General features: G+C 69.9%; 51 protein-coding genes (2 of these 51 only partly in view). 21 read left to right on the top strand and 30 right to left on the bottom strand.

The genetic code is table 11. The features are described 5' to 3' along the window. Window positions 1–43 carry the 5' portion of a helix-turn-helix domain-containing protein gene (locus tag ACFY3D_RS02535; protein WP_389973884.1) on the bottom strand. It extends 1,250 nt beyond the left edge of the window, so the window shows 43 of its 1,293 coding nt (coding positions 1–43); its start codon is at window positions 41–43; its stop codon lies off the left edge, out of view. A 1,038-nt stretch (window positions 44–1,081) separates the two neighbouring features. Between ACFY3D_RS02535 and ACFY3D_RS02540 the strand changes: the two genes are divergently transcribed. Further along, on the top strand, window positions 1,082–3,304 hold the full coding sequence (locus tag ACFY3D_RS02540) for a xanthine dehydrogenase family protein molybdopterin-binding subunit (RefSeq protein ID WP_389973886.1): 2,223 nt from the start codon (window positions 1,082–1,084) through the stop codon (window positions 3,302–3,304). A gap of 40 nt (window positions 3,305–3,344) precedes the next feature. On the opposite strand, the gene ACFY3D_RS02545 is transcribed toward ACFY3D_RS02540, so the two are convergent. Then, a complete protein-coding gene (locus ACFY3D_RS02545) occupies window positions 3,345–4,400 on the bottom strand; it encodes an excalibur calcium-binding domain-containing protein (RefSeq protein WP_389973889.1) in 1,056 nt (351 codons plus the stop codon). A 171-nt stretch (window positions 4,401–4,571) separates the two neighbouring features. Here ACFY3D_RS02545 and ACFY3D_RS02550 point away from each other — a divergent pair, with 171 nt between their 5' ends. Next, on the top strand, window positions 4,572–5,042 hold the full coding sequence (locus ACFY3D_RS02550; protein WP_389973892.1) for a hypothetical protein: 471 nt from the start codon (window positions 4,572–4,574) through the stop codon (window positions 5,040–5,042). A gap of 425 nt (window positions 5,043–5,467) precedes the next feature. Then, on the top strand, window positions 5,468–6,586 hold the full coding sequence (gene ald / locus ACFY3D_RS02555; RefSeq protein ID WP_389973895.1) for an alanine dehydrogenase: 1,119 nt from the start codon (window positions 5,468–5,470) through the stop codon (window positions 6,584–6,586). A gap of 65 nt (window positions 6,587–6,651) precedes the next feature. On the opposite strand, the gene ACFY3D_RS02560 is transcribed toward ald, so the two are convergent. Then, on the bottom strand, window positions 6,652–7,407 hold the full coding sequence (locus ACFY3D_RS02560) for a DUF3105 domain-containing protein (RefSeq protein ID WP_389973898.1): 756 nt from the start codon (window positions 7,405–7,407) through the stop codon (window positions 6,652–6,654). A 122-nt stretch (window positions 7,408–7,529) separates the two neighbouring features. Here ACFY3D_RS02560 and ACFY3D_RS02565 point away from each other — a divergent pair, with 122 nt between their 5' ends. Then, window positions 7,530–8,186, top strand: coding sequence for a DUF305 domain-containing protein (locus ACFY3D_RS02565; RefSeq protein ID WP_350947394.1), 657 nt, complete (start codon window positions 7,530–7,532; stop codon window positions 8,184–8,186). A gap of 74 nt (window positions 8,187–8,260) precedes the next feature. Further along, window positions 8,261–8,560: a DUF3467 domain-containing protein gene (locus ACFY3D_RS02570; RefSeq protein ID WP_329092600.1), complete on the top strand. Its 300-nt coding sequence runs from the start codon at window positions 8,261–8,263 to the stop codon at window positions 8,558–8,560. Window positions 8,561–8,632: 72 nt separating this feature from the next. On the opposite strand, the gene ACFY3D_RS02575 is transcribed toward ACFY3D_RS02570, so the two are convergent. The 4 genes from ACFY3D_RS02575 to ACFY3D_RS02590 all read right to left on the bottom strand — a co-directional run bounded on the left by ACFY3D_RS02575 (window position 8,633) and on the right by ACFY3D_RS02590 (window position 13,629). After that, complete coding sequence (locus tag ACFY3D_RS02575; protein WP_389973902.1) at window positions 8,633–9,706, bottom strand: threonine aldolase family protein; 1,074 nt, start codon at window positions 9,704–9,706, stop codon at window positions 8,633–8,635. Continuing rightward, window positions 9,703–10,368 (bottom strand): SDR family NAD(P)-dependent oxidoreductase, encoded by a 666-nt coding sequence (locus ACFY3D_RS02580; RefSeq protein ID WP_389973905.1) that lies wholly within the window; start codon window positions 10,366–10,368, stop codon window positions 9,703–9,705. The genes ACFY3D_RS02575 and ACFY3D_RS02580 overlap by 4 nt, the downstream gene beginning before the upstream one ends. Further along, window positions 10,365–12,515 (bottom strand): DUF6421 family protein, encoded by a 2,151-nt coding sequence (locus ACFY3D_RS02585; RefSeq protein WP_389973908.1) that lies wholly within the window; start codon window positions 12,513–12,515, stop codon window positions 10,365–10,367. The genes ACFY3D_RS02580 and ACFY3D_RS02585 overlap by 4 nt, the downstream gene beginning before the upstream one ends. A 280-nt stretch (window positions 12,516–12,795) precedes the next feature. Further along, window positions 12,796–13,629, bottom strand: coding sequence for a carbonic anhydrase family protein (locus ACFY3D_RS02590; RefSeq protein ID WP_389973911.1), 834 nt, complete (start codon window positions 13,627–13,629; stop codon window positions 12,796–12,798). 314 nt (window positions 13,630–13,943) lie between these two features. Here ACFY3D_RS02590 and ACFY3D_RS02595 point away from each other — a divergent pair, with 314 nt between their 5' ends. The 3 genes from ACFY3D_RS02595 to ACFY3D_RS02605 all read left to right on the top strand — a co-directional run bounded on the left by ACFY3D_RS02595 (window position 13,944) and on the right by ACFY3D_RS02605 (window position 17,894). Beyond that, window positions 13,944–14,573: a hypothetical protein gene (locus ACFY3D_RS02595; protein ID WP_389973914.1), complete on the top strand. Its 630-nt coding sequence runs from the start codon at window positions 13,944–13,946 to the stop codon at window positions 14,571–14,573. 885 nt (window positions 14,574–15,458) lie between these two features. Next, complete coding sequence (locus ACFY3D_RS02600) at window positions 15,459–16,838, top strand: hypothetical protein (protein ID WP_389973917.1); 1,380 nt, start codon at window positions 15,459–15,461, stop codon at window positions 16,836–16,838. A 162-nt stretch (window positions 16,839–17,000) separates the two neighbouring features. Continuing rightward, window positions 17,001–17,894 carry a phosphotransferase family protein gene (locus ACFY3D_RS02605; protein ID WP_389973920.1) on the top strand — a complete coding sequence of 298 codons (894 nt, stop codon included), beginning with the start codon at window positions 17,001–17,003 and terminating at the stop codon, window positions 17,892–17,894. A gap of 142 nt (window positions 17,895–18,036) precedes the next feature. Here ACFY3D_RS02605 and gdhA read toward each other — a convergent pair whose 3' ends face one another. Then, entirely contained in the window at window positions 18,037–19,380 is a 1,344-nt protein-coding gene (gene gdhA, locus ACFY3D_RS02610) for an NADP-specific glutamate dehydrogenase (RefSeq protein ID WP_389973923.1), read from the bottom strand. Window positions 19,381–19,591: 211 nt separating this feature from the next. On the opposite strand from gdhA, the gene ACFY3D_RS02615 reads away from it, so the two are divergent. Next, window positions 19,592–20,296, top strand: a complete 705-nt coding sequence (locus ACFY3D_RS02615; RefSeq protein ID WP_389973926.1) for a hypothetical protein — start codon at window positions 19,592–19,594, stop codon at window positions 20,294–20,296. Here ACFY3D_RS02615 and ACFY3D_RS02620 read toward each other — a convergent pair. The 9 genes from ACFY3D_RS02620 to ACFY3D_RS02660 form a co-directional block, all read right to left on the bottom strand. Next, window positions 20,236–20,898: a response regulator transcription factor gene (locus tag ACFY3D_RS02620; RefSeq protein ID WP_350947385.1), complete on the bottom strand. Its 663-nt coding sequence runs from the start codon at window positions 20,896–20,898 to the stop codon at window positions 20,236–20,238. The two genes, ACFY3D_RS02615 and ACFY3D_RS02620, sit on opposite strands and share 61 nt — an antisense overlap. Before the next feature lie 182 nt (window positions 20,899–21,080). Further along, window positions 21,081–22,682, bottom strand: coding sequence for a serine/threonine-protein kinase (locus ACFY3D_RS02625; protein ID WP_389973929.1), 1,602 nt, complete (start codon window positions 22,680–22,682; stop codon window positions 21,081–21,083). Then, window positions 22,682–24,271 (bottom strand): hypothetical protein, encoded by a 1,590-nt coding sequence (locus ACFY3D_RS02630; RefSeq protein WP_389973932.1) that lies wholly within the window; start codon window positions 24,269–24,271, stop codon window positions 22,682–22,684. The genes ACFY3D_RS02625 and ACFY3D_RS02630 overlap by 1 nt, the downstream gene beginning before the upstream one ends. 296 nt (window positions 24,272–24,567) lie before the next feature. After that, window positions 24,568–25,167 (bottom strand): Uma2 family endonuclease, encoded by a 600-nt coding sequence (locus ACFY3D_RS02635; RefSeq protein ID WP_389973935.1) that lies wholly within the window; start codon window positions 25,165–25,167, stop codon window positions 24,568–24,570. Between the two features lie 68 nt (window positions 25,168–25,235). Continuing rightward, window positions 25,236–25,847, bottom strand: coding sequence for an adenosylcobinamide amidohydrolase (locus tag ACFY3D_RS02640; RefSeq protein ID WP_389973938.1), 612 nt, complete (start codon window positions 25,845–25,847; stop codon window positions 25,236–25,238). Between the two features lie 167 nt (window positions 25,848–26,014). Next, on the bottom strand, window positions 26,015–26,788 hold the full coding sequence (locus tag ACFY3D_RS02645; protein WP_389973941.1) for an ABC transporter ATP-binding protein: 774 nt from the start codon (window positions 26,786–26,788) through the stop codon (window positions 26,015–26,017). A gap of 148 nt (window positions 26,789–26,936) precedes the next feature. Beyond that, window positions 26,937–27,923, bottom strand: a complete 987-nt coding sequence (locus ACFY3D_RS02650) for a FecCD family ABC transporter permease (RefSeq protein ID WP_389974356.1) — start codon at window positions 27,921–27,923, stop codon at window positions 26,937–26,939. A 287-nt stretch (window positions 27,924–28,210) separates the two neighbouring features. After that, window positions 28,211–29,158, bottom strand: a complete 948-nt coding sequence (locus tag ACFY3D_RS02655) for an ABC transporter substrate-binding protein (RefSeq protein WP_389973944.1) — start codon at window positions 29,156–29,158, stop codon at window positions 28,211–28,213. A gap of 406 nt (window positions 29,159–29,564) precedes the next feature. Next, on the bottom strand, window positions 29,565–30,419 hold the full coding sequence (locus ACFY3D_RS02660) for a Gfo/Idh/MocA family oxidoreductase (protein WP_350947378.1): 855 nt from the start codon (window positions 30,417–30,419) through the stop codon (window positions 29,565–29,567). 159 nt (window positions 30,420–30,578) lie between these two features. Between ACFY3D_RS02660 and ACFY3D_RS02665 the strand changes: the two genes are divergently transcribed. Beyond that, entirely contained in the window at window positions 30,579–31,160 is a 582-nt protein-coding gene (locus tag ACFY3D_RS02665; RefSeq protein WP_389973948.1) for a histidine phosphatase family protein, read from the top strand. A gap of 57 nt (window positions 31,161–31,217) precedes the next feature. Here ACFY3D_RS02665 and ACFY3D_RS02670 read toward each other — a convergent pair whose 3' ends face one another. The 3 genes from ACFY3D_RS02670 to ACFY3D_RS02680 form a co-directional block, all read right to left on the bottom strand. Next, on the bottom strand, window positions 31,218–31,475 hold the full coding sequence (locus ACFY3D_RS02670) for a hypothetical protein (protein WP_362902497.1): 258 nt from the start codon (window positions 31,473–31,475) through the stop codon (window positions 31,218–31,220). A gap of 123 nt (window positions 31,476–31,598) precedes the next feature. After that, the gene (locus ACFY3D_RS02675) at window positions 31,599–31,835 is read right to left on the bottom strand and encodes a DUF397 domain-containing protein (RefSeq protein ID WP_350947375.1); all 237 of its coding nucleotides are present in this window, start codon (window positions 31,833–31,835) and stop codon (window positions 31,599–31,601) included. Further along, entirely contained in the window at window positions 31,836–32,696 is an 861-nt protein-coding gene (locus ACFY3D_RS02680; protein ID WP_389770216.1) for a helix-turn-helix domain-containing protein, read from the bottom strand. Between the two features lie 316 nt (window positions 32,697–33,012). Between ACFY3D_RS02680 and ACFY3D_RS02685 the strand changes: the two genes are divergently transcribed. Further along, window positions 33,013–33,444 carry an ATP-binding protein gene (locus tag ACFY3D_RS02685; RefSeq protein ID WP_350947374.1) on the top strand — a complete coding sequence of 144 codons (432 nt, stop codon included), beginning with the start codon at window positions 33,013–33,015 and terminating at the stop codon, window positions 33,442–33,444. A gap of 346 nt (window positions 33,445–33,790) precedes the next feature. After that, the gene (locus ACFY3D_RS02690) at window positions 33,791–36,187 is read left to right on the top strand and encodes a helicase-associated domain-containing protein (protein WP_389973952.1); all 2,397 of its coding nucleotides are present in this window, start codon (window positions 33,791–33,793) and stop codon (window positions 36,185–36,187) included. Between the two features lie 32 nt (window positions 36,188–36,219). Here the strand turns inward: ACFY3D_RS02690 and ACFY3D_RS02695 are convergent, their stop codons facing one another. Continuing rightward, window positions 36,220–37,239: an ABC transporter substrate-binding protein gene (locus ACFY3D_RS02695; protein WP_389973954.1), complete on the bottom strand. Its 1,020-nt coding sequence runs from the start codon at window positions 37,237–37,239 to the stop codon at window positions 36,220–36,222. A gap of 87 nt (window positions 37,240–37,326) precedes the next feature. Here ACFY3D_RS02695 and ACFY3D_RS02700 point away from each other — a divergent pair, with 87 nt between their 5' ends. From ACFY3D_RS02700 to ACFY3D_RS02710, 3 genes are read left to right on the top strand one after another with little or no spacing between them, the layout of a single operon-like run. Then, a complete protein-coding gene (locus ACFY3D_RS02700; protein ID WP_389973957.1) occupies window positions 37,327–38,412 on the top strand; it encodes a FecCD family ABC transporter permease in 1,086 nt (361 codons plus the stop codon). Continuing rightward, window positions 38,409–39,545 carry a FecCD family ABC transporter permease gene (locus tag ACFY3D_RS02705; RefSeq protein WP_389973960.1) on the top strand — a complete coding sequence of 379 codons (1,137 nt, stop codon included), beginning with the start codon at window positions 38,409–38,411 and terminating at the stop codon, window positions 39,543–39,545. Before ACFY3D_RS02700 ends, ACFY3D_RS02705 begins: the two co-directional genes overlap by 4 nt. After that, the gene (locus ACFY3D_RS02710; RefSeq protein ID WP_389973963.1) at window positions 39,542–40,336 is read left to right on the top strand and encodes an ABC transporter ATP-binding protein; all 795 of its coding nucleotides are present in this window, start codon (window positions 39,542–39,544) and stop codon (window positions 40,334–40,336) included. The genes ACFY3D_RS02705 and ACFY3D_RS02710 overlap by 4 nt, the downstream gene beginning before the upstream one ends. 9 nt (window positions 40,337–40,345) lie before the next feature. Here the strand turns inward: ACFY3D_RS02710 and ACFY3D_RS02715 are convergent, their stop codons facing one another. After that, window positions 40,346–41,998 (bottom strand): DUF885 domain-containing protein, encoded by a 1,653-nt coding sequence (locus ACFY3D_RS02715; RefSeq protein ID WP_389973968.1) that lies wholly within the window; start codon window positions 41,996–41,998, stop codon window positions 40,346–40,348. Window positions 41,999–42,150: 152 nt separating this feature from the next. Between ACFY3D_RS02715 and ACFY3D_RS02720 the strand changes: the two genes are divergently transcribed. After that, entirely contained in the window at window positions 42,151–42,471 is a 321-nt protein-coding gene (locus ACFY3D_RS02720; protein ID WP_350947367.1) for a co-chaperone GroES, read from the top strand. Between the two features lie 151 nt (window positions 42,472–42,622). On the opposite strand, the gene ACFY3D_RS02725 is transcribed toward ACFY3D_RS02720, so the two are convergent. Beyond that, window positions 42,623–43,585: a hypothetical protein gene (locus tag ACFY3D_RS02725; RefSeq protein WP_389973971.1), complete on the bottom strand. Its 963-nt coding sequence runs from the start codon at window positions 43,583–43,585 to the stop codon at window positions 42,623–42,625. Window positions 43,586–43,862: 277 nt separating this feature from the next. On the opposite strand from ACFY3D_RS02725, the gene ACFY3D_RS02730 reads away from it, so the two are divergent. After that, window positions 43,863–45,872, top strand: coding sequence for a phosphatidylglycerol lysyltransferase domain-containing protein (locus ACFY3D_RS02730; protein ID WP_389973974.1), 2,010 nt, complete (start codon window positions 43,863–43,865; stop codon window positions 45,870–45,872). Here the strand turns inward: ACFY3D_RS02730 and ACFY3D_RS02735 are convergent. The 3 genes from ACFY3D_RS02735 to ACFY3D_RS02745 all read right to left on the bottom strand — a co-directional run bounded on the left by ACFY3D_RS02735 (window position 45,820) and on the right by ACFY3D_RS02745 (window position 48,304). Beyond that, on the bottom strand, window positions 45,820–46,116 hold the full coding sequence (locus ACFY3D_RS02735) for a hypothetical protein (protein ID WP_389973977.1): 297 nt from the start codon (window positions 46,114–46,116) through the stop codon (window positions 45,820–45,822). The two genes, ACFY3D_RS02730 and ACFY3D_RS02735, sit on opposite strands and share 53 nt — an antisense overlap. A 177-nt stretch (window positions 46,117–46,293) precedes the next feature. After that, window positions 46,294–47,124, bottom strand: coding sequence for an ABC transporter permease (locus tag ACFY3D_RS02740; protein WP_389973980.1), 831 nt, complete (start codon window positions 47,122–47,124; stop codon window positions 46,294–46,296). 169 nt (window positions 47,125–47,293) lie between these two features. After that, complete coding sequence (locus ACFY3D_RS02745) at window positions 47,294–48,304, bottom strand: ATP-binding cassette domain-containing protein (protein ID WP_389973983.1); 1,011 nt, start codon at window positions 48,302–48,304, stop codon at window positions 47,294–47,296. A 137-nt stretch (window positions 48,305–48,441) separates the two neighbouring features. Between ACFY3D_RS02745 and ACFY3D_RS02750 the strand changes: the two genes are divergently transcribed. After that, the gene (locus ACFY3D_RS02750) at window positions 48,442–49,212 is read left to right on the top strand and encodes a TetR/AcrR family transcriptional regulator (RefSeq protein WP_389973986.1); all 771 of its coding nucleotides are present in this window, start codon (window positions 48,442–48,444) and stop codon (window positions 49,210–49,212) included. 280 nt (window positions 49,213–49,492) lie between these two features. Here the strand turns inward: ACFY3D_RS02750 and ACFY3D_RS02755 are convergent, their stop codons facing one another. The 4 genes from ACFY3D_RS02755 to soxR form a co-directional block, all read right to left on the bottom strand. Further along, the gene (locus ACFY3D_RS02755) at window positions 49,493–49,867 is read right to left on the bottom strand and encodes a hypothetical protein (RefSeq protein WP_362902522.1); all 375 of its coding nucleotides are present in this window, start codon (window positions 49,865–49,867) and stop codon (window positions 49,493–49,495) included. A 281-nt stretch (window positions 49,868–50,148) separates the two neighbouring features. Next, window positions 50,149–50,721 carry a TIGR02611 family protein gene (locus ACFY3D_RS02760; RefSeq protein WP_389973989.1) on the bottom strand — a complete coding sequence of 191 codons (573 nt, stop codon included), beginning with the start codon at window positions 50,719–50,721 and terminating at the stop codon, window positions 50,149–50,151. A 246-nt stretch (window positions 50,722–50,967) separates the two neighbouring features. After that, on the bottom strand, window positions 50,968–53,937 hold the full coding sequence (locus tag ACFY3D_RS02765) for a cellulose binding domain-containing protein (RefSeq protein ID WP_389973992.1): 2,970 nt from the start codon (window positions 53,935–53,937) through the stop codon (window positions 50,968–50,970). Between the two features lie 321 nt (window positions 53,938–54,258). Continuing rightward, complete coding sequence (gene soxR / locus ACFY3D_RS02770; protein WP_350947356.1) at window positions 54,259–54,729, bottom strand: redox-sensitive transcriptional activator SoxR; 471 nt, start codon at window positions 54,727–54,729, stop codon at window positions 54,259–54,261. A gap of 50 nt (window positions 54,730–54,779) precedes the next feature. Between soxR and ACFY3D_RS02775 the strand changes: the two genes are divergently transcribed. The 3 genes in view from ACFY3D_RS02775 to ACFY3D_RS02785 are tightly spaced (at most 56 nt apart) and all read left to right on the top strand, a layout consistent with a single transcriptional unit that may run on beyond the window. Further along, the gene (locus ACFY3D_RS02775; protein WP_389973995.1) at window positions 54,780–55,178 is read left to right on the top strand and encodes a PPOX class F420-dependent oxidoreductase; all 399 of its coding nucleotides are present in this window, start codon (window positions 54,780–54,782) and stop codon (window positions 55,176–55,178) included. Window positions 55,179–55,234: 56 nt separating this feature from the next. Beyond that, on the top strand, window positions 55,235–56,065 hold the full coding sequence (locus ACFY3D_RS02780; protein ID WP_389973998.1) for a patatin-like phospholipase family protein: 831 nt from the start codon (window positions 55,235–55,237) through the stop codon (window positions 56,063–56,065). A gap of 4 nt (window positions 56,066–56,069) precedes the next feature. Next, a protein-coding gene (locus tag ACFY3D_RS02785) for an AAA family ATPase (RefSeq protein WP_389974001.1) crosses the window boundary here: on the top strand, window positions 56,070–56,792 show its 5' portion. The gene runs 63 nt beyond the window's last position; the window shows 723 of its 786 coding nt (coding positions 1–723); the start codon lies at window positions 56,070–56,072; its stop codon lies off the right edge, out of view.

The following is a 56,792-nucleotide window of genomic DNA, read 5'->3' on the forward strand; positions in this document are numbered from 1 at the left end:
GGGCGGTTTTGATGCGCTGCCCCACCAAGTCTTGACCGGTCACGTTACCCCTTGAAAGATATCATTTGAGCAGCAGAACCTACGACAGGAGTCTCCCCGTGCGCCGACGTCTTGCCTTGTCTGCCCTCGCCATGCTGTTTACGGCTACTTTTGCCGTCACCGGCAATGTTACGACCGCGAGTGCTGATTCGTCTGCCCCCCTGAAGGACACCGGCAAGTATTCTTTGCAGACGGCTAGCGCCCAGGCCTACCTGGGCTGGAGCTACCCGGACTGAGCGACGACTCAGCCCGGCCGAAGGACAAGGAACGACACACCCCGCCCTCCGTGGAGAGCTTCCAGCCAGTGAGCCGCTCCACCCGTCGGGTTCGGTGTGCTCGCACCGATGTGAGCGCGCAGGCGTCCGTCATGCGCGCTCCAGCGGGACGGGAATCTGAACACCGGGGCGTCCGCGCCCCGGAGTCGGCGCCACCGATCATGGCCGAGCCGGGATCCGAACCCTCCCGTGAAGATCATCGCTCTTCACGGGGGATCCCGGCCGGAGGAACACCCGTGTTCGGCTCGCGTCACACGCGTACGACTTCATCGCAGGTCACGGCTCACTCCAGTCTGGCCGACCGGGCAGATGACGGCCGCTCGGCCACTCTCGTCGGCGTCATGTCGTTCCGCTTGCTCTTCGTCGCCGACCGGTCCGCGGGCCGGTCGGCACGGGACGCCTCGTGTCACCGGCGCCCTCACTTTCAGAGCCGGCGGTCATTATTCAGAAAGACATATCGAACCGGCCCACTATCCTGCCGATAACCCAAAGCGGTCGGCCGGATTATCGAAAGCCGACGGCTTCTTTTTTGTGAACACGGACGGAGTCGGCTCGTCGAGAACCGGGAAAAGGGATCGCTCACCGGGACAGGAAACATGGTCCATTCCTGCGGAATCGCGAACACGATCCGCTCGTACGCACTCGTCCGCTCCCGGGTTCCGGCTTCCCAACGGCCCGCACAACCGCAAGAGTCGCCAACGGTCACCCCCCGCGTTCCCTCGTGCCTGCCATGTCCTCCCCCCGCACCCGGCTGATGTACTGCTGACATGAGTGGCATCGAAACGCGGCGGCATCGCGGCGTCGGCGAGAGTGTCCTGCGCCCCGACGGGACGCTGAAGGTGACGGGCGAGTTCGCCTACTCCTCCGACCTGTACCTGGCGGACATGATCTGGGGGGTCACCCTGCGCAGCCCGCATCCGTCGGCGTGGATCCGCTCGATCGACATCGGCCCCGCGCTCGCCATGCCCGGTGTGTACGCGGTGCTCACCCACGAGGACGTTCCCGGCGCGAAGTTCTACGGCCTGGAGCACAGGGACCAGCCGGTGCTCGCCGTCGACCAGGTCCGCTACCAGGGCGAGCCGGTCGCGCTGGTCGCCGCCGACCACCCCGAGCGCGCCAGGCGGGCGGCCGAGGCCATCGTGGTGGAGTACGAGGTCCGCGAGGCCGTCACCGACCCGCGCCGGGCCGCCTTCGACGCCTCCTGCCCCCCGGTCCACGAGAGCGGCAACGTGCTGCGCCACCAGCCGGTCCGGGTCGGCTCCACCTTCGAGGCCCCGGTGGTCGTCACCGGCGAGTACGAGGTCGGCATGCAGGATCAGGCCTTTCTCGGTCCCGAGTCCGGCCTGGCCGTACCCGCCGAGGACGGCGGGGTGGACCTGTACATCGCCACGCAGTGGCTGCACTCCGACCGGGAGCAGATCGCGCCGTGCCTGGGGTTGCCCGAGGAGAAGGTGCGGCTCTCACTGGCCGGGGTGGGTGGGGCGTTCGGCGCGCGCGAGGACCTGTCCATGCAGGTCCACGCGTGCATGCTGGCCCTGCGTACCGGCCGCCCCGTGAAGATCGTCTACAACCGCGAGGAGTCCTTCTACGGCCACGTCCACCGCCACCCCGCCCGGATGCGCTACGAGCACGGCGCCACCCGCGACGGCAGGCTGCTGTACGTGCGGGCGGAGATCCTGCTGGACGGCGGCGCCTACTGTTCCACCTCTCCCGCGGTGGTCGGCAACGCGGCCTCCCTGGGGGTGGGGCCGTACGAGGTGGACAACGTCTGGATCGACGCCTACGGCGTCTACACCAACAACCCGCCCTGCGGCGCGATGCGCGGCTTCGGCGCGGTACAGGCGTGCTACGCGTACGAGTCGCAGATGGACCGGCTCGCCGAGGCGTGCGGGATCTCCCCGGTCGAGGTGAGGGTGCGCAACGCGGTCTCCCAGGGGTCGGTGCTGGCCACCGGGCAGGTGATCGACTCCCCCGCGCCGCTCGCCGAGATGCTCAGGGAGCTCGACGCGATGCCGCTGCCCGCCGCGCCGGAGGCCACGGACTCACCGGATCTGCGGAGTCTGCCGGGCGGCGTCTCGCAGACCACGCGCGGCGAGGGGGTGCGGCGCGGTGTCGGGTACGGCGTGGGCATCAAGAACATCTGCTTCTCCGAGGGCTTCGACGACTACTCGACCGCGCGGGTGCGGGTGGAGCTGATCGGTGGCGAGCCGCACGTCCTGGTGCACACGGCGGCGGCCGAGGTGGGGCAGGGCCTGCTGATGGTCCAGGAGCAGATCGCCAGGACCGAGCTGGGGATCAACGCGGTGACGGTCGCGGGGGCGGACACCTCGGTCGGTTCCGCCGGGTCCTCGTCCGCCTCGCGCCAGTCCTACGTCACCGGAGGCGCGGTCAGGGCGGCCTGCGAGGCCGTGCGGGAACGGCTCGCGAAGCTGACGGGCGACGGGACGTCCCTGGTGGAGGCGCTGGAGCGGGCCGGTGCGGTGGAGGAGACGAGGGAGTACCGGCACCGGCCCACCTTCCCCCTGGACCCGCTCACCGGCCAGGGCGACTCGCACACCCAGCTCGCCCTGTGCGTCCACCGGGCCGTGGTGGATGTGGACGTGGAGCTCGGCCTGGTCAAGGTGGTCGAGCTGGCCGCCGTGCAGGACGTGGGAAAGATCATGAACCCGCTCGCACTGGAGGGGCAGATCCACGGCGGCTCGGCCCAGGGCCTGGGACTGGCGCTCATGGAGGAGATCCAGGTCCGTGACGGGCTGGTGCTCAATCCCTCGTTCACCGACTACCTGATCCCCACCATCCTCGACATGCCGCCCATGCGGCTGTCGATCATGGAGAATCCCGACCCGAACGCTCCTTACGGGCTGCGCGGCGCGGGCGAGCCGCCCACGCTCTCGTCCACTCCCGCGGTGGCCGCCGCCGTACGGGCCGCCACCGGCCTGCGGCTGCCCCGGGTGCCCATCCGCCCCCACGACATCGCCCTGGAGGGATGACCGTCGAGGAGAGGGCCGCGTCAGCCGACGTCGGCCGATCTCAGCCGGCGTCTCCCGACTCGCAGGCGACGCCGTCATTGTCCCCGTCGATGTACCACTGGTACTCCTCGTGGACGCCCCGGGTGTAGGGGCCGTACCCGTTCTCCCTCGCGGCCTTGCAGGTGGCGAACCTACGGTCGGTGCCCTCGCCGGACGTGTTCCCCGAGGTGCCCCCCGTGGTGTTCGCCGGTCGGTTCTGGCCGGTCCCGGTCCCCGAGGTTCCCGAGGTCCCTGAGGGGTTCGTGGCGGCCGGGTCTGCGTTGGTGTTCGCCGGAGGGGTCACCGGCTGGTTGTCGGTGGGAGTCACGGGCTGGTTCTGGTTTCCCTGCGGGGTCTGGGGCTGGTTCGCCGGAGGGGTTGTACCCGGGTCGGCGGGCGGGGTGAAGACCGATCCGTTCGGCTGCGGGACGTCCGACGGCTGCGGGACGACGTCGGACGAGCCGAGCAGCTTGACGACCATCGCGTCCGCCTGCTCCTTGGTGAAGGAGCCCGCGATGCTCAGGCTGTCGTCGGTGATCGTCTGGGCGACCTTGGGGGCCGCCACCACCTTCTGTCCCACGACGATCGCGATCTGCTGCCTGACCGGGTCGTCCGCGTTCACCGCCTCCGCGGTCAGGTCGTTGATCTGCTCGCGGAAGGCGGGTGCGAACGCGATCCTGACCGAGTAGGCGCCGCTCTTCTCCTGGATCGTCTCGATCTTCCTCACCGCGTTCACGGTGATCCCCGCGCCGAGCGAGTAGCAGTTCTGCCCAAGGTCGTCGGGATAGGTCTCGGCAACCGTGCAGGCTCCGGGCCTCACCTCGGTCACCGGGGCGAAGTGAATGGGGTTCGCCAGCCGCCTGGGTGGTGTGCCACCGAGCGGCATGTCGGGGTTGCGGGTCATGAGCACCGCGATGGTGCCGAGCACGCCGGTGATCAGCACGACGACGACGAGGGTGGTCACCAGGATCGCGGTCGTGGCGCGACTCGCCCTGGGCGCCCCCTCCGGCGGCTCTCCGGCCCGCTTCTCGCCGGTCCCCGGCGTGCCCGGGATCGCCCCGCCGGGGCCCGGGCTCACGGGTCCCCGAGCCGGGAGTTCCTTTCCTCCGGCGGGAGGCGGCAGGTCGGAACCGGGGCCGCCCGGCCTTTCGGGAACCGGGCCGCCCGGCTCCTCTACGATCGGGCCCGCCGAATCGCCGGGGCCCTGTCCCAGGGGGACCGTCTTCTCGAAGCCGAGGCCGCTCGGCCCTTGATCGCCGAAACTCGCACCGCCGGGCCCCGGGTCGCCGAAGCCGGGACCATCGGGCCTCACCCCGCCGGCACCAAAAGCGTCGAAACTAGAACGCTTAGCACCAAAAGCATCAAAATCAGAGCCGCCAGAACCACCGAAGACGTCGCCGCCGGGACCGCTTCGGCGAGGATCACCGAAAGCGTCGCCGTCAGGACCACCCCGACCAGGCCCACCGAAAGCATCGAAGCCAGGGCCGCCGGAACCACCGAAGACGTCGCCGCCGGGACCACTCCGGCGGGGATCACCGGGAGCGTCGACGTCGGAGCCGCCCCGGCCGGGACCGCCGAAGGCGTCGCGGTCAGGACCGACGCGGCCGTAACCGCCGAAGGCGTCGAAGCCGGAACCGTGATCGGAACCGGGAACGGGACCCGGGCCGCCGAGGCCCCGATCGCCGCGACCTGGAGCGCCGAAGGCGGTGTGACCGTCTGAGCCGTCCGAGGCGCCGGAGGGGCCGGCGTCCGGTTTGCCGGGACCGCGGGCGTGACGTCCGGACGGAGCGTCAGAACGCCCCGGCGGGGTGAAGGCGTCATAGGAGCCGGGCGAGGACCACGGCGCGTCAGGAGGGTCGTCAGACCCTCCTGGAGGCCCTTGCGGTACGGGCGGCTCACCCTGCCCCGCGTGCATCCCCATCGTCATATCCCCGTATTCCTCGCATCTGCTCGCGGCGAGCCTACCGACCGGTGCGGGGAGCCGGTAACCCCGCACGTCACGACGCCCTTCGGGAAACCGAACGTCGGCGATTGCTGACCGAATGTCATCAACTCTGGCCCCATTCCTGCCGCCTTGTGCGTGATGACTCTCTTTTGGGGAACGCACAGTGAATGTAGAAGACACGCGCCCACCCTGGAGGAGCCGTGAAAATCTCCGTTCCCCGCGAGGTCAAGAACCACGAATATCGCGTGGCGCTCACCCCCGCCGGGGCCCGCGAGTTCATCAGGAACGGCCACGAGGTCTTCGTCGAGAAGGGCGCCGGGGTGGGGTCCTCCATTCCCGACGCCGACTTCCAGAGCGTCGGCGCGACCATCCTGGACTCGGCCGACGAGGTGTGGGCCGTGGGCGAGTTGGTACTGAAGGTCAAGGAGCCGATCTCCGAGGAGTACCACCGGATGCGTAAGGGCCAGGTGCTCTTCACCTACCTGCATCTGGCCGCCTCGCAGGCGTGCACCCGGGCCATGCTGGAGACCGGGGTCACCGGCATCGCCTACGAGACCGTGCAGAACGCGAACGGCTCCCTGCCGCTGCTCGCCCCCATGTCGGAGGTGGCCGGGCGACTCGCCCCCCAGGTGGGGGCGTACCACCTGATGCGCTCCGGGGGCGGCCGCGGCGTGCTGATGGGCGGGGTGTCGGGAGTGCACCCGGCCAGCGTGGTCGTGATCGGCGCCGGGGTCTCCGGCATGAACGCCGCGGTCATCGCGCTCGGCATGCAGGCGGAGGTGCTGCTGCTCGACCGCGACATCGACAGGCTCCGCCAGGCGGACATGATCTACAAGGGCCACTGCAGGACCATCGCCTCCTCCACGTACGAGATCGAACGGGCGGTGCTGAACGCGGATCTGGTCATCGGCGCGGTGCTGATCCCGGGGGCGAGGGCTCCCAAGCTGGTCGACAACGCGCTGGTCTCGCGGATGAAGCCGGGGTCGGTCCTGGTGGACATCTCCATCGACCAGGGCGGTTGCTTCGAGGACTCCCGGCCCACTACCCACGCCGACCCGACCTACCGGGTGCACGACTCGGTGTTCTACTGCGTGGCCAACATGCCGGGCGCGGTGCCGCACACCTCGACGTACGCGCTGACCAACGTGACCGTCCCCTACGCCCTCGCGATCGCACAGCTGGGCTGGCGGGAGGCCCTTCGGAGAGATCCGGCGCTGGCCGCCGGCCTGAACACGCACGAGGGGCACCTGACCAACCGGCCCGTGGCCGAGGCTCACGGGCTGGAGGCGGTGCCCCTGGAACAGGTGCTGCGGGCCTAGTCGCGGGCCCGGTGCGGCCGGTGCGCCTCGTCAGGACGGCGTCACCGGCGTCGCGACCGGCCGGATCAGGGCGCCGGGGTGGGGCTGGGAACCGGGGCGTCGGTGGCCGGGGCATCGGTCGCGGGAGCGTCCGTGGCCGGGGCGTCGCTGGGAGCCGCGGACCCGTCGGGGGCGCCCGGCGGCTGGCTGGGCGCGGTCTCCGGGATGGGCGCCTCGGCGGTGGTGGTGCCCACGCCTCCGCTGCAGGACGCTCCGAGCTCGGGGGTGTCCCGGCCGTTCTTGTACTTGGTGATGAACCTGGGCAGACGCCCGTCGGTCGCGCTGTCCAGCTTGAGCTGGTTGTTCCAGGAGCTGGCCACGATCTTGGAGGGCAGGCCGGGGTACGGGCTCAGGAGCATGTAGTCCTTGGAGGCCAGTTCCCTCAGCTTGTCCACCTCGGCCTTGGGGAGATCCGGCTGGTAGGTGATCCACACGGCGCCGTGCTCCATGGAGTGGACGGCGTTCTCGTTGTTGATCGGCTGCTCGTAGATGCCGCAGTTCTGCCAGGCCGGGTTGTGCTCACCGCCCATCGGCGGGTTCTCCTTGTACGTCACCTTGGTCTGGGTGTGCTGACTGCCGGCGTACTTCGCGGTGACGACGTTGTCCAGTGAGGTCGCGGCCCGCTCGTTGACCAGGTAGTAGGCGACGACCGCGACCAGCAGGACGACGACGGCACCTCCGGCACCCCACATGAGAAGCGCGGCCCTGCGCTCCTTGCGCCTCTGCTCATCGCGCATGCGGTTGAGGTGCTCGCGCCTCGCCTGCGCCTTTTCCTTGGTCATCAACCCTCCAGCCGGCAAACAACTTCGGGTCACCCTATGCCCTACCGGCGTATGTGGAGAATAAGGGGATGACAACGCGTGATACAGCGACGATTCCCGACAGTGGGTACGCTGGGCAGGTAATGGAAACCCCGGGTAAAGAGGGCGCGACGTCCAGGCGTGGTGGCGTGGTGGTCGGCGCGCTGCTCGGCTGCCTGGTCACGGCGGTCGTGTTGCTGCTCGCGACGGGCAGGACGGCCACTCCGACGGACGCCTCGGCGGAGGCGGGTTTCGCCCGCGACATGGCCGTTCACCATGCCCAGGCCGTCGAGATGTCCTTCATCGCCAGGGACGGCAGCCAGGACGACGCGTTGCGGCGCCTGGCCTACGACATCATCGTCACGCAGACGGCCCAGCGCGGCATCTTCACGGGCTGGCTGCAGCAGTGGGGCCTCACCCAGTCGGGTGATCGTCCCTCCATGGCGTGGATGGCCGGGCACGGTGGCGGTCACGCTGTAACACCGGACGCGCCCGCCGCGATGCCCGGTATGGCAAGTGAGGACGAGCTCAAAAAGCTCCGCGAGGCCACAGGCAAGGAGCAGGAGGTCCTCTTCCTCCAACTCATGATCCGTCATCACGAGGGCGGCGTGCAGATGGGCGAGGGCCTGCTGAAACTGTCCGACCGTGAAGAGGTGGCCACCATGGCACAGCACATCGTCGACGGTCAGACGGGCGAGATCGAGTTGATGACCGACATGTTGCGGCAGCGCGGCGCCCAGCGGCTGCCTTCCATCCTTTAGTGGCGTCGGCGCGTCCCTGTGCGGCCGGTTTCCGGTCAGGGCAGCATGGAGCCAACCTGGCCGGAGGAAAGAGAATGGTGAACGACGAGCCGGAGAACCGCCTGGAGGTGAGCATCTCCGCCGAGGTGGAAATGGGGCAGTACGCCAACTTCGCCTCTGTGTGGCACACCCAGGATGGCTTCGTCCTGGACTTCGCGGTGATCACCAGGCCGCCCCAGCTGGCCAACGACCCCTCCTCCGGGCAGCACTTCGTGAGCGTGCCGACCCGGATCGTGAGCCGGATCCGCATCCCCCCGAGTCAGGTCTTCGAGCTGATGAAGGCCCTCGAACAGCAGCTGACCGCGTACGAGCACGAGACGGGTCACAAGAACTGAGGCCCGGCGGGGGGTTTCGGCCCTCTGAAAGAGGCCTGAAAGGGTCCCCGCGCCGGGCCTTCACGACGCGTCTTACGACAGATCTTGGCGCGGACGTAGCTCCTGCGCCACGGCGGCGGCGAACGCGTCCACGTCGGCCTCGGTGGTGTCGAACGCGGTCATCCAGCGGACCTCGCCGGTGGCCTCGTTCCAGGTGTAGAACCGGAAGCGCTTCTGCAGGCGCTCGGTCACGTCCGCCGGCAGGATGGCGAAGACCGCGTTGGCCTGCACCGGGCGCGGGATCTCCACCCCCGGCACGTCCCGCACGGCGTCGGCGAGCCGCCGGGCCATCGCGTTGGCGTTGCGGGCGTTGCGCAGCCACAGGTCGCCCGCGAGCAGCGCTTCGAACTGCACCGCGACGAACCGCATCTTGGAGGCGAGCTGCATCGTGCTCTTGCGCAGGTAGCGCAGGCCGCGCACGGCGTCGGGATTGAGCACCACGACGGCCTCGCCGAACATCAGGCCGGCCTTGGTGCCACCGAAGGACAGCACGTCCACGCCCACGTCGCTGGTGAACGCGCGCAGCGGCACGTCCAGCGCGGCGGCGGCGTTGGTCGCGCGGGCGCCGTCGAGGTGGACGAGCATGCCCAGGTCGTGGGCGTGGTCGCAGATCGCGCCGATCTCCTGGGGCGTGTAGAGCGTGCCCAGCTCGGTGGTCTGCGTGATCGACACCACCTTGGGCTGTGCCCGGTGCTCGTCGCCGAAGCCCCACGCCTGCCTGTCGATCAGCTCGGGGGTGAGCTTGCCGTCCGGGGTGGCGACCGGCAGCAGCTTGAGCCCCGCCGACCGTTCGGGGGCGCCGCCCTCGTCGGTGTGGATGTGCGCCGACTCCGCGCAGACCACCGCCTCCCAGTGGGCGGTCATCGAACGGAGCGCGACCACGTTGGCCCCGGTGCCGTTGAACATCGGCCACGCCTGCGCGGCGGGGCCGAAGTGCTTCTTGAAGACCTCCTGGAGCGCGGCGGTGTAGACGTCGTCGCCGTACGCGGTCTGGTGACCCCCGTTGGCGAGCGCGATCGCCTGGAGGATCTCGGGATGGACCCCGGCGTAGTTGTCGCTGGCGAAGCCCTTCACCAGCGGGTCGTGCCTGCGGATGGCGTCCGTCACGCGGTCCCCCCCTCCCGCCTCGCGTCGACGGTGAGGTCGATCCTGGTGCCGTTGGCGTCGGTCTTCCACAGGTCGTCGATCGCCTCGGCGAGGTCGTCGACGTCGGTGAAGCCGGGGAAGGTCCGCTCGGGGCTCGCCGCGCGCATGCCCTCGTGCACGAGCGCCTTGACGACCAGGATGTTCGCGGTGGAGGCGGTGCCCTCCAGGGCGTCGGCGAAGGCGAGGGTCCAGGCCTCGGAGGCGGCCTTCGCCGTGCCGTACGCCGCGTTGCCCTGGGTGGGGCGCTCGGCCGCCTTCGCGGAGACGATGGCGAACCGGCCGCGCTCACTCGCCCTGAGCAGCGGCTCGAAGGCGAGCGTGACGTGCTGGAGGGTACGGATCAGCAGGTCGTGCAGGAGCTCCCAGTCGTCCAGCGACGTCTCGGCGAAGGTCTTGGACCCGCGCCAGCCGCCGACCAGGTGCACGATCCCGTCCACCCTGCCGTGTTCCGCCCGCACGTCCGCCGCGAGCCTCTGCACGGCGGCGGCGTCGAGCAGGTCGACCGCGAGGCACCCGTCGGCGCCGCTCTTGTCGACGCCGATCACCGTGTGGCCCTCGCCGGTGAACCTGCGGACGACGGCCCGGCCCGCGGGGCCGCCCGCACCGGTGACAAGGATGATCATGCTCGGATCCCCTTCGTGGAGTCGACGACATCGCCGAGCTTACGGCGCAGGGCCTCGTAGAACATGCTCAGCGGGAACTCGTCGGGCAGCACCGCGTCCACCACGGCCTTGGGAAATCCTTCCACGGGCAGGGCCTCGGCCCCGCCGGCCCAGACCGAGGCGGGGTTCGGCGCGACGTAGGTGGCGACCAGCTGGTGGGCGGCGAGCCAATGGGCGAGCTTGGAGCGGTCGATGCCGTCCCTGTAGAGCTTCTCGACCTCGCCCCGCAGGTCCGCGACCCCCTCGGCGAGACGGTCCCAGTCGACGCTGAGCCGGTTGTCGGTCCAGCGGACGACGTCGTTGCGGTGCAGGTACGAGAAGAGCAGCTGCCCGCCCAGGCCGTCGTAGTTGCGGACCCGGTTACCGGTGATCGGGAAGCGGAACAGCCGGTCGAACAGGATCGCGAGCTGGACGTAGCGGGCGTGCGGCACGCCTTCGCGCTCCAGCTTCACGGCCTCGCCGAACGCGGTCAGGTCGCAGCGCAGCTCCTCCAGGGAGTAGAGCCAGTACGGCATGCGCTGCTTGATCATGAAGGGGTCGAACGGCAGGTCGCCGTGGCTGTGGGTCCGGTCGTGGATGAGGTCCCAGAGCACGAAGGTGTCCTGGGCCAGCTCCTGCGACGCGATCAGTCTGGCCGCGTCCGGCGGCAGCGCGAGCTTCAGCGTGGCCGCGGCGGCACCGCTCACCACGCGGAACCTCGCGGCCTCCCGGTCGGCGAAGATCCCGCCCCAGGTGAAGCGTGCCGGGGTCTCGCGGACCGCGACGGTCTCGGGGAAGAGCACCGCGGAGTTGGTGTCGTAACCGGAGGTGAAGTCCTCGAAGGCGATCGGCACGAACATCGGGTTGTCGTAGCGGGTCCGCTCCAGCTCGGCCAGCCATTCGGGCCAGATCGTCCGGATCCACACGGCCTCGATGTGGCGGAAGGTGGTGCCGTTCTGGGTGTACATCGGGAAGACGACCAGGTGCTCCAGCCCGTCCACCCGCTGGGTGTCGGGGTGGAAGGCGTCGAGCGCGTCGAGGAAGTCGGGGACGCCCAGCCCCTGGTCGACCCACTTGCCGAAGTCGGCGACGACGGCGGCCAGGTAGGCGGCGTCGTGCGGGAAGCGCGGCGCGAGCCGCTCGACATGTCCGACGATCTTCGAGACCAGCTCGGCGGCCCGCTCCCGGTCGCTCTCCTCCTGGATCGAGCCGTCCTTGGCCTGCAACGGCCTGATCGCCTCGACGGCGTCCTTGAGCGCCTGGAACTCGGCGCGGGCCCCAGCGTCCTCAGCGTCCTCCGCGGCCTCGGCGCTCCCGACGGCCGAGCCCTCGGCGGCGGAGCTCTTGACAGCGGAGCTCTTGACGGCGGGGACGCGGGCGGCCCAGGTGACGAGGTTGCCCCAGAGCGCGGCGTGGTCGTAGTCGCCGATCGAGTCGTCACCGAACAGGTCGGAGTCGGCGACGACCACGACGCGGCCCTCCCCGTGCCGTACGGCCACCGCCAGCGGGCGGTTCGCGGGGGTCGCGGTGGGCGAGGTGGCGAACAGGACGGTCGCGTGGTCGGAGACGGTGAGCGTCCCCGCCCGGTAGAAACAGGCGCGGCGGGCCCCGGCGAGCAGGTCCTGGCCGCTTCGAGAGTCGTGCGAGGCGTTCCGGGGGGTGCCCAGGACCCAGGAGGCCACGCCGTTGTGTGCGCTCCCGGGGTCCCGGACGAGGGTGTGCTCGACGCCCACACCGAAGCGCGCGAGCAGCTCGGTGAGGTTGCTGCCGTACTTCTCCTGCTCGTACTCGGCCAGCACGACGAGCCCGCCGCCGTCGCGGACGTACTCCTCGATCGCGTCGAGCTCCTCGACCGGGAAGACCGGGCTGCCCAGCCCGGTGGTGCGCTCCCACCGGTCGGCGGAGGGATGCGCGATCACCAGCACGTCCCGCGCGCTCAGCAGGCCGGGGGTGAGCGGGCCCTCGACGTGCGCGTCCACGGAGTGGCCCAGTCCGCGCAACAGCCCGGCCGCACGGACGTAGCCGCTGTCGTCGGGGTGGCCGGGATTCATCGTCTCGGCCACGTCCCGCCGGATGGTCCACGACTCGCTGTGTGCCTCGTCGAACAGTACGCGAGGGAACGCCGTCACGATAAATCCTCCTTCAAGCATGAGTGTTTAACGGAAAATATACACAACCTATGTCCATTTTGCCGCATCCCTTACGGGAGCGGGGATACAGAAGATCGAGGCCCCACGGGCAGGGGGGCGGGGGCAGGCGTCGGGCCGGTCGAGCCGGCCACACGCGACCACTCAGCGGGATCGAGTACGCCCACGCCAAGCATGTAAGACGACCGCGCCGGCCGAGGTACACCTCGGCCGGCGCGGTCGTCACCGTCATGAGACCGGGCGGGCCCGGAATAGCGTGATATCAGTGGTACGAGTAAATGTTGGGCTTCGGAGTGTTTTCCTGGGCTTCCCGGTGATTGCCTTCCGGACCCCACAGGGACCTGTACGACTGGATGTTGTTCTGGTGCGCCTTCGCGTGCTGGTTGAAGACGACCCAGTTGACCGGCTGGAAGTAGGTGCCGGTCTCGTCCGGCGTCGTGAGGGAGCCGGTGTAGCGGTAGGTGGCGTGGCTCTCGGGCAGCATGGCCTTCAGGTCGACACCGTGCAGACTCCTGGACTCGCCGAGGGCGGGGGGCGACGCGATCAGGCGATCATGCTGGGACAGGCCGTGGAAGGTCCTGGCGTCGACGAGGACCGAGAAGACCACGTACCCCTTCGGCCCGGTCGCCCGCTCGTGGACGAAGTGCGCCTCAAGCGGGGCGAAGGGCTGACCGGCGAACTTGTGTTCGGCGTGGCCGTGGAAGTGCACGTTGTTCAGGTTGTAGCGCTGGCCGCCGTAGGTGATGTACGGCTGGGTACCGCCGGTGCCGATGACGAACCTGACGTCGTCGTGCTCGCTCGCCTCCTCCAGCGGGGGCTTGTCCTGGAACAGGAGCGTCCCGTCCACGCTGTGCGGGTAGTGGACGGCGATCGCGGGACCGACGCCCGGGCACGCCACCGAACGGTCGATCTCGATGGGACTCTGGACCGCGCCGTCCGTGCCATTGCCGTGGCACGGCTTGACCTGGGCCTGTACGGAAGGGGAAAGGGAAATGAACGGGAGGGAAAAAGCAGCAGCCACCGCAATGGGCGCAAGACGGTAACGCACCGGCCACCTTTCGTACGAGGGGATACCGAGGTGTCGCCTACGGAGCATCAGGGGGCGATGTCCGCATTAAAGGCGACATAAAGGCATTGGCGACCTTAGTCGAAGAAAGCGAATTTGCACCCTGTTTTTTCGCGTCCAAAACGACCACAAGTAAACAGGCGATTACTTGCGATCGGGACCCTCGGGGGGCGAGGCGCGACTCGACGTCACCCCCGGCCCCCGAGGGGGCCACCGGAGGGCCGCCCGGAGCCGAGCCACCGAGGCGCGACAGGAGCCGATCGCCTTACGGAAAGCGTTGAAGCAGCTACAAAGGGTACAAATGGGGTGAAAGGCGACGCCGTAACCGTCATCCGGGGGGGAAGATGCCTGTACGGAGTGCCCGATCCGTTGCCGTTCCGGCAGCGGCACTGCTGGCCGTGACACTGCTCGTCGGCGGCTGCGGCGGCGGTCAGTCCACCGCTGTGAAACCGGAAACCGCCGTGGCCACGACATCCGCGGCCGTTCCACCCGCCGCGGGCGCCCCGCCCGCCGCCGACCTCTCCGGGGAGGGCGCCGCCCAGGAGTACACCGCGGAGGAGTGCCCCACCGGCGTCAACGCCAAGAGGTTCGCCAAGACCCGTTTCGCGCTGCACGCGGGCCTCGCTCTGGGCGCCTTCTACCGCTACATCTACCAACCGCTACAGAGCGGCGGCTTCAAGGCCGGAGCGGAGAAGCGGAAGCGGACCTTCGCCAAGGCCGCCGTCGCCGGTCTCTTCACTCTTCACGAACTGAAGGTGGCCCGGCGCTTCGCCCTGGCCAACCCGACCCTGTGCAAGGGGGTCAAGGCGGTCACCGACAGCTTCAGCGCCCTGACCACCAAGCTGAAGAACGGCACCGCCACCGAGGCAGACCTCCAGGCCGGCAAGGACTCCTTCAACAACCTGCGGCAGAACGCCACCCAGCACGGCTACGACTTCAAGGAGAGGACCGCCGTCGTCCCCGGCGCGGGCTGAGCGCACATCCGGCCGGGGCAGGTCCTGGGACACAGGGCCTGCCCCGGCCGGCGCACCGCCAACCCTCCGGCGAACGGCACCACCTCCCGCGGACGGCACCACCCTCGCGCGGACGGCTTTCCCGAACCCGGCATCCGGTCGCCGCCGACAGTGAACGCGACGGATCCCCCTGCGGCAGCCGGTGAGCGCCCGGCCGAGGGCCGGTCGGCGAGCGCGGCGATCGGCGGCACAACTCCCCGCCCCGGCGCCCTGTATCCTCACCGCCCCCGGCTCGACGAGATCGCGCGTGCGACGGAGTGAGCAACGGCGAACGCGCCGCCGGTAACCGCACCCCTTCGCGACCTTCGCCTTTTCAACTTCGGAAACCGACGCCATGACGCCCAGCAGTAACAGAACAGGGAGTCATTGTGAAATCGAGCCGAAACAGGTGCTGTTTACCTTTGCCTGGTCCGATGATTCCAAGGTGAAGAGGTGAGGCGGTCATCAACCGCATACATTCAGGACACATTTCTTCGGAATGGGATTCCAGGCTCGTGAAGGCCGACGACACCCGGCCACCGGTCACATGAGCGAACTCTGAACCCGGCCCACTCGACCCTCGTCGCCGAGCCGAGGGCTCGACGGCCGGACCGGTGACCCCACCCCTTCCCCTGTCATCACCGCTGCTCACAGCGCTGCTATCACATCGGGCGGAACCCGAACTCGGCGAGATCCGTTCCCGGCCACGTTTCACGGCCCAGTCGGAAGGGTCACGTTCGGGGTCGGCGCCGCCGACCGAAAAACGCTTACCGATATACCACCGAGAACACATCCGGAATTCTCGGGAACCCGCCATGCGCGTTTACGGGTTCACGGCACGGTAAACCCCTGGAGGGAAATCCTTTGTTGGCACGGTTCAAGCGATTCACGTCCGCGCTGGTCGTAGTCGCGCTTGTCGTCCTGATGGCGGATACGGCACGCGCCGATTTCAGTCCCATCGGCTCCGAACCTTATGTTCCCTACGTCCAACCGGCGGACGCGGACATTCCCCGGCGAGGCTGCGCCACCACGCTGTCCGACCCCAGGAACGCCGCGGGGAGCATCCCCGCGGTCCAGGTGATCTACGCCTGGCACGAGGAGTCCGGGAACCGCTACGACGACTTCGTCGAGAGGATCGCCAAGATCGTCGACCGGGTGGACTGGTCACTGGACGAGTCCACGAACTACGACCAGCATGTCAATCTGAGCTGCCGGACCGGCTACGGCACCGGCAGCTACGCGGACTACGCGCGCGCCCTCGTGGTGCCGGAGAAGATCGAGAGCGGGGTGATCGGCGGCGAGACCGCCGCGGACGTCGTCGAGGACGACCTGGCGGCGGCGGGCTACGACCACGCCAACCGTACCTACATGGTGTTCGAGGACTTCGACGGGACGGCGCAGGCCTTCTGCGAACTCCTGTGCGTCGCGGCGACCGACGAGTGGGACAGCGCGACCATGCTGCACGAGTTCATCCACCTGTTCGACGTCGACCACGCCAAGGTCACCGAGACGGTCCTCCACGAGGACACCGACGTCATGTCCACCCAGTGGCACACCTGGCAGGTGGACCAGGAGTTCAACAACTACTACGACCCGAGCGAGACCACGGCCACGTTCTACACGAGCGCCTATCCGCACCCTCGCAAGGCCAACCTCGCCACCTGGTCGATGCTCACCCCGCCGCTCTGCTGCGACATCGGGTACAGCAACGACCTGCTGACCGCGCAGGAACGCACGATCGAGGCGGACGCGCCCCATGGGTACCCGACGGGCTTCACCGTCTCCGGCGGCGGATGGATGCAGGTCACTCCACCTGGAGCGGACCAGCAGGTGTCGGCCCGCTACTACGACGGCCGGCGGTCCTTGACCGTGAACGTCCAGTCGTGGGCCGAGGGGATCCTGTCGGTCACCCGCAGGCCCCAGGTGACGCCGGGGCAGCGATACAAGTTCTTCGTCCGGCTCACGACCGCCACCTCCGGCGGCGTCAAGCTGCGGCTCTCCTGGTACAACGCGTCGAACACGCTGATCTCGAACAGTGACAGCTCGCTCCATGCCCTGACACCCGATTGGGCGGAGCACAACGTCTCGGCGATCGCACCGGCCGGCGCGGCCACCGTGCAACTCTCGGTGGTGAGCCCGAACGGCCAGTCCTTCGCCTACGTGGTGGACAGCCTCCAACTCAACCGCTGTGACAACACGCGGACCACCGACGGATGCCGACTGGAGAGCGGCCTGCCCACCCCCTGACAGGTGTCCCGCTCGTCATGTCGGCCGGCTGATCCACGCTCCCCGCGAGCGCCGGATCAGCCGGCTTGACGACCGCCGTGTTCACCTAAGGTATTCCGGCGCGAGTCGAGAACGTGATCAGCGGGCGCCTCGGCCCTTCGGTGTGATCGGTAGGGTCGCGGTATGGGGAGCCAGAACCACGACCGCGCCGACGACGTCCGTGACACGGTGGCCGAGCACCTGCCCGGCTACCACGTCGAGACCGTCACACCGTTCGGCGAGGGCGAGGACAACGTCGCATACCAGGTCAACGGCGAGTTGATCGTACGTTTCAGCAAGGAGCCGGATCCGGCGCGGCGGGCCGTACTCGTGGCGCGTGAGGCCCGCCTGCTCGCCGCCGTCGCCGGCCTCTCACCGGTGCCCGTCCCCGAGCCGGAGTTCACGGTCGCGGAACGGGGCTGCCTCGCCTACCGCAGGCTCCCCGGCCGGCCGCTGCTCGACCTGCCCCTGCCGGAGCGGCTGGCCCACGGCCCGTCGGTCGCCGCCACGCTCGGCGGCCTGCTCGCCGCCGCGCACGCCGTTCCGGCGGATCGGCTGGCCGGGCTGGTGGAGGTGGACGCCCCACCGCCGTCCGAATGGCTGGACGAGGCGACGGAGATCCATCCCGCGATCGCCGAGGAGATCCCCGAGGCCCACCACCGGGCGGTGCGGGACTTCCTGAAGACCCCTCCCCCGGCCCCAGGCCGCGACCCGGTCTTCTCGCACAACGACCTGGGGATCGAGCACGTTCTCGTCGACCCCGCCACCGGCGCGGTGACCGGCGTCATCGACTGGAGCGACGCCGCGATCGTCGACCCGGCCTACGACTTCGGTCTGTTGTACCGCGACCTCGGCCCCGCCGCCCTGGACGCCGCCCTCGGCCGCTACCGGTCCGGTGACACCGCCGCCCTGCGTGAGCGCGCCGTCTTCTACGGCAGATGCAGCGTCTTCGAGGACCTGGCCTACGGCCTCGAAACCGGTCGGGACGCGTACGCCGGTAAGTCCCTCACCGCTCTGGAGTGGCTCTTCGCCTCCTAGACGCCCCCTTCACGGCTTCGCCGGATGAGCGTCCCCGGACAGGGGCGGCGGGCTCGGCGCCCGGGAGCGCGAGGGGAGGCGGCAGCGGTGTGCCGGTGACCGACGCCTTTGGCGGTCGCCGGCAGACGTCCCGGCTCGGACCTCAGATCAGGCCGAGGGCGAGCATCGCGTCGGCGACGCGCTTGAAGCCGTCGATGTTGGCACCGGCCACGTAGTTGCCCGGCATGCCGTACTCCTCGGCGGTCTTCAGGCAGCGGCCGTGGATGTCCTGCATGATCTCCTGGAGGCGGCGCTCGGAGAACTCGAAGGTCCACGAGTCGCGGCTGGCGTTCTGCTGCATCTCCAGCGCGCTGGTGGCCACACCGCCGGCGTTGGCGGCCTTGCCGGGGCCGAAGGAGACACCGGCCTCCTGGAAGATCCGGATGCCCTCCGGCGTGGTGGGCATGTTGGCGCCCTCGCCGATCGCGATACAGCCGCCGCGCACCAGCGCCTCGGCGTCCTTGCCGGTGATCTCGTTCTGGGTGGCCGACGGCATCGCCACCTCGCACGGCACCTCCCAGACGCTCCGTCCCGCCACGAAGGACACTCCGCCGCCGCGCCGCCTGGCGTAGGCGTCCATCCGCAGGTGCTCGATCTGCTTGACCTGCTTGAGCAGGTCGAGGTCGATGCCCTTCTCGTCGATGACGTACCCCGAGGAGTCGGAGCAGGCGACCACCGTGCCGCCGAGCTGCCGTACCTTCTCGATCGCGTAGACGGCGACGTTGCCGGAGCCGGAGACGACGACGCGCTTGCCGTCGAAGGACGTGCCGCGGGCCTTGAGCATCTCCTCGACGAAGAAGGCGCAACCGTACCCGGTCGCCTCGGTGCGGACCTGCGCGCCGCCGTAGCTGAGCCCCTTGCCGGTGATCACCGCGGACTCGTACCGGTTGGTGATGCGCTTGTACTGGCCGAACAGGTAACCGACCTCGCGCTGGCCGACACCGATGTCCCCTGCCGGGACATCGGTGTACTCGCCGATGTGCCGGTAGAGCTCGGTCATGAAGCTCTGGCAGAAGCGCATGATCTCGCGCTGGGAGCGGCCCTTGGGGTCGAAGTCCGAGCCGCCCTTGCCGCCGCCGATCGGCAGGCCGGTCAGTCCGTTCTTGAAGATCTGCTCGAAGCCGAGGAACTTGACGATGCCGAGGTAGACCGAGGGGTGAAAGCGCAGGCCGCCCTTGTAGGGGCCGAGCGCGCTGTTGAACTCGACCCGGAAACCGCGGTTGATGTGCACCTCACCCTGGTCGTCCTCCCAGGGCACCCGGAAGATGATCTGCCGCTCCGGCTCGCAGATCCGCTCAATGATCTTGGATTCGGCGTATTCGGGGTGCTTGCCGAGAACCGGGCCGATGCTCTCCAGCACCTCACGAACGGCCTGGTGGAACTCGATCTCCCCCGGGTTGCGGCGCAGGACGCTGTCGTAAATCGATTCAAGCTTCTCGTGCAACATCGCTTCATCTTTCTGGTCGCAAGTCCGCGCACTGTGGGTCAGACCTTGGAAGAGGCGGTTCTCACAACTCCCACCACCCCACTGTGAGACCTTATTACCCGCTGAATACCCCACGAGAGGGACCCCGGATCAGCCTGGTGAGGGACGCCCCGGCACGTATCCGCCCCCTACCTTCCTGAGTGAGAGAAGCCCCGCACAGGCAGGAAAAACCATGTTTCACGATTCAGCCGACTTCCGGCGTGTCTCCTCAGGTGTGCTACTGATCGTCGCCCCGCTGCTCCAGGCGATCGCCGTCATCGTCGACCCCGGCACCTGGGGAGACGATCGCGAGTCCGTCAGCTTCGGGGACAACCCCGCCCTCGCCCAGGTCCAGTCGGTGATGTACCACTGGTCCTACCTGCTGATGGCCGTCGCGGCCCTCGGCCTGCTGCACGTGATGCGCCGCCGCGCGGTGGTCTTCGGCCACATCGTCGGCCCGCTCACCGTCATCGGCTACATCAGCCTGTCGGGCCTGCTCCTGACCGACCCGGTGGAGTGGTGGCTCGGGCAGCGCAACACCCCCGAGCAGACGCAGCGGATCCTCGACGAGATGCTGAACCTGCCCGGCGTCGTCTTCGGATTTCAGATGCCCTGGCTGTTCTTCGCCCTCTTCGGCCTGCCCGTCCTGCTGATCGGCGTCTGGCGAGCCGGATTCGCGCACTGGTGGGTGCCGCTCGTCGTCCTGATCGGCTACGGCGCCTCGCTGGTCGTCCCGTACGGTCCGGTGACCATCCCGATGTGGATCGCCCCCGCGGTCGCGCTGGGGCATCTCGGCGTCAAGATGCTCCGGATGAGCCGCGAGGAGTGGATCTCCTACTACCCGACCGCCGCCCCCGGCCGGACCACGCCCGACTCGTACGCGAACACCACCGCCTGAGCCCGGTCGCGCAGGTGAAGCTTCATCAGCACCCGCGCCACGTGTGTCTTGACCGTGGCCTCGCCGACGAAGAGCTCCCCCGCGATCTCGGCGTTGGTCAGGCCGCGCGCCAGAAAGCGCAGCACCTCCAGCTCGCGCGGGGTGAGATCGGCCAGCTGCGGCGGAGGCGCGGGGTCGTGGCGTCCGGCGAAGGAGGCGATGACGCGGGTGGTGACGGCCGGGTCGAGCAGGGCGTCCCCGGCGACGACGACGCGGATCGCCTCCACGAGCTGCTCGGGCGGCGAGACCTTGAGCAGAAACCCGCTCGTCCCGGCCCGAAGCGCGGCGTAGAGGTTCTCGTCGGTGTCGAAGGTCGTCAGTATGACGACCTTCGGCGGGTCCTGCTGGCCCAGCAACTGCCTCGCGGCGGTGATGCCGTCCATGCGCGGCATCGAGATGTCCATCAGCACGATGTCGGGCCTGGTACGGCGGGCCACGGCGAGGGCCTCGATCCCGTCGGCGGCCTCACCGACCACCTCGAGCCCGACCTCGCTCTCCACGACGAGCTTCAGCCCGGCGCGAACCATCGCCTGGTCGTCGGCGATCACGACGCGGATGTTCACTTCTCCTCCTTGCGGGCGGCTGGACACCTCGTTCCGGGGCCGAGCGATCGAACGGCCCGTACGCACCGGTACCGAAGGGGAAGGAGAGCCGCCCTGCGGGGAGACTAAAGCCTGGCGACCGTCTTGCCCATAGGACAAAACGCCCGGTCAAGCCGCTCACAAGTCGGACACAAGTCAACGGGTCAGAACGCCGGGAACGAGACACTCCGCACGAACCTGTTGGCGACCGCGTCATCGCACCTGCCGGACGCGCAGAAGTAGATCAGGATGGCGGGCTCGTCATGCCGTTCGACGACCCAGCCGGTGAATTCGAGCTGACCGCCGCGCTGTGGGTCGGCGATCGTCCCCTGCAGGCGCGCGGCGTTCTGCCCACCCACGCTCACCTGCACGACCTGGGAGAAGACGCTGACCGTTCCGGGAAGCGAGGACTGCAGGGTCTCCTGCAGCTGCTTGGCGCCGCCGAGCGGGTCGAGGGTGTCGAGGGTCTGCGCGTACAGGCCGGTGGCGTCCTGCGGGGCGTCCTTGATGATCTCGTTCGCCGCGGCCCAGTCGGCGGTGACGGGTGTGGCGAACAGCGCGCGGAATTGCTCCACCTTCGGGGAGGCCACCACGAACACGTCGGCGTGCGGCTCAAGGGTCCAGGTCCCGGGGTGCTGGAAGGCGACCGGCACCGCGGAGGAGCCCGGGTACGCCACCCAGGTGTCGCCGCCACGCAGGAACGTGGCGAGTACCGCCACCAGCGCGACGATCGCCGTGATCGCCACGGCCGCGCCGATGAGGATGCCCTTCCCCCCGGACGGGCGCCCCTTGGGCCCTTTTCGTTTCCCGGACACCTCGGTCGTCTCGGACACCGTCGGCGATACCGCCGGAGATACTGTCGGCGACACCGCCGCCGACGCCGAGGGAACCTGCGCGAGCTGGTACGGCTGCCCGGCGCCGCTGATCGCGTCACGCAGCTCGGCGACGAACTGGCCGCAGGTGTCGTAGCGCTGCTCGGGCGACTTGGCCAGGGCCCGCATCATCACACCGTCGACTTCGAGCGGCAGCTCGGGGCGGAGCGTGGTGAGCGGCGTGGGCGTCTCGGCGAGATGCGCCCACAGCAGGGCGATCTCGTTGTCGCGCTGGAAGGGCAGCCGCCCCGACAGGGCCTCGTAGACCACGCAGGCCAGGCCGTACTGGTCGCAGCGGCCGTCGATGTGCTCCTTGTTGATCTGCTCGGGCGACATGTAGCGGGGGGTGCCGATGAACTGGTTGGTCTGGGTCAGCCCGGAGATCGAGGTGCGGTGCTTGGTGATGCCGAAGTCGGTGAGGTAGGCGTGGTCGCCGTCGGCGTGACCGGCGATCAGGATGTTGGCGGGCTTGACGTCGCGGTGGACCAGGTCGTGGGCGTGCGCGGTGTCGAGCGCGGCGGCCACCTGGGCGAAGATCCGGCTGACCTGGCTGACCGGCATCGGCCCCCGGTCGTAGAAGAGCTTGCGCAGGTCGGGTCCGTCGACGTAACGCATCGCGATGTAGAGGGTGCCGTCCTCGGCGCTGTCGGCCTCGTAGATCGGGATGATGTTGGGGTGGTCGATGCTCGCGACCGTGCGCGACTCCAGCACGAAGCGCTGGCGGAACCTGTCGTCCTCACCGAGAAGCGGATTGAGGATCTTCAGTGCCACCCTGCGGTTGAGCCTGGGGTCGATCGCGAGATAGACCACGGCCATGCCGCCCTTGCCGATGATGTCCTCGACCTGGTAGCCGGCCACTTCCCGGCCGATCAGCGCCCTGTCGTTCATGGACATCACGTCTTGGTCGGCTGGCCGCAGTAGCCGCAGAAGCTGTGGGCGGGGCCCAGTCGCATCCCGCAACCCGTGCAGTATTTCTGCACCATCGTCTCTCCGGGTTTCGTGCCCGGTGCCGTGCTGGAGCCCGGGGCCGTGTTGTGACCGGGATCGCGTGCCACCAGCACCGGCTGACCGGGGGTGGAGGAGATCTTGGGCAGCGCCGGGAAGGACCGGCCGACGACGACCGTGGAGTCGGCCTGCTCGTCGAAGGCCGGTCGCGGCGGTATCGGTATCGGTGGCGAGGCCGGGACCGTGGGCCCGGTCTTGGCGGCCGGGCTCGGCTCGGGCTCGGGGTCGGGGTCCTGCGACCCACGGCGCCAGAGCAGGATCGCGATGACCAGCACGACGAGCACGAGCAGGCCACCGCCGACCAGGAACGGCCACAGGGGCGTGCTCTTGGGCAGGTCGGTGGAGGCGGCCGCCCTCTTGGTCGCCTCGTCCTCCGCCGTGCCCCGCTTGGCCTGCGACGTCTTCAGGTGCGCCGCCGCCACGATGTGGCCGGGGTAGAGCTCGAGCACCCGCTGGAAGGCGGGGACGGCGTCGCCGTAGTAATGGGTGTGGAAGCGGGTCAGCGCCTGCTCGAAGGCGGCGTCGATCGAGCCCCGGGCGGGCGTGACGTCCGCCTCGGCGAGGGCCTTGGTGATCTCACGGATGCCGATCATCCGGGCGTCCTTGCCGCCGCCGATCAGCAGTCCGACGACCTCGCCCTTCTTGTCCTCGATCACCGGGCCACCGAGCAGGCCCTTGTCGATCAGGGCTCCCAGCTTCTCCGGCTCGTTGACCTTGTTCTCCGGGTCCTTGAACTGCCGGCCGCTCTCCCCCGCGCCGCCCGCCCGCAGGTGGGCGATGTCGACGGTCTCCGGCAGGTTCGCTGCGGGCCGCCCGGTGAACCCCGCGACCGCCACCGGCGAGCCCTCCTTGGCGGGCACCACGGCGGCGAGCGGGGCGGTGGGCAGGCCCGCGCTCCCGTCCGCGCGGCCGACGGGGCTCAGCACCGCGGGACTGTCCGGCTTGTCACCGACACGGACGATCTCCGCCTTGAACCCCTCCTTGTCGGGGGGAGAGATGTTGGGGAAGACCGTGATCTCGGTGGTGACGTCGATGATGCAGGTGGCGGTGGGCTGCTTGGGCGGGTAACACTCCTGCAGGTGGTGGTCGAGCCGGTCGTCCTTGAGCCTGTGCCGCTCGAAGTCCTCGGGGATCTTGACCTTGTGGTGCGCGGCGAAGATCTTGTTGGCCGCGTAGATCCGGACGTCGCGGTCGGTCTTGACCACCCGGGTGAGGGTGACCATGCCCCCGTCGGGGTTGATCACGGTGCCGGTGCCGCTGCCGATCGGCACGTCGTAGGAACGCTCCACGTGGACCAGCTCACCGATGTGGTCGAGCAGCGTGATGTCGACCCGCGCCGTCGCCTCGATCCTGACCACCGCGGGGGTCACCAGATCGGTGATCCCGCTGGGATGCTCATGGGCCAGGGCGGGAGCCACCCCGGCGATCGCCAGACAGAGCCCTCCGAGCACCGCCAGCGCCGAACCGAACCGCCGCATCGCCACTCCCTACAGGGGATAGGACCAGGGTCGCAAACGGGGGTGAATAAGTGAACCGTCCAGGCCCGCAGGACTTGACTTTCTTTCCGCCATCACCAGTAAAAGGCCATGAGCAGGGCATCGCCACCCCGCTTCGCCCATCCCGTCTACGGCCTATCGTCACGTCCACGCCCCGTCGCGGACAGTTACGCAAAGTCTAATCCCGGCGGCCCCTCCGGCGCGACAACGTATACCGATCGAAGATCACCCAAATCGGCCCGGCCCTTTCGGCTCCGGTCCTTTCGATCCCGGATCCCTCAGCTCCGGCCCCTTCGGTCGCGGGGACGCAGCAGGACCGCGGGATCGAAAGAGACCTCGAACGGGGCGAGCAGGCTCGCCACCTCTCCGGCCTCGTGCTTCTCCGCCGCCTTGTACTCGTCACCGGCGAGCTCGTGAACGTGGACGGACGGCCCGTCGGACAGCTCGATCCGCCAGTAGACGGGAATTCCCGCCGCCGCGTAGGCGGCCCTCTTGAGGTGGCGGTCTCGCGCCCGGGTGCTCGGGCTGACCATCTCGACGGCGAGGAGGATGTCGCGCGGCGCGAACATCAGCTCCGTCTTGTCGACGGCCTCGGCGGGCACCACGACCAGGTCGGGGATGAAGAAGTCACGCCTGCTCACCCGGAGATTGACCTCCGGCAGCGGCTCGAACTCCGGCGGCGCGGCGACTTCGAAGATCGCGAGAAGGCGCGCGATCGCACGCTGATGCAGGGGGACAGGAGAGGGACTCACCAGTAGGCTCCCGTTGAAGAGCTCGTAGCGGTTCCCGTCGTCGGGGAACGTGAGCAGGTCGTCGACGGTGAACGGCGGCTCTCCGTGGAGAACCGTCCGTCTGGTCGTCGGCTCCGTCGCTGCCATCGCGGTCACCTGCTCAGTATCGGGAGTCTCGCCCTCGCCCACATGCTACTTCCCTCGATTTCCTTACTTTAAGTAGCTGAAGTATCACGGTTCGACCATCGGTGGGCGCCCTGGCGGACGGCGGTGTGGACGGCGCGGGCGACGCGGGCGCCCCAGGTGGAGCGGGGACCGCCGAAGAGCTCCTCCGGGCCTCCGGAAATCCGCTCGGGGGCGACCACGCAGACGGCGTCGGAGGCGGTGCCGGTGCAGGGGAAACCGGCCTCCAGCAGTGCCTGGGTCTTCGCCTCGGTCACCGTCATGACCATGTTGACCAGGGCGGCGTCGCTCATCGCGACCGGGACGGCGACGACGATGTTGATCGTTCCCGGCAGCAGCATGGGGGCCAGTTCGGGGTCGGCGACGCCTTCGGGGGCGGCGGCCCAGGTGGGGACGCGCAGGCCGACGGTCGCCACCACCTCCGCTCCCCCGTCGTGGGCCCGGGTGAAGTGCTCGACCGAGGCCGCGGTGAGCATGCCGACCCCGGGGCCGGGCGGAGCGAGCTCCAGGAGGTGGTCCACCGGGTCCATCCGCGAGTATCCGGCGACCACCTGCGCGTTGAGCACCCAGGCGACCGGGCCGATGCCGCCGCCGACCATCGCCGAGGAGATCGCCCGCCATCCTGGCCCGAACTCCCACAGCAACGAGGCGAGCCGCGCGCCGTCCTCGTGGCGATGGCTCAGTCTCGGAGAAGCTCCATGTGTCGGCGACGGTCTCGGTGAGGCGCCGTGTGAACCTCGGATCCGCTCCGGGACGTCCGGCCCAACCTCGTATCCGCTCACGAACGCCTCCGGACGATTTCCCGTCTCGCTCAAGGACGCTCCAGATGGACCTCGGGCCTGCCGCCGGGGCCGGCCGCGACACGCACACGGGCGTCGAAGTGCTCACCGATCAGCTCGCCCGTCAGCACCTCGGCCGGGGCACCCGAGGCGGCCACCCGTCCGCCGGAGAGCAGCGTCATCGAGTCGGCGTACTGACCCGCCAGGCTCAGGTCGTGGAGCGTCGTGACGACGGTGAGCCCGTCGGCCAGCCTGAGCCGGTCCACGAGTTCCAGCACCTGCTGCTGGTGTCCCAGATCGAGGGCCGTGGTGGGCTCGTCGAGCAGGAGCACCCGGGCCTGCTGGACCAGCGCCCTGGCGAGCACGACGCGCTGACGCTCGCCACCGGACAGGCGGGCGAGCGGGCGGGCGGCGAGGGGCGACAGGTCCAGCCGCTCCAGCACCGAGACGGTCACCTCGCGGTCGTGCCGGCTCTCGCGGCCCAGGTAGGGGATGTACGGGGTGCGGCCGAGCAGGGCGTAGTCGAACACGGTCATGTCGGCCGGCAGCGCCGGGGACTGCGGGGCGTAGGCGAGCAGCCCGGCCCGCTCCCTGGCCTTGAGCCGCCGCAACGGCATGTCGTCGACGAGCGCCTCCCCCTCGAAGGGCAGCACCCCCGCCAGGGCCCGCAGCAAAGTGGACTTGCCCGCGCCGTTGGCCCCGATGACGGCCAGCCATCCGCCGGTCCGTACGTCGAGCCCGACGCCGGACAGCACCGGGCGCCGGTCCAGCACCACCGACAGGTCCCGCACCACCAGGTGACTCACCGCATCTCCCCTTCGTGCGGCGCGCGGGTCACGTCCGCGCACCCACCGTCCGGGCGGAGCCGCGCCTTCTTCCGGACCACGTACGACTCCATGGGCCCGGTTCCGGGCACGCGCCTCATGGTCTCGCCCCCGCAGGGCACGCGCCGCCTCATGTCTCGACCCTGCGGGTCACGCGCAGCACGGCCACGAAGAACGGCGCGCCGACGAACGCGGTCACCACCCCGATGGGCAACTCGGCGGGGGCGAGTACGGTCCTGGCGATCAGGTCGGCGAGGACGAGGAAGGCGGCCCCGCCGATGAGCGAGATCGGCAGCACGATCCGGTACGACGACCCGGCGAGGCGACGGACCACGTGCGGCACGACGATGCCGACGAAGCCGATCAGCCCGCTCACCGCGACGGCCGCCGCGGTGGCGAGGGAGGCGGCGAGCAGCACCACGAGGCGGACGCGGGTCGCGTTCAGGCCGAGGGTGACCGCCTCGTCGTCACCGACCGAGAGCACGTCGAGAAGCCTGCCGTGAAGCAGCATGACCACCACGGAGACGGCGGCGTACGGGACGACGAGGGTGACCTGGCCCCAGCCACCGCCGACGTCGCCGAGGATCCAGGCGTAGATGCGCTGGAGTTCCTCCACCTTGAGCTGCTGCAGGAACGTCTGGACGGCGGTGAGGAAGGAGGTGACCGCGACGCCCGCGAGTACCAGCGTCGCGGTGCCGCCGCCCCGGCCCGCCGCGCTGCCCAGCGCGTAGGCGAGCAGCACGCCGCCGACGGCCCCGGTGAAGGCCGCGGCGGGGATGCCGATCGCCTCGACGTCGCCACCGGTGAAGACGATCGCCGCCGTGGTGGTGAGACCGGCGCCCGCCGCGGCTCCCAGCAGGTAGGGATCGGCGAGCGGGTTGCGGAAGACACCCTGGTATCCGGCTCCCGCGACGGCCAGCAGGCCGCCGACGATCGCGGCGAGCAGGACCCGGGGCAGCCGCAGTTCGGTCAGCAGGCCCAGCTCGACCGGGGCGAGTCCCGAGTCCGCCGAGACGAACGGCAGCCAGTCGAGCAGCTGGAGCATCACGCTGGTCGGCGCGATGTCCGCCGCGCCGACCAGCAGCCCGGCGAGCATGCTCACCAGAAGCACCGCCATGGCCGCGAGCGCCACCAGCGGGCGCAGCCTGGCCGCCTGCCTGCCCCGGGCATCGGCCTTCCGAACCGCGTCGGCGCCGACGTCCGTGCCGGTGCCGGCGTTCGTGTTCGTCTCGGTGGCTGTACCGATGCTGGCGTCCGTGCCCGCGTTCGTCTCGACGCCGGGGTCCGTGTCGGCTGAAGGCGACGATCCGGAGGTCGCGTCGCCGGGACTCACCGACGGTCCGGGGTGCGGCCCTCGTCCTTCGAGGCGGGGAGGAGACATCTGCCGTTTCTTCCTGACACCGATCAGCCCGCCGACACCTTCTGAACGGCGTCGCCGATCTGCTCGGCGAGGTCGACGACGCGCGGCCCCCAGCGGGAGGCGATGTCGTCGTCGAGAAGGATGACCCGGTCGTTCTTGATGGCGGAGAGCTTGGACCAGCCGGGACGCTTGGCGAGGGTTTCCTTGGACTGGGCGCAGCACTTGGTGTCGGCCAGGAAGACGAGGTCGGGGTCGGCCTGGGCGACGAACTCGGCGGAGAGCTTGGGGTAGCCGCCGGCCGGGTCGGGAGCCTTGTCGGCGATGTTCGTCATGCCGAACAGCCCGTAGATCTGGCCGAGGAAGGTGTCGGAGGTGACCGAATAGGGGGTGGTGTCCAGCTCGTGGTAGTAGGTGAGCTTCGCGTCCTTCGGTGCGGCGGCGGTGATCTCGTCGAGCCGCTTTCTCATCCCGGCGACGAGTTCGGCGGCCCTGTCGTCGTTGCCGGTGGCGGCGCCGAGGTCGGTGATCTGGTCGTAGGCCTCGTCGAACTTGGTCGCGGCGGGCTCCAGCAGGACGGGGACACCGACCTTGCCCAGCGCGGCCACCACGCCGCCGATGTCGTTGGCGACCACGACCAGGTCGGGTTTCCTGGCGATGATCGCCTCCACGTTCGGCTTGAAACCGGACAGGTCGCTCTTCGGCGCCTCGGCGGGATAGGTGGACTGGTCGTCCACCGCCACGACCTGAGGTCCGGCGCCGAGCGCGAACAGGCTCTCGGTCGCGCTCGGCGACAGCGAGACGATCCGCTCGGGCCTCTTGGCGACGACGACGGGGCCGTTGCCCGCCTCGACGGTGACGGGGAAACCCGCTGAGGGAGTGGCCGCCGCGGGGGCGGTCGGGGACAGGGTCGGGGACGGGGAGCTCTGGCCGCATCCGGCCAGGGTCAGTGCGGCGAGCAGGGCACCGGCGAGGGCGCTGCGTACGGGCCTCACACGAGGTCCTTTCAGTTGCCGGAACCGAGAGACCCAGGAGAGACGGGTCACCCTTTTCCACGAGGGTCTGCGTCGACGCGGCGGAGGCGACCTGGCTCGACCCCTCGGGGTCATGACAGTTGCGGGACAGCGCCGGACTCACACCGGACTTCGCTCACGCTGCGCGTCAGACGAACGGTATCAATTCCCCAGAACGTCCTTCGAAGGTCCCCGGGTGTCGAGGCTCTCGACACCCGTCCTCCAGCGCACCGCTCTCCGGCGCACCGCTCCGTCGCGCACCCTCCGGCGAGCCGTTCTCCGGTGAACCTCTCCGTCGCGCACCCTGCGGTAAACCGTTCCTCGCCTCTTCGGCGAACCACCCTCAGCCGAGTCCCACCTCGGCCGAACCACTCACCGCCGCCGTCCCTCAGCCGAACTGCTCCTCGGCGGCGGCGATGATCTCCTGCAGGCGCAGGCCGTGCGCGGCGTCCAGGGGATGGCCACCGCCGCGCCGTACGGTACGCGTGAACTCGGTGAGCATCAGGGAGAAGATGTCGGAGCCCAGCCGGGTGCCGTCGAGGGACTCCCTGCCGAGGCGACCGTAGATCTCCACCTCGGAGGGCGGGTTCTCACCCGGCACGCTCATGCACAGCGATGCCTCGCTCACCGCGCCGGTCTCGTGCTCCAGCAGCAGGCCGACCCAGCCCAGCGGGTTGCCGTGCGCCCGGACCCCGACGACCCTGCCGAGCGCCGCGTCCAGCATGTCGATCATGTGCGGCCCGACGTCGAGGATCGCGCCGCGCTCCAGACGCCAGGAGGTGGCGAAGGCCCCGCCGAGCATCGCCCCCGAGACGTTGGCCGCCCGCCCGCCGAACGGCTCGATCGCCGACACCCTGGCCAGGAAGGCGCGGGTGGCGGGTGAGTAACGCCAGGTGAGGACCATCTGCGAGGCCACTCCCGCCTCGGCGACCGCCTCGGCCAGCCGCCGGGCCCCGTCCAGGTCGGCGGCGAGCGGTTTCTCCAGCAGCAGCGCCTTGCCCGCCTTGGCGGCGCGTACCCCCAGCTCCGCCTGTACGGCGGGCGGCACCGAGAACGCGACCGCCTCGCAGTTGTCGAAGAGCTCCTCGATCCGTTCGAAGACCGGGGCGCCGAACCTCGCCGCAGCCTCGGGGCGACGGGCCCACACGCCCGCCAGACGCGTGTTCGGACCAGCCGCCAGCATCGGTGCGTGCACCATCTCGGCCCATGGTCCGGCGCCGACCAGACCTACAGATAACGTCACCAATCCAGTTTCGCATGCTCTCTCCCCCCTCATCGCGTGCTCCGGGGGTATGCCGTGCTCAGTCCGCGCTCAGTCCATGAGCCGTCCATGAGCCGTCCGCGAGCCGTTCATGAGCCGCCGACGACCGGCATCGGCCGTACCGGCATGATGGTGGGCACCATGAATCAGATGACTCTGTTGCGACACGGCGAGACCGAATGGAGCCGGGACGGCCGGCACACCGGACTCACCGACATGCCGTTGACCCCCAAGGGCGAGGACCAGGCGCGGGCGCTCGCCCCGCTGATCGCGGGCCTGGCATTCGACCTGGCCCTGGTGAGCCCGGCCGGTCGTGCGAGGAACACCGCCAAGCTGGCCGGGATCAAGGACTACGAGATCGAGCCCGATCTGTGGGAATGGGACTACGGCGGCTACGAGGGCATCACCACCCCGAAGATCCGTGAGGGCCGCCCCGGCTGGTATCTGTGGCGTGACGGCGTCGTTCCCGGCGACGTCGGCCATCCCGGCGAGAGCGCGGAGCAGGTGGGCGCCCGCGCCGACCGGGTGATCGCCCGCGCCGGGACCGTGGAGGGCGACGTGGTCCTCGTCGCCCACGGGCACTTCCTGCGGGTGCTGTGCGCCCGCTGGCTCAGGCTGTCCCCGCAGGACGGGCGACTCTTCCGGCTGGACACCGGGACCTACTCCCGGCTCGGCTTCGAGCACGGCGAGCCGGTGATCCTCGCCTGGAACGCCCCCGTCTGACCTCGAAAAACCGCCGGGCCGGGCGCCGTCACGTCGTACGGGAGACGGAGGGCTCGGTCAGGCGGCGGCGGCGACGGGCTGGGGACCGCGGCCGGTCAGCCATTCGAGGACCTTGCGATGACCGTGGCAGGCGTCCTCGAAATGACCCCAGCGCCAGTAACGTGGCTGGTCGCGCACTCCGGTGACCCATGTGCGGTAGGACACCGGAGTGGACGCACCTTCCCCTGTGGCCGCCGAGGCGACGCCGTAAGTGCGGATCACGACGCGCCCGCCTGGCGCGAACAGCACGTCGTCGGCCACCGGATACAAGGTCATCTGGTCGAGCACGGTTTGAGCCCCCAATCACTGTGATCTCAAACTCTTCCGTGCCGATCCACTCCCCCGGTTACATCATCGGCGCGTCGCGGTTAACCCGGCTGCCCCGATGTAAAAACGGTGTTACACCGTTAAGCCGTCGAACTCCCCATCCTTCACCCCGAGCACCAGGGCGCGAATCTCGTCCCGTGTGTAGATCAGGGCAGGCCCCTCGGGAAAACGCGAGTTGCGGACCGCGATGCTGCCATCCGTCAGTTCGGCCAGCTCGACGCAGTTACCCGTCGAGTTGCTGTAGCGGCTCTTGCGCCAGCTGGCCCCGGCAAGGTCAGTGGCGGGCATGCCGTTGTAGGTCTGCTTCATTTACATCTCTCTGAGAAGGTCGCCGAGGATCTCGGCGGTGCCCCCGGGCGTGGTGCTTTCCACGCACAACTGCTCCATGGCCGTGAGGTATGGATCGATGTCCTCACGTTTGTCCAGGTAGAGGGCACCCCAGAGCTGCTCGACATAGACGACGTCCGACAGGTCGGACTCGGGAAACCGCAAGATGCTGAACGCACCACCCTCGGCCGCGTGCATGCCGAATCGGAAGGGCATCACCTGAAGGGTGATGTTGGGAAGCGCGGACACTTCCAGCAGGTGCTGGAGTTGTTCACGCATGATCTCCTTACCTCCGATGGGCCGCTTCAGGGCCGCCTCGTCGATGACCGCCCACAACCGGGGGCCGTCTTTTCTCGTCAGGCGATCCTGCCGCTGCATGCGCATATGCACACGACGCTCGATCTCCGCCTCCGGCACGTCCGGGTAGCCCAACCGGATCACGGTGCGCGCGTAGGCGGACGTCTGCAGCAGGCCGGGAACGAACTGCACCTCGTAGGTGCGGATCATGTTCGTCGCCTCCTCCAGCCCCACATAGGTGGTGAACCAGTTCGGCAACAGGTCGCCGTACTTGTGCCACCAGCCCGGGGTGTTCGCCTCGCGGACCATCTCCAGCAGGCCGCGCCGTTCTGCGTCGTCGAGCACGCCGTACAGGGTGAGCAGGTCTTCCACGTCACGTGTCTTGAAACCGACGCGGCCGAGCTCCATGCGGCTGATCTTGGACTCCGAGGCACGGATGTGAAATCCCGCGACCTCTCGGGCAAGTCCCTTCTCCTCACGCAACCGGCGCAGGCTCGCGCCGAGCATGATTCGCCGAACGGTGGAACCGGTACCGGGCGGATCCATGGACACGTGGTGCTCCTCGCTCGCTTTCCTGATCGACAGTCTGTCACTTCATGGCCAAAGAATCCTCGGCCATGACCAAGATCCCCTTTCGTCCGTAATCACCCAATCAGGGGTAACGGTAGCGGTTGCACAGGTCTTATGCACGTGCATTCGCTCTTGCACCTGCACGGGAGTTTGCACCATGATGACGGCTGTGCAGTCCGCCCAAACCGCGCCCCCCCGAGCGTCAACGTCATGGACGGCTCTCGACTGGTGGCCCCCCGCCGGCTGGTGGCCCGATTCCGCGCGTGATCTTCTTCCCAGGTCCCCGGTAGCCATGGCCAGCGCCACATTCGTCCTCCCGCCACAGGCCGAGTCCGTCCACTCCGCCCGCAGCTTCGCGACAGGCACCCTCACCGGCTGGAACCTCGCCGAACTGGGCGAGAACATGGAGCTGGTGGTCTCGGAGCTGGCGACCAACGCCTTCAGGCACGGCCTGAGGCTGGCCGAGTCACGCGCCAGGGAACCGATCCGGCTCTCCCTGCTCCGGCGAGGCGGGCTGGTCGCCTGCACGCTCAACGACCCGGGGGCCGGCTTTCCCGCCCTCCGTGACCCCTGCCCCCTCGACATCGGCGGTCTCGGACTGCACATCGTCGAGTCGCTGAGTCTCCGATGGGGCTGGGCACCGCTCGCTCCGTACGGCAAGATCGTGTGGGCCGTCCTTCGGACGGGTCCGTGCGAAGAGCCGGATCCCTTCGACCGCCCGTAGTCCCCCTTTTTCCTCCCCTCTCCCCGGAGGGCCCCTCGAACGCCCTCGGGTCCGATCCCCCCGGGCCCGAGGTTCTCCCGGGGCTCCGACGACCTTCTCCGCTCCCCCCGAGCCTCTACCGACCCTCCCGGACGGCGCCGCCTCTTCCCTTCTCACAGGCGCCGACCGGTCCCGGGGCCGCCACCCCTCCCGTCTCGCGGCCCCGGGACCGGTCAGATCCGGGTGGAGAGTTTTATAACGCATCGCATTCTGCGCGGTAGATGCCGTCAGAGATGCCCTCTGCATTACCGTGGATGTTTATGGCTCACGGAGAGTCCCCGCGCGAGATTCCTGAGAGAGCTGCGAGATGGACGATCACCTGCTCGGCTGGTTGAAAACCCTCGACGAAGAACGGCTCGCCCGAGTTCTGGCCAACCGGCTGGACGCCATCGCCCCACCGTGGCCACGCCGCCTGGACACCCTGGCGCAGCGGCTGGGCAACGGTTTCGCGGTGATGGAGGTCATGCGCGGCCTGCCGCTGCCCTCGCTGGAGGTGGCGCAGGCCTCGCTCGCCCTCGGCGAGCAGGCCGGGCCTGACACGGTGGCCCGGTTCATGGGCGTGCCCGAGGCCGAGGTGACCCCCTGGCTCGACCTGCTGTTCGACCACGCGTTGGCGTGGCCGGACGCCGAGGGCCGCATCCGCGTGGCCGAGGGGGTCGCCCGGTGGTGGACGGCGCCCTGCGGGCTCGGCGACCCGATTCCCCACTACCTGAACTCCTGGACGGTCAGCGCCGACGCGTTGCGCGGACTGGCCAGGGCCCTCGGCCTTCCGCAGGGCCCCAAGCGGCGCACGGTCACCAGGGTGACCGAGATCCTCTCCGATCCGGAGCGGGTGATCGCACTGCTGGAGAAGGCCCCGGACGGCACGAGAGGGCTGCTGGAGGAGTTCGCCTGGGACGGCCCGGTCCGCGACGTGGACGGCGGCAGGTTCGTGGTGCCCGGATCTCCCGAGAAGTGGGCGGCCGACCACGGCCTGCTCTTCCGGCCCAGCTGGAACATGGCCGAGATGCCTCGTGAGGTGGCGCTCGCGCTGCGCGGCCCCGACTACCACCCTCCCTTCACCCCCCTCCCGCCCGACCTCGCCACCATCCCCGTCGACCCCGAGGCCGTCGACCACCTGATGACGCTCGCCGCACCGCACGTGGTGGAGCGCTGTGCCGCCATGCTGGAGAACACCGCGAAGTTCCCGCTGCCGCTGCTCAAGGCGGGCGGGGTCGGGGTGCGCGAGGTCCGGCGGGTGGCCAAGGACACCGGCTGCGACGAGGACGAGACCCGGTTGCTGCTCGAGGTGTGCGCGGTGGCCCGGCTGCTCGCCTGGGACGAGCCCGCCGGAGGGCTGGTGCCCACGGAGAAGTTCGACCGCTGGCGGCTGGACGACGCCGCCGCCAGGCTCAGGGTGCTGCTGTCGGCGTGGTGGCGGATGGAGCGTTCGTCGCTGCGGAAGATCGACGGCAAGTACGGCACGGTGCTCGGCGACGACCCGGCGGGGGCCATGGTCGCCCGCGCCCGGCGGGCGCTGCTCGGCGTGCTGGCCCGGCTGCCCGCCAACACCGCCTGCACCGACCTGTCGGGGCTGGTCAGGTCCGCGCACTGGCACGCGCCGCTGCTGGACCGGGCGCTGCTCGCCGAGTGCGCCCCCGCCGTGCTGGAGGAGGCCCGCGTGCTCGGGCTGGTCGCCCTCGACACGATCACCGATCTCGGCCGGGCGATGGCCGGCCTCGACGCCTTTCCCGGCGACGAGATCGACGACTCGGCGCCCATCGTGGAGAACGACCCCGTACTGGTCGAGTGCTCCACCAGGGCGCTCGCCAGTGTGCGGCGCAGCGCCCTCTTCGGCGCCGATCTCACCGCCGTGGTGACCGGCCCGCCCGCCGGTGAGCTCGCCGAACTGCTCGACCGGGCCGCCGAACGCGAGTCGCGAGGCGCGGCCTCGGTGTGGCGGTTCACCCCGGCCAGCGTGCGCCGGGCCATGGACTCCGGTTACACCGCCGAGGGCCTGCTGGCGGACCTGGCGGAGGTGGGCGCGGTGCCGCAGCCCCTCGACTACCTCGTCCACGACGTGGCCAGGCGGCACGGCGAGGTCACCGTGACCACGGTCGCCTGCATCGTGCAGGCCTCCGATCCGGTGCTGCTCGCCGAGATCGCCGGGCACCGGCGGCTGGGCCGGTTGGGCCTGCGGCTGCTCGCCCCGACCGTGCTGGCCAGCTCGCAGCCCGCCGACAAGACCCTCGCGGCGCTGAGGGAGAACGGTTACGCGCCGGTGCCGATCGAGGACACCGGTGAGATCACCATCCGCAGGGCCCGCGTCGAGGAGCCGCGGAACGGGCGGCTCATCCTGCTTCCCGGGGGCAGGGTGGCCGAGTTGGAGCAGCCTTCGTACCCGCTGGTGGAACCGCCTCCCGATCCGCGCGAGCACGCCCAGCGCCTGCTCGTCGCCGAGGGCGAGGCGTCCCAGTCCGTCGGCAGGACGTGGGCGGTCATCGGCCGCATGGCCTCCCGGCTGCCGACCGCCCAGCAGTCGCTGCTCGGCTTCGTCGTCGACCGTGGCGTACGGGCGGCGATCACGCTGACCGACGGCCTGACCGCCACCATCAGCCACGGCGAGCTGCGCAGCGGCGTGCTCGACGCGTGGTGCGAGGAGGCGGGCGACTACCTGGAGTTCCCGCTGGCCGACATCGTGGAGGTTCGCGGCACCTACGCCTGATCCGAACGAGTCGGTTCGCGGGGGCGTGCCGACTACAGCTTCTTCGCCTTGGCGAGGTCGGCGTTGAGCCGCTCCAGCACGTCGGCGTAGCCCTGGTAGCTGTAGCGCTCCTCGGCCTGCCACTGGTAGACCTGTCCCGCCTTGACCGCGGGCAGCCCGGCGAAGGTCGGCTTCTTCTTCATCTCCTCGGGCCGCATCGACTGGGAGCGGGCGTCCACCAGGATCACGTCCGCCCGGTAGGTGTCGGCGTTCTCCCAGCTCAGGGTCTGCCAGTAGCCGCCTTCGTCGACCTTCTCCGGCACCACGACGTCCAGGCCGAGCTCCTTGAAGTAGCGCACGTCCGCGTGCGCCTCGGGGTTGGCCACCCACATCGCCTCCGGCCCGCCCGCCATGACCATGATCTTCAGGCCCTTGTTCTCCGGGGTGACGATCGCGGCGGAGGCGGCGTCGAACCTGGCCTTGGCCTCGGCCACCTCGGGGGCGTCGAGATCCGCGCCGAGGGCGGCGGCGACCTGCCCGTACCTCTCAATGATCTTGGGTACCGACATGTCCATCTGGCTGACGCCGAGGGTGGGGGCGACCTGCTCGATGGTGGCGGCGGACTTCTCCGGCACGTACCAGAGGGCGTCCTTGGCGTACATGCCGCTGACCAGCAGGTCTGGCTGCAGGGAGATGTACTTCTCGACGTTGAACTCGTCCCACACGTTGCCGAGGGACTCGACCTTGGTGATGTCGACGGCACCGACCTGGGGATCCTTCGTGCCGTCCTTGAGCCGGTGCGGCCCGAAGACGGCGATCGGCCGGACGCCGAAGTCCCACAGCGCCGCGGCGGCGCCGACCTGGGCGACGACCCGGGCCGGGCGGCTGGGCACATCGATCTTCTTGCCTCGGTCGTCGGTGAAGGTCCAGGGACCTGCCGAGGGGGAGGTCGCGGCCGACGGGCCGCCCGTCGCCGCGGTCGTCTCCGTTCCGCTCCCGCAGGCGGCCAGGACGAACACGAGACCGAGGCCCGCGGCCATGAACCCGCGCCGAGGCAGGACAGGTCGGGACATTTCTCACTCCAATGGATAGGCTTACCTAAATTGACTCCTACGTTAGATTAGCCTTGCCTAAGCATTACCGAAGAAGAGGGGTACCTGGTGAGCAGGGCCGGTGTGGCCACGGCCGCGTCCGAGACGCCCGGGAAACCGGACGAGCCGCGTCCCGGGCGAGCGGGAGGGCCGAGCAGACGCCCGGTGACACTCGTGGCCGGGCTGCTGGCGGGACTGGCCGTGCTGGTGCTGCTCGCGATGGTCAGTATCGCGGTGGGATCGCGCTCGGTCCCGCTGTCCACGGTCCTGGACGCGCTGCTCGCGCCCGACGGGTCCCCGGACCACACGGTCATCAGGGAACTTCGCGTACCGAGGACCCTGATCGGCATCGGCGTGGGCGCGGCACTCGGCCTGGCCGGGGCGCTGATGCAGAGCCTCACCCGCAACCCGCTCGCCGACCCCGGACTGCTCGGCGTCAACCAGGGCGCCATGTTCGGGGTGACGGTCGCGATCGGACTGCTCGGGGTGGGCGACCCCTCCCTCTACGTCTGGTTCGCGTTCGCCGGTGCGGCCGCCGCCGCCGCGCTCGCCTACGCGCTCGGCTCCGCCGGGCGCTCGGGGGGCGGGCCGGTACGGCTCACACTCGCCGGTGTCGCACTGGGCATGGTCTTCAACGCGGCCGCGTCGGCGATCCTGCGGAGCGACAACGCGACCTTCGACCGGATGCGGTTCTGGCTCACCGGCTCGCTGGCCGGGGTGAGCGGCGACGTCGCGATCCGGCTCGCCCCGTTCCTCGCGGCCGGGCTGGTGCTCGGACTGCTGCTCGCCAAACCGCTCAACGCCCTCGCGCTCGGCGACGAGGCGGGACGCGCGCTCGGCGTGAACATGGCCCGCACGCGCGGGCTCACCGCGATCGCCGTCACCCTGCTGTGCGGAGCCGCCACCGCCGCCGCCGGACCGCTCTGGTTCGTGGGCCTGGCCGTGCCGCACGCGGTGCGCGCCCTCACCGGCCCCGACCAACGCTGGGTCCTGCCCTACACCCTCGTGCTCGCCCCCGTGGTGCTGCTCGGCTCCGACATCCTCGGCCGGGTCGTCGCCGCCCCCGGTGAGGTGCAGGTGGGCATCATGTGCGCGGTCGTCGGCGCCCCGGTGTTCATCCTGCTCGCCCGCCGCCGGAGGCTCGCCGCGCTATGAAGATCACCTCACGGCGGACGGACACCCCGAAGGCCCGCCGCACGAACCCTCTCCTGAGAGTCACCTCACGGACGGCACCCGCCACGGAGACCTCCCACCTCGCGAACGGCTCACCGCGGACACCCGCCGCCCTGCGCCTGGGTTCCTGGTCGCTGCGGCTCCCACCGCGCGGCCTCGCCGCCGGGGCCGCTGTCACTTTCCTGGGACTGGCCGTCAGCCTCGTCGCGCTGTCCACCGGCGAGTTCACCGTTCCCATCCCCGACATCGTGGCCGCGCTGTTCGGTGAGGGGCCTCCGGTCGCCGAACTCATCGTGAGCCGCCTGCGGGCGCCGCGTGTGGTGACCGGCCTGCTGGTCGGCGCCGCGTTCGGGCTGAGCGGCGCCATCCTGCAGAGCCTCACCCGCAACCCGCTCGGCAGCCCCGACTTCATCGGCTTCACCGCCGGAGCCTCCACCGGGGGCATCGCCGCCGTCATCCTGGGCGGCACCGCCTGGCAGATCGCCGGAGCCTCCCTCGCCGGGTGCGTCCTGTCCGCACTGGTGGTCTACGCCCTCGCCTACCGGCGCGGGGTGCAGGGCTACCGGCTGATCCTGGTCGGCATCGGGATCGGCGCGCTGCTGGTCTCCGCCGACTGGTACATGCTCACCCGCGCCGACATCAACGACGCCGCCACCGCGGGAGCGTGGATCACCGGCAGCCTCAGCGGACGCGGCTGGGAGCACGCGATCCCGGTCGCGTACGCGCTGGCGGTGCTCCTGCCCGTCTGCGCCTGGCTGTCCCGCCCGCTGCGGATGATGGAGATGGGCGACGACGCGGCCAAGGCCGCGGGCATCCGCGTCGAGCCGGTACGCGCGACGGCGATCGCCGTCGCGGTGCTGCTGTGCGGAGTCGCCGTCGCCGCCGCCGGACCCGTGATCTTCGTGGCGATGGCCGCACCGCAACTGGCCCGCCGGATCACCCGCTCCCCCGGCGTCACCCTGCTCACCTCGGCGCTGACCGGCGCCACCCTGCTGGTCGGCGCCGACCTGGCCGCACAGCGCGTCTTCGCACCGGTGCAGCTACCGGTCGGGATCATGACCGCCGCGATCGGCGGGATATACCTGGTGTTTCTACTCCGGAGGGAACGACGTTGAGACTGTACGGCACCGACCTGACGCTCTCCTACGACAAGCGCGTGGTGGCCAGCGACCTGAACGTCACGATCCCCGACGGGTCGTTCACCGTGATCATCGGCCCCAACGCGTGCGGCAAGTCCACCATGCTGCGCGCCCTGGCCCGCATGCTCAAACCCCGCACGGGGACGGTCCACCTGGACGGGGCCGCGATCACCTCGCTGCCGTCCAAGGAGGTGGCGCGCAGGCTGGGCCTGCTGCCGCAGAGCTCGATCGTGCCCGACGGCATCACGGTCGCCGACCTGGTGGGCAGGGGCCGCTATCCGCACCAGCGGCTGATGCGGCAGTGGTCCCGCGAGGACGAGGTCGCGGTGGCGGCGGCGATGGAGTCCACCGACGTGACCGAACTGGCGGAGCGCTGCGTGGACGAGCTCTCCGGCGGCCAGCGCCAGCGGGTCTGGCTCGCGATGGCGCTCGCCCAGGAGACGCCGATCCTGCTGCTCGACGAGCCGACGACCTTCCTGGACATCGCCCACCAGATCGAGGTGCTCGACCTCTGCGCCGACCTGCACGAGCGGGGCAGGACCCTCGTCGCCGTACTGCACGACCTGAACCAGGCCTGCCGCTACGCCACCCACCTGATCGTGATGCGCGACGGCCGGATCGTCGCCGAGGGCGACCCCTCCTCGATCATCACGGCCGCGCTGGTGGAGCAGGTCTTCGAACTGCGCTGCGAGATCATCGAGGATCCGCAGAGCGGCACCCCGCTGATCGTCCCCGAGACCCGCCGCCGCGCCCCCGCCCGCGCCTGAGCCCCTCGCTCAGCCCTCCAGCGCGACCCGGCGGGCCAGTCCGAGGGGGAGCCCGCCTGAACCGGCCAGCGTGTCGTGGAAGGCGCGCAGGTCGCCGCGGCCCGCGGCCAGGTAGTCGTCGCGGATGCGGTCGATCTCCAGGGCGCCGGTGAGGTAGGAGGGCGCCTGGGTGGGCCACGCGCAGTAGCGGTCGACCTCTCCCTTCGCCGTGCCGGGGGTGAGCGACGATCTCGTGGTCATGTACTCCTCCGCCTGCTCGATCGTCATGTCGCCGCAGTGCAGCGAGGTGTCGACGACGATGCGGGCCGCGCGGAAGAGCCTGAAGTCGAGGTGGGCGAGCTCCTGGGCCGGAGTGGTGAAGTACCCCTGCTCGTGCATGAGCTTCTCGACGTACAGGCCCCAGCCCTCGGCGAAGTACGGGGTGCGAAACAGCCTGCGGGCCCGCCGGGGGTTGTCCGCCACCCACGACAGGTGCCAGTGGTGGCCGGGATATGCCTCGTGGACGGCGATGGAGGGCATCTGCGCCCTGGCGTTGGTACGCAGCCGCTGGCGGATCTGGTCCTCGGTGAAGGACGCGGGGGTGTACGGGACGAAGAAGTGCCCGATCCTGGAGGTCGACAGGGGCGGAGGCGACATGTAGGAGGCGACGGCGACGATGGGCCGCTGAAACTCCGGCGACGGGACGACCCTGCACTCCTCACCCCGCGCGAAGGTCACCAGGCCGCGCTCGCGGACGAACCTCCTGGCCCGTTCCGTCTCGGCCTCGTACTCGGCCCGCATGTCCTCCAGCGTCGGCGCGTGGTCGTCCTGGAGTTCGGCGATGACCGCGTGCCAGTCACCGGAACCGCCGTCCAGCCTCGCCGCGACCTCGCGCATCCGCGCGTCCAGCTCGTCGTAGGCGGCCTGTCCCCGGTCGCGCAGCTCGCCGGCGCCGTAGCCGAGCATCTCCCGCTCACGCAGCAGGGTGGAGTAGAGCTCCTCCCCCATCCGCCAGGTGCCGGTCGCCCGGAAACCTTCGAGGAACCCCACCAGCTCGTCGAAGGCCGCCGCCGCGGGTTCGGCCGCGGCCGCCAGCCGGGCGCGCAGGGCCTCGTCGGCGACCTGGCCGGGGACCGTCTCGGTGAGGAAGCGCCGGGCGGTCCGCGACTGGCCCAGCCCTCGCTGGACCAGCAGCGGAGCCGCCAGGGCGGGATCGAGATTCGCCCGGCAGGCGGCGATGACGTCCGGCACCTCGGCCAGCCGCGCGACGGCCGCGTCCACCAGTTCGGCCTCGGGGGACAGCCGCTGCAGGAACGGCCCGAACATCGAGGAGAAGATCGGCCCCACGTAGGCGGAAGGATCGCGCCTCCAGAGGGGCCACGTCTCGTACGCGATCTCGCCGCGCAGCATGGACATGACCAGCTCCCGGTCGATCTCGTCCTCGAAGCTCTCGGACCTTTCCGGCCTCTCCGGGCCCGCGGGACCTCCGGGGCTCTCGGAAGCCTGGACCCGCTGGAGGCGCTCCAGCCATCGGCGCGTCTCACGCTCCCTGGCGAGGATGCCGGACTCGGTGAAGTCACCGAGAGTCCTGTCGTACCCCTGCGCGCCCGCGAGGGCGGCGTAGGAGGGATTCGCCGCCAGATACCAGTCGAGAAAGCCGCTCACGAGCTCAGGAGACGTCATAACGCCGGATCCTACTGGGCCGATGATCTCGTCACCGGTCTTGCCGCCCGCCGGTTCTCCCGCGGCCGGAATCACCCGGACATGTGGGCCTCGGATGGACCGGAGTTCGCGGACGAGCGAGCACGCCCCCGCGATTCCCATAAACTCGTCTCGTGGGTGACCCGAAATTCGAGATCCAGATGCTCCACGACCGCGTCATGGTCAAGATCGAGCAGGAGTCCGAGGAACGCCGCAGCACGGCCGGAATCGTCATCCCCGCGACGGTGAAGATGGCCAACCGCCTCGTCTGGGGTGAGGTCTGCGGCGCGGGCCAGAACGTCCGCGCGGTGAAGGTCGGCGACAAGGTCCTGTTCAACCCCGAGGAGCAGTACGAGGTCGAGGTCCACGGCCAGGTCTACCTGGTGATGCGCGAGCGCGACCTGCACGCCATCGCCACCCCGCAGACCGACAACGGCACCGGCCTGTATCTCTGACGGCCGTCTCCGGCGACACCGGCCCGCGCCGTCGACGGCACCCGCCTCCCCGGCCCTCCGGGGTCTCCGGTGACCCCGATGACACGGCCCGCGCCTCCGGCGGTACCGCCCGCGCACCGCACCCGCGCGCGGGCGTCTCACACGCCGCCGGTCACCGCCGGGTGTAGCCGAGATAGAGCTTGTTGGACCAGTCGTCGGCGGAGAAGGCCGCCAGGACCCGCGTCACCTTGCCCTTCAGCGTGGACAGGACCACCTGGTAGTGGCCCGAGGAGGGGACGACCGCGATGAAGTGCGTCTCGTCCCACCAGCCCCACAGGGCCTTCGGCTTGATGCCCGGCACCTTGTTCACGAGCTTGCCCGAGGTGCGGTCCCAGACGCAGACGTGCTCGGTGTAACTGGAGGGGCACCAGGTCATCAGGCTCCGCCCAGAAGGGGTGAAGGCGTCCTCCCCGCCGGCGGGCCTGCCGGTCTTGGCCAGGGTGCGGCGGATCGCGCCGTCCTGCCCGTAGAAGCGGGTGCCCCCCGCGTACTCGGCCACGACGTCGAGACCGTCGGAGCTCCAGCGGAACCTCGCGGCCTTGTCGACATTGGCCACGGTCACGCTCTTGGCGGTCTTCGCCACCGTGTCGACGACCACGAAGCCGGAGGTCACCCAGGCGGATCCGCTCTTTCTCTCGACGGTCAGCACCGCCTTGTCGCCCCTGCGGTTCCAGTGGACGTAGTGCGCGACGAGCGGCTTCTTCACCGTGCGGATCCTGGTGCTCTTGGCGGCCGCGAGGTCGAGCAGGACGACCGAGTCGTAGCCCTCCCGGTAGGAGGCGGGCACCGCGAGGGCCTTGGTCGCCTTCGGCGCGACCGTGATCTCCTGGTAGGCGGCCTGCCGGGTGAATCCGGCGCCCCTTCGCAGGTAGGTCATCTTGCCGAAGGAGTAGGAGGTCACTCTGAGCGCGTCCTTGGAATCCTCCCTGACGGTGACCCGGGTGCCGGGCAGCACGATGTCGACGGGCGCGGCGAGAGGCACGGCGGCGGGTGCGGCGGCGGCCGGCTCGGCGGCGTGTGCGGCCGCCGGAACCGGCACGAGCACCGAGACCAGAAGCGCCAGGCTTCCAACCACTCTGTAAATCCCAGGAGTCACGGACACGGCGGCATCCTAAGCCGGAAAGCCCTCAAGATCGTGATCTAGAACGAATCGGTTAGAAGAGGTGTGGGAGAGGGTGAGCGGGGTGAGGAGACACTGGAAGCGCGTGAGACGGAAAATCGAGGACACGCGTGAGCGACGAACCGGGAACGCGAGCGGGCAACGCAAAGTCGCCCGGACGAAGTGGGCTGGATTCGGCCACGATGAGCCCTGTCATGGAGTTAGCGGCCGTATCGCCGATTAATGTCCTCCCATGAGGGATCGGTCATGTGCGCCCCACTCCTGGGTGCCCACCGCGGCCGGTTACGCGGCGATGGCGATCGGCGTCCTGGACATCCTCAGGGCCGTGCTGCCCTCGTTCAGGAGAAGCCGGGTCGGCGAGCTCACCGGACTCCTGCCGGGGACGTTCACCTCGCTCGCCCAGGCCGCCTCGCTCGTCCTGGGCATCCTCATCGTCATGCTCGCCCACGGCCTCCGGCGCAGGAAGAGAAGGGCCTGGCAGGCGGTGATGGTGCTCCTGCCACTGAGCGTCCTCACCGAGTTCCTGCACTCGCACCGCCCCTTCACCGCCCTCCTCAGCACGCTGGTCGTCGCCCTGCTCGTGGTCAGACAGCGCGAGTTCTACGCCCTCTCCGACCCCCGGACCCGCCGGCGGGCGCTGTGGAACCTCCTCGCCCTGGGCGCCCTGGGCATCGTCATCGGCTGGGTCGTGGTCAACGCCCACCCCCGGACGATCATCGGTGATCCCAGCGCCGGAGAGCGGCTCCAGCATGTGCTGCTCGGCCTCGTCGGGGTGGAGGGCCCGGTCGGATACTCCTCGGAGCGGACCGCCGACCTGGTCTACTTCTCACTCCTCGGTCTCGGCGCGCTCACCGCGGTGACGACCCTCTACCTCGCGCTGCGGCCGGAGAGGCCCGTCGCCGAACTGGGCCCCGAGCAGGAGGCCGCGGTCCGTGCGCTGCTCGCCGGACACGGCGCCCGCGACTCGCTGGGCTACTTCGCGCTGCGCCGCGACAAGAGCGTCGTGTTCTCCCCGACGGGCAAGGCGGTGATCGCCTACCGGGTGGTCTCGGGGGTCATGCTCGCCAGCGGCGATCCCATCGGGGACGTCGAGGCGTGGCCGGGCGCGATCAGGCGGTTCATGGAGGAGGCGGAACGGCACGCCTGGGTGCCCGCCGTGATCGGTTGCAGCGAGACGGGCGGCGAGGTCTGGACGAGGGAGGGCCGCCTGTCCGCCCTGGAGATCGGTGACGAGGCGATCGTCGACGTCGCCGGCTTCACCCTCGAGGGCAGGGCGATGCGCAACGTCCGGCAGATGGTGAAGCGGGTGGAGCGCGCGGGCTACACCTGTCTCGTACGGCGGGTCGGGGACCTCACCGAGGCGGAGAAGGACCGGATCCGGCACGCCGCCGACTTCTGGCGCGGCACGGACACCGAGCGGGGCTTCTCCATGGCCCTCGGCCGCTTCGGTGACCCCGCCGACGCCGAATGCGTCGTCGTCACGGCGCACAGGCCCCCCGATGGCACCGGGGGCTCAGGAAACACCGCGAAGAGCAGTGATTCCGGGGATTCCGGGGATTCCGGGGATCGCGAGTACGGCGAGGGCGGAACGGACGGCACAGGCGGCGCGGAGGCCGGGGACGGCGACAGGGGCGGCCAGGGCGACGTGAACGGTGCGAGCGGCACCACCGGCGCGGGCGGCAAAGGCGGCGCGAGCCGCATGACCGGCGCGGGCGGCGCGCACGGTAAGGATGCCGCGAAGGACGGGAGAGAGCCGGGTGAGGACATCCGCGCCGTCCTGCACTTCGTCCCCTGGGGCGAGCGCGGCATCTCCCTCGACCTGATGCGCCGTGACCACGACGCCGACCCGGGCCTCAACGACCTGCTCATCGTCAAGGCCCTGCAGGCGGCCCCGGCCCTCGGTGTGAGCGTGGTCTCGCTCAATTTCGCGATGTTCCGCGCCGCGCTCGCCAGGGGCGAGCGACTGGGTGCGGGCCCGATCCTCCGTCTCTGGTACGGCGTCCTGGTCTTCCTGTCCAGGTGGTTCCAGATCGAGTCGCTGTACAGGTTCAACGCGAAGTTCCAGCCGCTGTGGAAACCTCGTTTCCTCGTCTATCCCTCGGCGCGGGACCTTCCGCGGATCGGCCTGTCGGCGCTCCAGGCGGAGGCCTTCGTCTCCCTCCGCCTTCCCAGGATCGCCTTTCGCCGCGTCAGGCCCCTCCGCCCGGCGCCTCCCCGCACCTCACACACTCCATCTCCATGACCATGGGAACCTCCATGACCGTGGGAACGTGATGGCGCCGGTGCTCGTAGAACCGATGACCGAGCCCTGCCGCGACGAGCACCCCGCCGAGCAGCACGAGCATGAACGGTCCGTACTTCTCGTGCCCTATCAGCCCCATGACGAGGTGGGCTATACCGGCGGCGACGATGATCGCGCCGACGTTGAGCAGTTCCCTGTTGAGCGTCCACCCCGAGGCGGATCGTTCCCGTTCCGTCTCACTCATGCCCTCAGGTTCACTACGGTCAGTTACAGTCCTCGACGGATTCCGTCACCGCGATGTAAAACGCGGAGCGGCGATGTAAAACGCGGAGCATCTTCTCCCGGCGGCAAATGTTGTGATCCATGAAGAAACAGGACTTTCCCCGGCCGAAAGACCTGACAGCCTCGGATGCCGGCCCCGTCAGCCGCCGAGCCGGCGGAACCTGCGCGCCGACAACGGCAGGAAGACGGCGATCAGCAGCAGCGGCCAGACCACCGCCATGAGCGTGGCGTTCTGCACGACCCACGACTCCCCCGCCCAGCCGGGGTTGTCGAAGAGCCGTCTCGCGGCCGTCGCGGTGGCCGAGAGCGGGTTCCACTCCGCGATCGCGCCGAGCCAGCCGGGCATGGTGGCGGGGTCGACGAACACGCTGGACAGGAAGCCGACCGGCCAGACCAGGATCTGCACCGACGTCACCACCTCCGGTCCTCCCGCGACGAGGCCGATGTAGATGCCCACCCAGATCAGGGCGAAGCGCAGCAGCAGGAGCAGTCCCACGGCGGCCAGCGCGTCGGGCACCCCTCCCCCGGCGCGCCAGCCGAGCAGCAGCCCGGCCCCGATCATGACGGCCAGCCCGACGACCGAGTTGAGCATGTCGGCGATCCCGCGGCCCATCACGACCGCCGAGGCGCTCATCGGCATCGAACGGAACCTGTCGGTCACGCCCTTGGCCGCGTCGGTGGTGACCGCCGTCATCGTGCTCTCCAGGCCGAAGAGCATCGTCATCGCGAACATGCCGGGGATCAGGAAGTCGAAGTAGCCGCCCCCGCCGGGGACGCCGATGGCGCCGCCGAACAGGCCACCGAACATCAGCACCATCAGGACCGGGAAGAGCCATCCGACGGCGACCGTTCCCGGGCGACGGCCCCAGTGGCTCAGGTCGCGCAGGGTGATGGTCCAGGAGTCGGTCAGCGCCCAGCCGAACCGGGCGAGCGGGGAGGCGGCGGGCGTGGTCGGGGTCGTCGTGCTCACGTGGATGCCTCCGCATCGGGGGTCGGAATCGTGGTACTCACGCGGATGCCTCCGCAGCGGGGATCGTCGTACTCGGCGGGGGCCCACCGGGAACGGTGACCGCCCGCGCCGGGGCGCACGGCGGCGATGTCCGTCCGGTCCTTTTCGCGGGAGAGCGAGGTCACGGTGCTCACGTGGACGCCCCGGCGTGGGCGGTCGTGCTCTCGGCGCCGCCCGCGAGGTGCAGGAAGACCTCGTCGAGCGTGGGGCGGCGCAGTGTGACGTCGACCGGCTCGATCCCGGCGTCACCGAGCGCGGTGGCCATGGTGACGAGCGCCCGGGTGCGCTCGGCGACCGGGATGCTGACCCGGCGCGCCTCGGCGTCCATGTGGATCTCACCGGAGGCGACTCGCGCCGCGAGGGCCTCGGTCGCGGCCACGTCCGCCGGGTCGGTGAGGACGATGTCGAGCCAGTCGCCGCCGATGGCGGACTTCAGCTCCTCCGGGGTGCCCTCGGTCACGACCCGGCCCGCGCCGAGCATGGTGATCCGGTCGGCCAGCCGGTCCGCCTCCTCCAGATACTGGGTGGTGAGCAGCACGGTCGTGCCGGAGCCGACCAGGTCGCGGATGGCCGACCACACCTCCTGGCGGGCGGCCGGGTCGAGGCCGGTGGTGGGCTCGTCCACGAACAGCACCCGGGGCGAGACGATGAGGCTCGCCGCCAGGTCGAGCCGCCTGCGCATGCCGCCGGAATACTCACCGACCGGCTTGGCCCCGGTGTCGGCCAGTGAGAACCGCTCCAGCAGTTCGTCGGCCCGCCTCCGCGCCCCGGTCGCGGGCAGATGGTTCAGCCTGCCGAACATCACGAGGTTCTGCCGCCCGCTGAGGATCTCGTCCACCGCCGCGTACTGCCCGACCAGCCCGATCCGCTCGCGCACCTGCCGCGCCTGCGTACGGACGTCGAATCCCGCGACGCTCGCCCGGCCCGAGTCCGGGCGCAGCAGCGTGGACAGGATTCTGATCGCCGTGGTCTTGCCCGCACCGTTGGGACCGAGCAGGCCGCAGACCGTTCCGGCCGCCACCTCCAGGTCGAATCCGTTGAGACCCGTGCCCTCGGCGGCACCCGCGTAGTTCTTTCGCAGGTCGTAGGCGGCGATCGCCGCCGCGTCCCGCCCGGCCGCCCTCGCGTCCGCTGGTTTCACTCTTCGCACCCGTCTTCCCGTCCGGCACTCACCGGCAGTTCGCCCCACATCTACGCGTTCCTTGAACGTAGACCGTACCGTACACCGTACGGCTCAGCTACGGTGGTCCCAACGCCGAAAATCTGGAGACTGTTCCCGTGAGTGCGAAGAAAGCTTCCGACGCCGACCCGGCACGCAGCCTGGCGCTCCTGTGGGGCTCGCACAGCAAGCCGGGGCGCTCGGGGCTGACGGTGCGTTCGATCGTCCTGGCGGCCGTCGAGCTGGCCAACGCCGAAGGGCTCGAAGCGGTCTCGATGCGCCAGGTCGCCGAGCGGCTGGGGGTCGGGACCATGTCCCTCTACACCCACGTCCCCGGCAAGGGCGAGCTGGTCGACCTCATGGTCGACACCGCGTACGGGGAGCTCTACGACGACGTGGACGCCCCGTCCCGGCAACCGGGCGGGTGGCGGGGCGCGCTGGAGTTCGTCGCCGCCCGCAACTGGGACCTCTACCGGCGCAACCCGTGGATGCTGCAGGTCATCGACGCCCGCTCCACCCTGGGACCGAACGCCTCGCTCAAGTACGAGGCCGAGCTACGCCCGCTGGACGGCGTCGGCCTGACGGACGTCGAGATGGACTCCGTCCTGGCCCTGGTCCTCAGCCACGTGCAGAGCACCGCCAGAACGGCCGCCAACCAGGCGCGAGTCCAGGAGGAGAGCGGGATGACCGACGTCGAGTGGTGGGTGTCCAACGCCCCGCTGCTCGACAAGATCATGGACAGCACCCGCTTCCCGGTCGCCTCCCGGGTCGGCCAGGCCGCGGGCGAGGCCCACCAGGCGATCTCCGACCCCGCGCACGCCCTCACCTTCGGCCTGGACCGCATCCTGGCCGGAATCGCCGACCTGATCGCGGGCCGGAATCGCTCATGAACCCGGATCCCGAGGAGTGCCCCGCGGACGATCCGTCACAGGAGAACGGACGCCGCCCCCTCAGACCGTTCCCCGTTTTCCTTCGGGACCCGGGTAGCGATCGTGGCGGCACACCGCGAGGGCGTCCCCGCGCCGGTCGTGGAGGCGAGGGCCGACGATCGGTTCGCCGCCCTGCGCCGGTCGCGGGCGGGGGTCGGTGCCGGAAACAGAAAAAGCGGGGTGTGCGGAACGGGAAGGGCCTTGGTCGCCGTTTCCGTCCCGCACACCCCGGAGGGCCGGTTTAGTAGTAACCGGTGCCCGTGATGGCCGCCGGCTGGTTGCCCATGTTCTTCACCCGGTAGCGGATGCACTGGGCGGGCGGGGTGGTGGTGGCGGCGACGTACGCGGCGTGGTCGTTCGCGGCGATCGGCACCGACCCGACGTATTTGCCACGGCAGTTACCGATCTTCACCTTGACGGGCACGCTGTTCTCGTCGAGCTTGACCAGAACGTTTCCGCCGTACCGGGCTCCGGGGACGAGTTCGGGCGTGAGGAACACCTCCTCGCCCGGCTGGACCCTCGCGGCCAGGTTGACGTCGTCGGCGTGGGCGGGGGTGCCGGTCAGTGCGACGGCTCCGGCGGCCGCCAGGACCAACATCGAGGACAGGGCGCGCATCGAACGTCACTCTCCTTACTCGTCTCTGCGGATCGGACGTGGAGACACTACGAAGAGTCACATCCGCGAAAGATAACGAGGTGGAAGGGCCTGGGTAAAACTCCGGGGAGCGCCGGTCCCGTTTCCCGGACAGCGTGCGTCATAGGCGGTCAGAGTGCCGCCCGAGCCGTTGCCGTAGGTGACCGGGACATTCCGGGGAAAGCCCTGCGGGCCGGACAGGACGCCGTCGTCGCGACGGGCCCAGGAGAAACGGAGCAGGGGCCGGGCGGGAGCGAGGGCGGCTATCGGGTGAGGAACTTCTGGGCCTCGACGACCAGGTCGATGTGGAGGCTGAGCTTGAGGCCGTAGTAGACGATCGCGGTGGCGGTCACCGCCGCGACGGCGACGACCAGGATCTTGACGCTCCAGCCCTGGCGGCCCAGCCAGGCCGTCCAGGCCGACAGGGTCCGCTTGCCGAACTCCAGCAGCCGGTGCGCCCAGTGGAACTCGGTGGCCAGCACCGCGAGCCCCGCGAAGACGACCAGCCAGCCGGGGCCGGGGAAGGGCACCATGATCAGTCCGCCGACCACCAGTACGGCGCCGATCACGCCGATGACGATCTTCAAGGTGAGACGGCCCGCGCTGGTGGACCTGACGCCGTCGAGCCAGCCGTGGATGCCGGCCCGCCCGGCCGCCGCGTCTTTCAGCGCGTCGGCGTCGCCCAGCTCGACCCGGCCGTCACTCCCGGCGCCGCCGATGGCGGCCTCGCCCTGGACGCCGTCGAGGCCGGTCTCCCCGCGTACGCCGCCGGTGCCGGTCTCAGACGGCTGCCCGGTCGCGCCGTGAGGCTCGCGCACCCCATCTGAGATCGTCATGTTCTCCCCAGCACAGTCGGTTTCTTCCACAATAGGCTCTGCTGGGCGACCCGGCCCCGCCGACGTCCTCAGATCATCCTCAGGGGGGAGTGCGAGGGGTCCTCAGGGGGGAGTCCCGAGATCGCCACGGTCGCCCCTCTCGCTCTTTTCCGGGCGCGAGGAGCGACCTGATGGCATTCGGTCGCCTCCCGGGTGGGCCCGCCCGCCCTCTGCGGGAAAAACGGTGAGAGAGCGGGCGGGAGGCGGTCAGGGGGCGGTACAGGTGACGGTGGAGGGGACCCCGTTGGTGCCGGTCCAGGAGGCGCCGAAACCGAACGAGGTGGAGGCCCCGGGGGCCAGGACGCCGTTCCAGCTCACGTTTTTCACGGTGACGGCCGCACCGGTCTGGGTGTGGGTGCCGCTCCAGAGCTGGGTGATCGTCTGACCGTTCGGGAACGACCACTTCACGGTCCAGCCGGTGGTCGCCGAGGTGCCGGTGTTCTTGACGGTCACCTCGCCCTGGAAACCACCGGGCCAGGAGTTGGACACCGTGTAGGTCGCGGTGCAGCCGCCGCCGACCTGCCCGGCGAGGGTCTTGAAGGTCACCGGGGTGGAGGCGTCCGAGCTGTTGCCCGCCGCGTCACGGGCGATCACGTAGAAGGTGTACGACGTGTCGGCGGTCAACCCGGTGAGCGCGAACGACGGCGAGGTCGGCGACCCCACCTTCACATCCGTCGCCCCCGCCTCACGGTAGACGTCGTAACCACTCACCCCGACGGCGTCCGTCGAAGCCGCCCAGGTCAACGTCGCACCCGACGACGTGATCGCCGAAGCCACCGGAGTACCGGGCTTGGTCGGCGGAACGGTGTCGGGGGGCGGGACGGTCCCGTCGTTGTCGGCGTACAGGATGCCCCGGCCGTTGGTGCCCAGGTAGACGCGGCCGTAGACGCGCGGGTCGCCGGTGATCGCCTCGCCCGCGTTGCCGTACTGGTGCTTGTCGTCGTTGATCCGCACCCAGCTCGCGCCGGTGTCGTCGGAGCGGAAGACGCCGGTCACGCCGCCGATCGTGGCGACGGTGTACAGCGCCTGGTAGCCACCGGCGGTGGCGGATTTGCCGAAGCCGATATTGACGGCGTCGGTGACGCCGGACAACTTGGTGAACGACGCGCCGCCGTTGGTGGAGCGCCAGATGCCCGAGGCGGCGCCCGCGCTGTTCGCGGGTCCGGTCAGCCAGATGTCGCCCTCGCGGCCGGGTACGGCCTTGAACTTGACGTTGCCCTCGGCGGGCAGTCCGGTCGCGGCAGTGGCCGTGAAGGAGACGCCGCCGTTGGTGCTGACGTAGAACTTTCCGCCGCTGAAGCCGTAGAACCTGTTGGAGTTCACCCGGTCGGACTCGACGACGGCTCCCGTCGGAAGTCCGGTGGAGGGGGTCCAGGTGTTGCCGTAGCCGACCGAGTAGTGCACGCCCACACCCTTGGGCGCCCAGACGAACCGGGAGCCGTTCGCCGCCGCGGCGATCGTGCCGCCCTCGTTGATGCCACCGGGTTCGGTGCCCTGGAACCAGTTGGCGCCACCGTCGGTGGAGAACGCGGCGTGACTGTCGTTCGGCCGGTCGGCGTCGGTGAAGTTGCCCGCGCGGACCATGATCGACGGGTTGGTCTCGGCGTAGTCGAGGCTGGTCGTCGAGGTGAAGACCGGCGAGGTGAACAGCATGGGCGGTACGGCGTCGAGGTTGGTGTGCCGGAAGCCTCCCAGGTCACCCAGGGCACTGACGAGCGGGGCGCCGGTCGGCGGGCTGATCAGGTCGAGGACTGCGGTCTCCTCAAGCCCCTTGACCATGGGCTTGATGGTGAACTTGCCGCCGGTGTCCCACTTCTTGAGGTCCTCGGTGCCGTACACCGTGGCGCCGGTGCCGTACATCATCCGGTTGCCGTCGAACGGGTCGATCTCCAGTGACTCCGTCATCCAGCCGAGCTTGGGTGTCGTCTCCGGCGGCTGCGGGTTGGTCCCGAAGGTCAGCCACGGCGAGGAGGAGATGTCCATCGTGTAGCGGAGGCTGCGATCCGGGTAGGAGGTGAAGTCCCAGACGCGGGTCCAGGTGGCGCCGGAGTCGGTGGACCTGAAGAAGATCACGTCCGGCCACCAGGAGATCTGGGTCGCGACCATGATCGTTCCGGGGTTCTGCCGGTCGATCGTGAGGCCGCTGTAGCCGAAGTAGTTGTCGGACGAGCTGGAGGGGATCGGGCTGATCTGGGTCCAGGCCCCGGTGGTGGTGTTGAGCTTCCACACGTCACCCTTGGAGCCGTCGTACGGACCGCCGGTGTCACTGGTGGCGATGTAGAGCGTGCGGCTGACGCGGTCGAACACGCCCTTGTGCGCCATGTAGCCGGTGGGCTGTCCGGCGACCCTGCTCCAGGTGGTCCCGCCGTCCGAGGAGCTGTAGACGGTGTTCGCCTTGTCCGCGACGCCCACGTAGATCTTCTGTGTCGTGTTCCCCGCGGTTCCCGAGGTCGGGTCGAAGGTCACCCAGACCACGCCGGGACGGTGGCTGAGGTAGCCGTTGGGATCGGAGGGGTCCTGGGCGTAGTTCCCCGCGTTGGGGAAGCTCGCGACCTTGGCCCAGGTCACCCCCTTGTCGGTGCTGCGCCACAGGCCGTTGCCGTCGGGCGCGCCGAGGTAGACGACGCTGTTCCTGTTGGGGTCGACGGCGAGCCGCTCCCCCATCCCCCGGCCCGGCATGTTGCCGCCGAGTTTGAAGGGCAGCGGTGTGGCCTGCCAGGTCTCGCCCTTGTCCGCGGAGCGCAGGATGGCCCCGTTGTTGGGGTCCCAGCTGTTGGTGTACATCCCGGCGGCGACGTAGACACGGTTGGTCTCCACCGGGTCGGTGGCGAGGCTGACCACACCGTTGTAGCCCCACTTGTCCCAGCCCACCCAGTCGAGCAGCGGGGTCCAGCTCTTGCTCGCCTGTTCCCAGCGGTACGCGCCGCCGATGTCGGTGCGGGCGTAGATCAGGTTTTTCTCGGTCTGGTTGAAGATGATCCCCGGCACGAACCCGCCGCCGTCGATCCTCACGTTCTTCCACTGGTACGTCTCCGCGGCGGCCGCGGAACCGGTCCCGGTCGCCACCGTCTTCGCCGCGGCCCCCGACGCGGACGCCTGGGCGCCCCCGACGGCCGCGCCGACCGACGCGCACGCCACCGCCACGGCGGCGAGCATGCTGAACAGCCTTCTTCGCATGTACGGCTTCCCTTCGCAATGCAACGGACAAACCGCCATGCACGATCAGGTGACGGGACCCTGACCTTCGACCGCCATGATGCGCGTGCATGAACGCCCAGAGGTTCACACGCCGGACCCCGGATCGTCAATAGTTTGAATAGACAACTAACAAACCTACGGCGAATCCCCCGGGGGGACATCGGCGCTCCCGCAGGGGCGCGCCCGGTCGCCCGTCGCCGCCGCCCCTTGCCCGAGGTGCGGGATCGGTGCGAGAACGCGCCCCCGGAGCCGCGCGGGAGCGACACGGGGCGTCGGCCCCGGCCGACGGGACGGACCTCGTCACACCTCGCAGGGAGCGCAGCTCTGGCGGGGCGGGAGCATCAGGCGCGAGCCCGGTCCTCTCGCGGCGGCCACGTCGTCGGGGTTGGCGAGCGCGCAGCGGTCCAGGGAGAGGCACCCGCAGGCGATGCAGTCGGTCAGACCGTGGCGGAGCCGTTCGAGCTGCCTGATGCGGTCGTCGAGCTCGTCCTGCCACACCGTCGAGAGCCTCGCCCAGTCCTCCCTGGTGGGGGTGCGCTCGTCGGGAAGCGCCGACAGCGCCTCCTGGATCGTCCTGAGCGGGATCCCGACGCGCTGGGAGACCCTGATGAAGGCGATCCTGCGGAGCGTGTCACGGGGGAAACGGCGCTGGTTACCCGCGGTGCGACGGCTGCGGATCAGCCCCTTGGCCTCGTAGAAGTGCAGGGCGGAGACCGCGACCCCGCTGCGCGCGGAGAGCTGGCCGACACTCATCTCCGGATTGTTGGGCATGCGCCAGTCTAACTTGACCTCAATCAACATTGAGGTTACAGAGTGAGTACATGACATTCACGGAGGCGGAGCTCGCCTATCTCGAAGGGCAGCGCCTGGGCCGCCTGGCCACCACGGGCCCCGACGGTTCCCTGCAGAACAGCCCGACCGGTTTCCGCGTCGACACCGAGACCGGCGTCGTCGACATCTACGGCCGCGCGATGGGCACCACCAGGAAGTTCCACAACGTCCGGACGAATCCGCGGGTGGCCTTCGTGGTCGACGACGTCGCCTCCACCGACCCCTGGCGGGTGCGGGGCGTGGAGATCCGGGGTGAGGCCGAGGCCGTCGAGGACCACGAACCGCCCTCCCCGCACCTGAGCCGGGAGATCATCCGCATCCATCCCCGGCGGATCATCTCCTGGGGCGTCGACCCCACCCAGGAGGGCATGAGGGGCCGTGACGTCTGACTCCGCGTCCTCGGACGCTTCTTCTGCGAGGAAGAGCCATCAGGTATGAATGGCGCATGACGAGAACACTGGTGCTGGGTGGCGGAGGCGTGGCGGGCATCGCCTGGGAGGCGGGGATCGTCACCGGTCTGCGCCGGGCCGGCCTCGAGCTGGGAGAGGCGGACCTGATCATCGGCACCTCCGCCGGATCGGTGGTCGGGACGCTCGTCGCCACCGAGGCCGACCTGGAGAGCGCGGTCGGCGTCCAGGCGGACACCGAGGTCTCGAACGTCTCGACCGCCTCCGCCGTCGACATGGAGGCGGTGATGGCCGCCTTCGGCGTGCTCTACGACCCGTCCCTGGAGCCCCTGGAGGCCCGGCGCCGGGTCGGCGAGATGGCCCTCGCGATGCAGGACACCGGCGCCAGGATCGAGACGATCGGCAACCGGCTGCCCGTCAAGGAATGGCCGGAGCGCCGCCTGCTGATCACCGCCGTCGACACGGGGACCGGCGAGTTCGTGGTCTGGGAGCGCGAATCGGGGGTTCCACTGGTGGCGGCGGTCGCCTCCAGCTGCGCGGTCCCGTGCGTGTTCCCTCCGGTGGAGATCGGGGGGCGCCGCTACATGGACGGCGGGGTCCGCTCGGCGACGAACGCCGACCTGGCGGCGGGCAGTTCCGCCGTGGTCCTCCTGGAACCGCTGGCGCACGTCTCGCCGAGGTCCCGTCTCGAAGCCGAACTCGCCGAACTGGGTGAGGCCACCGTCGCCCACGTCGTCCCCGACGAGGCGTCGGTCGCCGTGTTCGGCGCCAACGTCCTCGACCCGGCCCTGTGGCGCCCCGCCTTCCAGGCCGGCCTCGCCCAGGCGCTCGCCGCCCAGGAGAGCGTGGCCAGGGCCTGGAAGGACTGAGATCGTGACCGGCCGGAGGCGGACCTACGACAGGTTCTCTCGCGGGGTGCACGGGGGTCCACCGAGGGCCGCGACGGAACGCGCGGCGACCCCCTCGGTGCCCCCGGTGGGATTCACCGCGGAGAGGAAGGTGAGCGGGGTGGCGCCGCTGTGGGTGGTGAGCGGGCCACCGGGGGCGGGGAAGTCCACCGTGGCGGCGGCGCTGCTCGCGCTGCTCGACCCGGTTCCCGCGCTGCTCGACAAGGACACCGTCTACGGCGGTTTCGTCGCGGCCACCCTCCGCGCCCACGGACGCGACGACGGGGAGCGCGAAGGCCGCTGGTACGACCAGAACATCAAGTGCCACGAATACGAGGGGTTGACCGAGGTCGCCCGCCAGATCCGCTCCCACGGCTGTCCGGTGATGCTGGAGGGCCCCTTCACCACCCAGGTGCACGACGCGACGGTGTGGGAACGCTGGGTCGAGCGGCTGGGCGGCCCGCCTGTGCGTCTCCTCTGGATCCGTTCGGACGGCCCCGCGCTGCGGGCCCGGCTGGAGGCGAGAGGGCTCGCGAGGGACGCGGGCAAGCTCGACCGCTTCGAGGACTACCTGCGGGCGATCAGGGTGGACGAGCCACCCGTCGTGCCCCACGACGAGATCGACAACCGTCCCGGCGCGCCCTCGCTCACGTCGCAGCTGAAAAGACTCGTCACCTCCCGGGGCGCTGCGGACGCTGAGGACACTGAT

The organism is Streptosporangium sp. NPDC000509 (assembly GCF_042898365.1).
Classification (GTDB): Bacteria; Actinomycetota; Actinomycetes; order Streptosporangiales; family Streptosporangiaceae; genus Streptosporangium.

Bases quoted from the DNA above. Each gene is read 5' to 3' on its own strand.
- ACFY3D_RS02540 (WP_389973886.1), top strand. From the start codon at position 1,082: ATGAGTGGCATCGAAACGCGGCGGCATCGCGGCGTCGGCGAGAGTGTC.
- ACFY3D_RS02560 (WP_389973898.1), bottom strand. From the start codon at position 7,407: ATGACCAAGGAAAAGGCGCAGGCGAGGCGCGAGCACCTCAACCGCATG.
- ACFY3D_RS02565 (WP_350947394.1), top strand. From the start codon at position 7,530: ATGGAAACCCCGGGTAAAGAGGGCGCGACGTCCAGGCGTGGTGGCGTG.
- ACFY3D_RS02570 (WP_329092600.1), top strand. From the start codon at position 8,261: ATGGTGAACGACGAGCCGGAGAACCGCCTGGAGGTGAGCATCTCCGCC.
- ACFY3D_RS02580 (WP_389973905.1), bottom strand. From the start codon at position 10,368: ATGATCATCCTTGTCACCGGTGCGGGCGGCCCCGCGGGCCGGGCCGTC.
- ACFY3D_RS02590 (WP_389973911.1), bottom strand. From the start codon at position 13,629: ATGCTCCGTAGGCGACACCTCGGTATCCCCTCGTACGAAAGGTGGCCG.
- ACFY3D_RS02595 (WP_389973914.1), top strand. From the start codon at position 13,944: ATGCCTGTACGGAGTGCCCGATCCGTTGCCGTTCCGGCAGCGGCACTG.
- ACFY3D_RS02605 (WP_389973920.1), top strand. From the start codon at position 17,001: ATGGGGAGCCAGAACCACGACCGCGCCGACGACGTCCGTGACACGGTG.
- gdhA (WP_389973923.1), bottom strand. From the start codon at position 19,380: ATGTTGCACGAGAAGCTTGAATCGATTTACGACAGCGTCCTGCGCCGC.
- ACFY3D_RS02615 (WP_389973926.1), top strand. From the start codon at position 19,592: ATGTTTCACGATTCAGCCGACTTCCGGCGTGTCTCCTCAGGTGTGCTA.
- ACFY3D_RS02625 (WP_389973929.1), bottom strand. From the start codon at position 22,682: ATGTCCATGAACGACAGGGCGCTGATCGGCCGGGAAGTGGCCGGCTAC.
- ACFY3D_RS02630 (WP_389973932.1), bottom strand. From the start codon at position 24,271: ATGCGGCGGTTCGGTTCGGCGCTGGCGGTGCTCGGAGGGCTCTGTCTG.
- ACFY3D_RS02635 (WP_389973935.1), bottom strand. From the start codon at position 25,167: ATGGCAGCGACGGAGCCGACGACCAGACGGACGGTTCTCCACGGAGAG.
- ACFY3D_RS02650 (WP_389974356.1), bottom strand. From the start codon at position 27,923: ATGGCGGTGCTTCTGGTGAGCATGCTCGCCGGGCTGCTGGTCGGCGCG.
- ACFY3D_RS02665 (WP_389973948.1), top strand. From the start codon at position 30,579: ATGAATCAGATGACTCTGTTGCGACACGGCGAGACCGAATGGAGCCGG.
- ACFY3D_RS02670 (WP_362902497.1), bottom strand. From the start codon at position 31,475: ATGACCTTGTATCCGGTGGCCGACGACGTGCTGTTCGCGCCAGGCGGG.
- ACFY3D_RS02675 (WP_350947375.1), bottom strand. From the start codon at position 31,835: ATGAAGCAGACCTACAACGGCATGCCCGCCACTGACCTTGCCGGGGCC.
- ACFY3D_RS02680 (WP_389770216.1), bottom strand. From the start codon at position 32,696: ATGGATCCGCCCGGTACCGGTTCCACCGTTCGGCGAATCATGCTCGGC.
- ACFY3D_RS02685 (WP_350947374.1), top strand. From the start codon at position 33,013: ATGGCCAGCGCCACATTCGTCCTCCCGCCACAGGCCGAGTCCGTCCAC.
- ACFY3D_RS02690 (WP_389973952.1), top strand. From the start codon at position 33,791: ATGGACGATCACCTGCTCGGCTGGTTGAAAACCCTCGACGAAGAACGG.
- ACFY3D_RS02695 (WP_389973954.1), bottom strand. From the start codon at position 37,239: ATGTCCCGACCTGTCCTGCCTCGGCGCGGGTTCATGGCCGCGGGCCTC.
- ACFY3D_RS02705 (WP_389973960.1), top strand. From the start codon at position 38,409: ATGAAGATCACCTCACGGCGGACGGACACCCCGAAGGCCCGCCGCACG.
- ACFY3D_RS02715 (WP_389973968.1), bottom strand. From the start codon at position 41,998: ATGACGTCTCCTGAGCTCGTGAGCGGCTTTCTCGACTGGTATCTGGCG.
- ACFY3D_RS02730 (WP_389973974.1), top strand. From the start codon at position 43,863: ATGAGGGATCGGTCATGTGCGCCCCACTCCTGGGTGCCCACCGCGGCC.
- ACFY3D_RS02735 (WP_389973977.1), bottom strand. From the start codon at position 46,116: ATGAGTGAGACGGAACGGGAACGATCCGCCTCGGGGTGGACGCTCAAC.
- ACFY3D_RS02755 (WP_362902522.1), bottom strand. From the start codon at position 49,867: ATGCGCGCCCTGTCCTCGATGTTGGTCCTGGCGGCCGCCGGAGCCGTC.
- ACFY3D_RS02760 (WP_389973989.1), bottom strand. From the start codon at position 50,721: ATGACGATCTCAGATGGGGTGCGCGAGCCTCACGGCGCGACCGGGCAG.
- ACFY3D_RS02765 (WP_389973992.1), bottom strand. From the start codon at position 53,937: ATGCGAAGAAGGCTGTTCAGCATGCTCGCCGCCGTGGCGGTGGCGTGC.
- soxR (WP_350947356.1), bottom strand. From the start codon at position 54,729: ATGCCCAACAATCCGGAGATGAGTGTCGGCCAGCTCTCCGCGCGCAGC.
- ACFY3D_RS02775 (WP_389973995.1), top strand. From the start codon at position 54,780: ATGACATTCACGGAGGCGGAGCTCGCCTATCTCGAAGGGCAGCGCCTG.
- ACFY3D_RS02780 (WP_389973998.1), top strand. From the start codon at position 55,235: ATGACGAGAACACTGGTGCTGGGTGGCGGAGGCGTGGCGGGCATCGCC.